At 38.6% G+C, this 57134-nt stretch carries 62 protein-coding genes and 9 pseudogenes (1 of these 71 running past the window's edge); 38 read left to right on the forward strand and 33 right to left on the reverse strand.

Annotated elements, in window-relative coordinates:
* Positions 1-214: 214 nt before the first annotated feature.
* Together DYY67_RS11845 and DYY67_RS02485 are read right to left on the reverse strand one after the other, a co-directional pair.
* Positions 215-370: an SHOCT domain-containing protein gene (locus DYY67_RS11845; RefSeq protein WP_166390914.1), complete on the reverse strand. Its 156-nt coding sequence runs from the start codon at positions 368-370 to the stop codon at positions 215-217.
* Between the two features lie 360 nt (positions 371-730).
* The gene (locus tag DYY67_RS02485; RefSeq protein ID WP_166390491.1) at positions 731-928 is read right to left on the reverse strand and encodes a hypothetical protein; all 198 of its coding nucleotides are present in this window, start codon (positions 926-928) and stop codon (positions 731-733) included.
* A 346-nt stretch (positions 929-1274) separates the two neighbouring features.
* Here DYY67_RS02485 and DYY67_RS02490 point away from each other — a divergent pair, with 346 nt between their 5' ends.
* The 10 genes and pseudogenes from DYY67_RS02490 to ilvD all read left to right on the forward strand — a co-directional run bounded on the left by DYY67_RS02490 (position 1275) and on the right by ilvD (position 7712).
* Positions 1275-1670 (forward strand): FAD-dependent oxidoreductase, encoded by a 396-nt coding sequence (locus DYY67_RS02490; protein ID WP_166390493.1) that lies wholly within the window; start codon positions 1275-1277, stop codon positions 1668-1670.
* A gap of 170 nt (positions 1671-1840) precedes the next feature.
* Complete coding sequence (locus tag DYY67_RS11850) at positions 1841-2248, forward strand: FAD-dependent oxidoreductase (protein ID WP_445082571.1); 408 nt, start codon at positions 1841-1843, stop codon at positions 2246-2248.
* Positions 2249-2376: 128 nt separating this feature from the next.
* Positions 2377-2712 (forward strand): hypothetical protein, encoded by a 336-nt coding sequence (locus tag DYY67_RS02500; protein ID WP_166390495.1) that lies wholly within the window; start codon positions 2377-2379, stop codon positions 2710-2712.
* Between the two features lie 320 nt (positions 2713-3032).
* Positions 3033-3275, forward strand: coding sequence for a hypothetical protein (locus DYY67_RS02505; protein WP_166390497.1), 243 nt, complete (start codon positions 3033-3035; stop codon positions 3273-3275).
* Entirely contained in the window at positions 3262-3825 is a 564-nt protein-coding gene (locus tag DYY67_RS02510; protein ID WP_166390499.1) for a hypothetical protein, read from the forward strand. The genes DYY67_RS02505 and DYY67_RS02510 overlap by 14 nt, the downstream gene beginning before the upstream one ends.
* Positions 3818-4090: a hypothetical protein gene (locus DYY67_RS02515; protein ID WP_166390501.1), complete on the forward strand. Its 273-nt coding sequence runs from the start codon at positions 3818-3820 to the stop codon at positions 4088-4090. The genes DYY67_RS02510 and DYY67_RS02515 overlap by 8 nt, the downstream gene beginning before the upstream one ends.
* A gap of 349 nt (positions 4091-4439) precedes the next feature.
* On the forward strand, positions 4440-4985 hold the full coding sequence (locus DYY67_RS02520; RefSeq protein WP_166390503.1) for a PAS domain-containing protein: 546 nt from the start codon (positions 4440-4442) through the stop codon (positions 4983-4985).
* Entirely contained in the window at positions 4954-5094 is a 141-nt protein-coding gene (locus DYY67_RS11855; protein ID WP_166390505.1) for a PAS domain-containing protein, read from the forward strand. The genes DYY67_RS02520 and DYY67_RS11855 overlap by 32 nt, the downstream gene beginning before the upstream one ends.
* Complete coding sequence (locus DYY67_RS02530; RefSeq protein ID WP_166390507.1) at positions 5079-5939, forward strand: two-component system sensor histidine kinase NtrB; 861 nt, start codon at positions 5079-5081, stop codon at positions 5937-5939. The genes DYY67_RS11855 and DYY67_RS02530 overlap by 16 nt, the downstream gene beginning before the upstream one ends.
* Positions 5940-6033: 94 nt before the next feature.
* Positions 6034-7712, forward strand: a pseudogene (gene ilvD, locus DYY67_RS02535) (dihydroxy-acid dehydratase).
* 16 nt (positions 7713-7728) lie between these two features.
* Here the strand turns inward: ilvD and DYY67_RS02540 are convergent.
* Positions 7729-7947, reverse strand: a complete 219-nt coding sequence (locus tag DYY67_RS02540) for a hypothetical protein (RefSeq protein ID WP_166390509.1) — start codon at positions 7945-7947, stop codon at positions 7729-7731.
* A 168-nt stretch (positions 7948-8115) separates the two neighbouring features.
* On the opposite strand from DYY67_RS02540, the gene DYY67_RS11435 reads away from it, so the two are divergent.
* From DYY67_RS11435 to DYY67_RS02575, 9 genes and pseudogenes are all read left to right on the forward strand, one after another.
* On the forward strand, positions 8116-8394 hold the full coding sequence (locus DYY67_RS11435) for a hypothetical protein (RefSeq protein WP_320415924.1): 279 nt from the start codon (positions 8116-8118) through the stop codon (positions 8392-8394).
* A complete protein-coding gene (locus DYY67_RS11440) occupies positions 8378-8932 on the forward strand; it encodes a chorismate-binding protein (protein ID WP_320415925.1) in 555 nt (184 codons plus the stop codon). The genes DYY67_RS11435 and DYY67_RS11440 overlap by 17 nt, the downstream gene beginning before the upstream one ends.
* Complete coding sequence (locus tag DYY67_RS11445) at positions 8925-9413, forward strand: anthranilate synthase component I family protein (protein WP_320415926.1); 489 nt, start codon at positions 8925-8927, stop codon at positions 9411-9413. The genes DYY67_RS11440 and DYY67_RS11445 overlap by 8 nt, the downstream gene beginning before the upstream one ends.
* Positions 9410-9999: pseudogene (locus DYY67_RS02550) on the forward strand (anthranilate synthase component II). Before DYY67_RS11445 ends, DYY67_RS02550 begins: the two are co-directional and overlap by 4 nt.
* Entirely contained in the window at positions 9996-10919 is a 924-nt protein-coding gene (gene trpD / locus DYY67_RS02555) for an anthranilate phosphoribosyltransferase (RefSeq protein WP_320415927.1), read from the forward strand. The pseudogene DYY67_RS02550 and the gene trpD overlap by 4 nt, the downstream one beginning before the upstream one ends.
* Before the next feature lie 129 nt (positions 10920-11048).
* Positions 11049-11816, forward strand: a complete 768-nt coding sequence (locus DYY67_RS02560) for an indole-3-glycerol phosphate synthase TrpC (protein WP_166390511.1) — start codon at positions 11049-11051, stop codon at positions 11814-11816.
* Positions 11813-13015, forward strand: coding sequence for a tryptophan synthase subunit beta (gene trpB / locus DYY67_RS02565; RefSeq protein WP_166390513.1), 1203 nt, complete (start codon positions 11813-11815; stop codon positions 13013-13015). The genes DYY67_RS02560 and trpB overlap by 4 nt, the downstream gene beginning before the upstream one ends.
* Entirely contained in the window at positions 12996-13802 is an 807-nt protein-coding gene (trpA, locus tag DYY67_RS02570; RefSeq protein ID WP_166390515.1) for a tryptophan synthase subunit alpha, read from the forward strand. The genes trpB and trpA overlap by 20 nt, the downstream gene beginning before the upstream one ends.
* Before the next feature lie 31 nt (positions 13803-13833).
* Positions 13834-15441 (forward strand): CTP synthase, encoded by a 1608-nt coding sequence (locus tag DYY67_RS02575; RefSeq protein ID WP_166390517.1) that lies wholly within the window; start codon positions 13834-13836, stop codon positions 15439-15441.
* On the opposite strand, the pseudogene DYY67_RS02580 reads toward DYY67_RS02575, so the two are convergent.
* Positions 15442-16435, reverse strand: a pseudogene (locus tag DYY67_RS02580) (NAD(+)/NADH kinase).
* A 31-nt stretch (positions 16436-16466) separates the two neighbouring features.
* Positions 16467-17342: a PfkB family carbohydrate kinase gene (locus tag DYY67_RS02585; protein WP_166390519.1), complete on the reverse strand. Its 876-nt coding sequence runs from the start codon at positions 17340-17342 to the stop codon at positions 16467-16469.
* 199 nt (positions 17343-17541) lie between these two features.
* On the opposite strand from DYY67_RS02585, the gene DYY67_RS02590 reads away from it, so the two are divergent.
* On the forward strand, positions 17542-17829 hold the full coding sequence (locus tag DYY67_RS02590; protein ID WP_166390522.1) for a 30S ribosomal protein S26e: 288 nt from the start codon (positions 17542-17544) through the stop codon (positions 17827-17829).
* Here DYY67_RS02590 and DYY67_RS02595 read toward each other — a convergent pair.
* Positions 17826-18404 (reverse strand): CDP-alcohol phosphatidyltransferase family protein, encoded by a 579-nt coding sequence (locus tag DYY67_RS02595; RefSeq protein WP_166390524.1) that lies wholly within the window; start codon positions 18402-18404, stop codon positions 17826-17828. The two genes, DYY67_RS02590 and DYY67_RS02595, sit on opposite strands and share 4 nt — an antisense overlap.
* Before the next feature lie 91 nt (positions 18405-18495).
* Between DYY67_RS02595 and DYY67_RS02600 the strand changes: the two genes are divergently transcribed.
* Complete coding sequence (locus DYY67_RS02600; protein ID WP_166390526.1) at positions 18496-18708, forward strand: hypothetical protein; 213 nt, start codon at positions 18496-18498, stop codon at positions 18706-18708.
* Between the two features lie 144 nt (positions 18709-18852).
* The gene (locus DYY67_RS10070; RefSeq protein WP_178084790.1) at positions 18853-19449 is read left to right on the forward strand and encodes a cupredoxin domain-containing protein; all 597 of its coding nucleotides are present in this window, start codon (positions 18853-18855) and stop codon (positions 19447-19449) included.
* Between the two features lie 29 nt (positions 19450-19478).
* Here DYY67_RS10070 and DYY67_RS02610 read toward each other — a convergent pair whose 3' ends face one another.
* On the reverse strand, positions 19479-20555 hold the full coding sequence (locus DYY67_RS02610; RefSeq protein WP_166390528.1) for a homospermidine biosynthesis protein: 1077 nt from the start codon (positions 20553-20555) through the stop codon (positions 19479-19481).
* A 379-nt stretch (positions 20556-20934) separates the two neighbouring features.
* Here DYY67_RS02610 and DYY67_RS02615 point away from each other — a divergent pair, with 379 nt between their 5' ends.
* A complete protein-coding gene (locus tag DYY67_RS02615) occupies positions 20935-22698 on the forward strand; it encodes a M3 family oligoendopeptidase (protein WP_320415928.1) in 1764 nt (587 codons plus the stop codon).
* Positions 22699-23042: 344 nt separating this feature from the next.
* Positions 23043-24233 (forward strand): hypothetical protein, encoded by a 1191-nt coding sequence (locus tag DYY67_RS02620; RefSeq protein ID WP_166390530.1) that lies wholly within the window; start codon positions 23043-23045, stop codon positions 24231-24233.
* 4 nt (positions 24234-24237) lie between these two features.
* On the opposite strand, the gene DYY67_RS02625 is transcribed toward DYY67_RS02620, so the two are convergent.
* The 3 genes from DYY67_RS02625 to DYY67_RS02635 all read right to left on the reverse strand — a co-directional run bounded on the left by DYY67_RS02625 (position 24238) and on the right by DYY67_RS02635 (position 25895).
* Complete coding sequence (locus tag DYY67_RS02625; RefSeq protein ID WP_166390532.1) at positions 24238-24789, reverse strand: pyruvoyl-dependent arginine decarboxylase; 552 nt, start codon at positions 24787-24789, stop codon at positions 24238-24240.
* Between the two features lie 52 nt (positions 24790-24841).
* Complete coding sequence (locus DYY67_RS02630) at positions 24842-25237, reverse strand: redoxin domain-containing protein (protein ID WP_320415950.1); 396 nt, start codon at positions 25235-25237, stop codon at positions 24842-24844.
* Positions 25238-25352: 115 nt separating this feature from the next.
* Complete coding sequence (locus DYY67_RS02635) at positions 25353-25895, reverse strand: inorganic diphosphatase (RefSeq protein ID WP_166390534.1); 543 nt, start codon at positions 25893-25895, stop codon at positions 25353-25355.
* 301 nt (positions 25896-26196) lie between these two features.
* Between DYY67_RS02635 and DYY67_RS02640 the strand changes: the two genes are divergently transcribed.
* Together DYY67_RS02640 and lsrF are read left to right on the forward strand one after the other, a co-directional pair.
* Positions 26197-27087, forward strand: a complete 891-nt coding sequence (locus DYY67_RS02640) for a zinc-dependent dehydrogenase (protein WP_255492686.1) — start codon at positions 26197-26199, stop codon at positions 27085-27087.
* 104 nt (positions 27088-27191) lie between these two features.
* Positions 27192-28027, forward strand: a pseudogene (lsrF, locus tag DYY67_RS02645) (3-hydroxy-5-phosphonooxypentane-2,4-dione thiolase).
* Positions 28028-28132: 105 nt separating this feature from the next.
* Here lsrF and DYY67_RS02650 read toward each other — a convergent pair.
* Positions 28133-28414 (reverse strand): hypothetical protein, encoded by a 282-nt coding sequence (locus DYY67_RS02650; RefSeq protein ID WP_255492687.1) that lies wholly within the window; start codon positions 28412-28414, stop codon positions 28133-28135.
* A gap of 262 nt (positions 28415-28676) precedes the next feature.
* Between DYY67_RS02650 and ilvB the strand changes: the two are divergent.
* From ilvB to DYY67_RS02670, 4 genes and pseudogenes are all read left to right on the forward strand, one after another.
* Positions 28677-30367: pseudogene (ilvB, locus tag DYY67_RS02655) on the forward strand (biosynthetic-type acetolactate synthase large subunit).
* Positions 30368-30375: 8 nt separating this feature from the next.
* Entirely contained in the window at positions 30376-30867 is a 492-nt protein-coding gene (gene ilvN, locus DYY67_RS02660; RefSeq protein WP_166390543.1) for an acetolactate synthase small subunit, read from the forward strand.
* Entirely contained in the window at positions 30857-32374 is a 1518-nt protein-coding gene (locus DYY67_RS02665) for a 2-isopropylmalate synthase (protein ID WP_166390545.1), read from the forward strand. The genes ilvN and DYY67_RS02665 overlap by 11 nt, the downstream gene beginning before the upstream one ends.
* A pseudogene (locus DYY67_RS02670) lies at positions 32375-33390 on the forward strand (isocitrate/isopropylmalate dehydrogenase family protein).
* Here DYY67_RS02670 and DYY67_RS02675 read toward each other — a convergent pair.
* The 5 genes and pseudogenes from DYY67_RS02675 to DYY67_RS02695 form a co-directional block, all read right to left on the reverse strand.
* Positions 33383-33643 carry a hypothetical protein gene (locus DYY67_RS02675; protein WP_166390547.1) on the reverse strand — a complete coding sequence of 87 codons (261 nt, stop codon included), beginning with the start codon at positions 33641-33643 and terminating at the stop codon, positions 33383-33385. The pseudogene DYY67_RS02670 and the gene DYY67_RS02675 overlap by 8 nt on opposite strands.
* Before the next feature lie 113 nt (positions 33644-33756).
* A pseudogene (gene aspS / locus DYY67_RS11860) lies at positions 33757-35050 on the reverse strand (aspartate--tRNA(Asn) ligase).
* Positions 35051-35059: 9 nt separating this feature from the next.
* Positions 35060-35611, reverse strand: a complete 552-nt coding sequence (locus tag DYY67_RS02685) for a transcription elongation factor NusA (RefSeq protein ID WP_255492690.1) — start codon at positions 35609-35611, stop codon at positions 35060-35062.
* Between the two features lie 556 nt (positions 35612-36167).
* A pseudogene (locus tag DYY67_RS02690) lies at positions 36168-37125 on the reverse strand (anion permease).
* 7 nt (positions 37126-37132) lie between these two features.
* Positions 37133-37753, reverse strand: a complete 621-nt coding sequence (locus tag DYY67_RS02695; RefSeq protein WP_255492691.1) for a DUF47 domain-containing protein — start codon at positions 37751-37753, stop codon at positions 37133-37135.
* 142 nt (positions 37754-37895) lie between these two features.
* Between DYY67_RS02695 and DYY67_RS02700 the strand changes: the two genes are divergently transcribed.
* Positions 37896-38831 carry an ABC transporter ATP-binding protein gene (locus DYY67_RS02700; protein ID WP_166390551.1) on the forward strand — a complete coding sequence of 312 codons (936 nt, stop codon included), beginning with the start codon at positions 37896-37898 and terminating at the stop codon, positions 38829-38831.
* A gap of 30 nt (positions 38832-38861) precedes the next feature.
* On the opposite strand, the gene DYY67_RS02705 is transcribed toward DYY67_RS02700, so the two are convergent.
* A complete protein-coding gene (locus DYY67_RS02705; protein ID WP_166390553.1) occupies positions 38862-39635 on the reverse strand; it encodes a hypothetical protein in 774 nt (257 codons plus the stop codon).
* 333 nt (positions 39636-39968) lie between these two features.
* Here DYY67_RS02705 and DYY67_RS02710 point away from each other — a divergent pair, with 333 nt between their 5' ends.
* On the forward strand, positions 39969-40928 hold the full coding sequence (locus DYY67_RS02710; RefSeq protein ID WP_166390555.1) for an oligopeptide/dipeptide ABC transporter ATP-binding protein: 960 nt from the start codon (positions 39969-39971) through the stop codon (positions 40926-40928).
* On the opposite strand, the gene DYY67_RS02715 is transcribed toward DYY67_RS02710, so the two are convergent.
* From DYY67_RS02715 to DYY67_RS02720, 4 genes are all read right to left on the reverse strand, one after another.
* Positions 40925-43417 (reverse strand): chromosome segregation SMC family protein, encoded by a 2493-nt coding sequence (locus DYY67_RS02715; protein ID WP_320415951.1) that lies wholly within the window; start codon positions 43415-43417, stop codon positions 40925-40927. The genes DYY67_RS02710 and DYY67_RS02715 overlap by 4 nt on opposite strands.
* Before the next feature lie 36 nt (positions 43418-43453).
* Positions 43454-43609, reverse strand: a complete 156-nt coding sequence (locus tag DYY67_RS10525; protein ID WP_255492692.1) for a hypothetical protein — start codon at positions 43607-43609, stop codon at positions 43454-43456.
* A gap of 139 nt (positions 43610-43748) precedes the next feature.
* Positions 43749-44453 carry an AAA family ATPase gene (locus tag DYY67_RS10530; RefSeq protein ID WP_255492693.1) on the reverse strand — a complete coding sequence of 235 codons (705 nt, stop codon included), beginning with the start codon at positions 44451-44453 and terminating at the stop codon, positions 43749-43751.
* Between the two features lie 81 nt (positions 44454-44534).
* Complete coding sequence (locus DYY67_RS02720; protein ID WP_166390557.1) at positions 44535-45602, reverse strand: inositol-3-phosphate synthase; 1068 nt, start codon at positions 45600-45602, stop codon at positions 44535-44537.
* Between the two features lie 93 nt (positions 45603-45695).
* Here DYY67_RS02720 and DYY67_RS02725 point away from each other — a divergent pair, with 93 nt between their 5' ends.
* The gene (locus DYY67_RS02725) at positions 45696-46634 is read left to right on the forward strand and encodes a deoxyhypusine synthase (protein ID WP_166390559.1); all 939 of its coding nucleotides are present in this window, start codon (positions 45696-45698) and stop codon (positions 46632-46634) included.
* Here the strand turns inward: DYY67_RS02725 and DYY67_RS02730 are convergent.
* A complete protein-coding gene (locus tag DYY67_RS02730) occupies positions 46627-47175 on the reverse strand; it encodes a GNAT family N-acetyltransferase (protein ID WP_166390561.1) in 549 nt (182 codons plus the stop codon). The two genes, DYY67_RS02725 and DYY67_RS02730, sit on opposite strands and share 8 nt — an antisense overlap.
* Before the next feature lie 149 nt (positions 47176-47324).
* Positions 47325-48506 (reverse strand): class I tRNA ligase family protein, encoded by a 1182-nt coding sequence (locus DYY67_RS02735; protein WP_166390563.1) that lies wholly within the window; start codon positions 48504-48506, stop codon positions 47325-47327.
* 71 nt (positions 48507-48577) lie between these two features.
* On the opposite strand from DYY67_RS02735, the gene DYY67_RS02740 reads away from it, so the two are divergent.
* The 3 genes from DYY67_RS02740 to DYY67_RS02750 are packed head-to-tail and all read left to right on the forward strand — an operon-like array spanning position 48578 to position 50170.
* Positions 48578-49291 (forward strand): proteasome assembly chaperone family protein, encoded by a 714-nt coding sequence (locus DYY67_RS02740; RefSeq protein WP_166390565.1) that lies wholly within the window; start codon positions 48578-48580, stop codon positions 49289-49291.
* On the forward strand, positions 49288-49536 hold the full coding sequence (locus DYY67_RS02745) for a hypothetical protein (protein ID WP_166390567.1): 249 nt from the start codon (positions 49288-49290) through the stop codon (positions 49534-49536). The genes DYY67_RS02740 and DYY67_RS02745 overlap by 4 nt, the downstream gene beginning before the upstream one ends.
* Positions 49537-49552: 16 nt before the next feature.
* Positions 49553-50170, forward strand: coding sequence for a LysE family transporter (locus tag DYY67_RS02750; protein ID WP_166390569.1), 618 nt, complete (start codon positions 49553-49555; stop codon positions 50168-50170).
* On the opposite strand, the gene DYY67_RS02755 is transcribed toward DYY67_RS02750, so the two are convergent.
* Genes DYY67_RS02755 through DYY67_RS02765 form a run of 3 tightly spaced genes read right to left on the reverse strand, consistent with a single transcriptional unit; the run spans position 50167 to position 50956 of the window.
* Positions 50167-50406, reverse strand: coding sequence for a hypothetical protein (locus tag DYY67_RS02755; RefSeq protein ID WP_166390571.1), 240 nt, complete (start codon positions 50404-50406; stop codon positions 50167-50169). The two genes, DYY67_RS02750 and DYY67_RS02755, sit on opposite strands and share 4 nt — an antisense overlap.
* Entirely contained in the window at positions 50399-50686 is a 288-nt protein-coding gene (locus DYY67_RS02760; RefSeq protein ID WP_320415931.1) for a DNA-binding protein, read from the reverse strand. Before DYY67_RS02760 ends, DYY67_RS02755 begins: the two co-directional genes overlap by 8 nt.
* A gap of 24 nt (positions 50687-50710) precedes the next feature.
* Positions 50711-50956 (reverse strand): hypothetical protein, encoded by a 246-nt coding sequence (locus DYY67_RS02765; protein ID WP_166390573.1) that lies wholly within the window; start codon positions 50954-50956, stop codon positions 50711-50713.
* Between the two features lie 164 nt (positions 50957-51120).
* Between DYY67_RS02765 and dinB the strand changes: the two are divergent.
* Positions 51121-52217: pseudogene (gene dinB / locus DYY67_RS02770) on the forward strand (DNA polymerase IV).
* On the opposite strand, the gene DYY67_RS02775 reads toward dinB, so the two are convergent.
* From DYY67_RS02775 to DYY67_RS02785, 4 genes are read right to left on the reverse strand one after another with little or no spacing between them, the layout of a single operon-like run.
* Positions 52214-52699: a hypothetical protein gene (locus DYY67_RS02775; protein WP_166390575.1), complete on the reverse strand. Its 486-nt coding sequence runs from the start codon at positions 52697-52699 to the stop codon at positions 52214-52216. The pseudogene dinB and the gene DYY67_RS02775 sit on opposite strands and share 4 nt — an antisense overlap.
* Positions 52677-53630, reverse strand: coding sequence for a thaumarchaeosortase (gene artG, locus DYY67_RS02780; RefSeq protein ID WP_255492694.1), 954 nt, complete (start codon positions 53628-53630; stop codon positions 52677-52679). The genes DYY67_RS02775 and artG overlap by 23 nt, the downstream gene beginning before the upstream one ends.
* 36 nt (positions 53631-53666) lie before the next feature.
* A complete protein-coding gene (locus tag DYY67_RS11450) occupies positions 53667-53864 on the reverse strand; it encodes a hypothetical protein (protein WP_320415933.1) in 198 nt (65 codons plus the stop codon).
* Positions 53779-54735 (reverse strand): hypothetical protein, encoded by a 957-nt coding sequence (locus DYY67_RS02785; RefSeq protein ID WP_320415934.1) that lies wholly within the window; start codon positions 54733-54735, stop codon positions 53779-53781. Before DYY67_RS02785 ends, DYY67_RS11450 begins: the two co-directional genes overlap by 86 nt.
* Before the next feature lie 181 nt (positions 54736-54916).
* Here DYY67_RS02785 and DYY67_RS02790 point away from each other — a divergent pair, with 181 nt between their 5' ends.
* Positions 54917-55273, forward strand: a complete 357-nt coding sequence (locus DYY67_RS02790) for a hypothetical protein (protein WP_320415935.1) — start codon at positions 54917-54919, stop codon at positions 55271-55273.
* A 36-nt stretch (positions 55274-55309) separates the two neighbouring features.
* On the opposite strand, the gene DYY67_RS02795 is transcribed toward DYY67_RS02790, so the two are convergent.
* The 3 genes from DYY67_RS02795 to DYY67_RS11455 form a co-directional block, all read right to left on the reverse strand.
* Positions 55310-55885, reverse strand: a complete 576-nt coding sequence (locus DYY67_RS02795) for an endonuclease dU (RefSeq protein WP_166390926.1) — start codon at positions 55883-55885, stop codon at positions 55310-55312.
* A gap of 386 nt (positions 55886-56271) precedes the next feature.
* Positions 56272-56907 (reverse strand): EF-Tu/IF-2/RF-3 family GTPase, encoded by a 636-nt coding sequence (locus tag DYY67_RS02800; protein ID WP_320415936.1) that lies wholly within the window; start codon positions 56905-56907, stop codon positions 56272-56274.
* Positions 56894-57134 carry the 3' portion of a hypothetical protein gene (locus DYY67_RS11455; protein ID WP_320415937.1) on the reverse strand. The gene runs 59 nt beyond the window's last position, so the window shows 241 of its 300 coding nt (coding positions 60-300); its start codon lies off the right edge, out of view — the gene reads right to left on this strand; its stop codon occupies positions 56894-56896. The genes DYY67_RS02800 and DYY67_RS11455 overlap by 14 nt, the downstream gene beginning before the upstream one ends.

Here is a 57134-nt window from a genome sequence, read left to right on the forward strand (position 1 = left end):
ATTAACTGACAAGTGTTTTACATTTCCTGACAAGCGTACATTTTGTACAGATGACAAATACAGTCTCAAGTTCTTTGTAAACCACCATCAACTCCAAGACATTAGTAATTATGTCATAAAACAAAACTGATCGAGTCCTCATATCATACGGCAATGAGAACTCTACTCAGATATCTAACCAGTTAGCACAATTAGATTCTTTCACGCTCGTACCTTAAGGTTCACTTAGAGCATCTTTTAGTACCTTAAATTCCTCAATTGTAATCTCGCCTTTAGCCAATCTGTTTTTTAGAATACCTAGTGCATAATTTCCTCGAGTTTCATCCCCCTGTGTATAGCGATGTAGATTCAGAACTTGACAGTTCCAGATTTAGAAGCGTCTTACTTTTTTACGATACAAGATAAATCCTACTATACCTGCTCCAGCAAATAGCCATAACAGGATAAAGAATATTTTTAAAATCATAACTGGGTTGAGATGGTTCTGAATCCGAGAATGCAGGATTGATTTTGGTCAAGGCCATAGTGTCGTTAACAGATATGCTTTCACGCAATGCCAATTCATGTTGATTAAAAGTCTGCGATATTGGGTTACTTTCATTAGGATTCTGGGAGAATTGTGTGTTGTTTTGAGTTACAGGAGTTTGATGGACTATTGGCGAGCCATTAGGAGAGAAATCAAAAAGTATAGGTCTTTTTACCAGATTCGTCACCAACAAATGCTGTTGCATCATATGTTCCTGCAAGTGAGAACTGGGTCGTGATCGTCTGTGTTGATAGTTATCTGAAAACTTCCATCAGGTTTAGAGACAGTACCAGTAATCAAGACGAGTTTACCATTAGGATCATGTATTACAAGATTTACTGCTTTTTGTGAGTCTGTTGCATCTACAGTACCTGTAAAATACACATTCATATCTATCAGCATATAATGTCCTATCAGTTTGTAATGATATTACTTCAGCATATGCTGGAATAACAGTCAATGAGAATAGACCTAACGTATCAATAACAACACTATATGCCGCATCATCATCCTTCCAATAACAAAAATTATTAAAAATAGGTAGAATTGTGAAGAAGTGTTAATTAAATTAGAAATAATTGACCAATTTAGTACAAGTCAAAAAGTACCCTCTTGTAAACAAATTCTAGGTAGTTTGTTCACCTCAGTAAAGCTATAGATTTAGTGACTTTTGCAATATAGTTTGAAAATAGAAATGTGGTTAATTCAATTACAGTCTTTATACCTAGGCACCAAGTGATATAAGAAAATGATACGTAAATTTAGTTCAAGATCACCACGTAAAACAAAGATCCTAATACTTGGAGGAGGTTTTGCAGGCAGCAATGTGTTGCGAGAGATTCAGAACAAATTTGGCAATAACGCAGAAATAACTTTGATCAGTCAAGATAATTTTTTCCTCTTCACACCAATGCTGCCCGAAATTTCTTCTGGCATGCTCCATCCAAGCGACATCTCAACTCCAATCAGAACTTTTTGTAAGACAGCAACCTTTTGCCACGCAAGAATTCTTTCAATTGATCTAGAAAATAAAGCAGTATCAGTAATCAGAATATTTGACCAGAAAGAAACTATGCTTGAGTATGATTATCTAATTCTTGCAATGGGAAGCAAAGATAACTTTTTTGGAAATGTGAAACATTGAAGAATTCGCGTTTACAATCAAGACATTAGAAGACGCCATCGCAATTAGAAATCACATAATCAGTGTACTAGAATGTGCAGATCAGGAGAGAGACAAAATACTTCAGGAGCAATTACTGCGATTTGTTGTGGTAGGGAGGAGGATTTGCTGGAATAGAAATTGCGACAGAGATCAATCATTTCCTACATGATGCAGTAAGAAACTTTTACAAAAATATCGATTCAAAGAATATACGCGTAATAATAGTCTCAGCAAGAAATGGAATTCTGCCAGAGGTTGGAGAAGAACTTGGCGAGTTTGCGTTACAGTATGTACGAAAGTCAGGAATTGAGGTAATAACAAACACAAAAGCAGTTGATGCAGGAGAAGATCATGTCTTACTCAGCGATAACACAATTATACCATGTGCAACTTTGGTGTGGGCAGGAGGAGTCATAGTAGATCCCCTAATATCTTCACTCAAGTGTGAACATGGAGGCTCTGGCAGGGTAGTAGTTGACCAGCTATCTCAGACTCAAAGAATATCCCAACATATTTGCGCTTGGAGATTGTGCACATTTGATAGATCCTCGCAATGACACTGTATATCCAACTACAGCGCAAATCGCAATAAGACAAGCAAAAATGGTATCAGAAAACCTAGCAGCGGAAATAAAAGGTCACGAAGATGCAATGAAAATGTTCGATTATAAAAACAAAGGGAGTCATGGCCACAATTGGGAAATGTACCGGAGTAGCATTAATCAATGGAAGAAAAGTATACGGATTTCGTGCTTGGCTCTTGTGGAGATTATTTTATTGGTCGCACCTACCCACAAATGAGAAGAAGGTAAAAGTTGCCTTTGACTGGTTACTGCATTCCATATTTCGAGCAGATATCATGACGGTAGGATTCATCAAGAAAAAAACGCTAACAAGACTTGAACCCCCATGTATTCCATATTGGAAAGAAGCCAGGAGGAATCTTCTGAAAACTTATCTTATCTATAAGGTAAAAGGCAAGTATTTTAAAAAGGATTTGAGTACAAGTACAGAAATATGATGAGCATAGGATTTTGGTCCAGTAAACATCTTAACATGTTTTACAACATGACTGCTGAAACTGGATAAACTTTCAAAATGTCTGGTTATGAATGATTTTCTTATTTAAAATGGCAAAGTACAAAACGTGCCACCGATTTTAAGAAATCAGATTGAAAAATAAGTCGACATCAAAATTGTGGATTTTCATTCCTTTCATGTCATTCATTATTTGCATTTTATTCATTTCACTATATCATTCCATATGCAAATGCACAATCCAACCAAAATGTAATTATTTCATCTGGTACAACCAGCTCACCAATTCAGTTTGACAAAAAGGTGTTTTCTTGGACAGATCGTGTTAACATTACAGTATATGCACCAGATTTCAATTCTGATCCAAACCTGATTGACACCATAGGCGACACACAGGATGACAAGGTGAATGTCTGTACTACGGGACATTGTATACCATACAAACTAGTTGAAACAGGGGTCAATACAGGCATTTTTTCTGGATACATTGATCTTACCGGCGACCCAAGTCAAAAAGGATCAGGAGGAATAGATGGGAAATGGTGAGAACCCATCAGGTATCATGTCTACATGCAACTCCATCTGCGGTCCCACCGATGGCATGATTCCAAGCACAGGAAACGACGGAATATCAGTCTCGTTTGAATATTCTCGAGACCAGACAGTAACAGGCTCTGCACTTATTCGATGGCACATGGGAGAAATCCAGTGGTTACAATCAAACTATCCATCAAATGGCCAAGGAATACTACAAATTATTGACCCCGACATGAGTTTGAATCCAGGCACAATAAGCAAGTTTGATACAAGTGTCTGGTCAGATTCTGATTCTGGAGGCACCAAGATCACCATGACCGAAACAAGTGCTGGATCAGGCATTTTTCAAGGAACAGTAAACTTTGTCACGCAATACCCTTCTTCTGGAAACAGACTACATGTATCTGATGGAGATACTGTTACAGGAGAATATATCGACAGGACGTTGCCTTCTCCATATTCTTCAACTGCATCAATCACAATTACTTTCAACCACTACAGTTGGCACAATTCTACCTCCACTAGAAAGAGTTCCTGTCAGCAATGCAAGAATGATTGATTCTACTGGAAAGACTCTTGACAAGGTAATGACCGGTCAACAGGTACAAATCGTATCAGATGTCACAAACAAAGTAAACAAAGATCAGTCATTTGCATATCTTGTGCAAATTCAAGACAGCAATGGAATCACGCTTTCCCTATCATGGATAACTGGTTCATTACTACCTGATCAAAACATGAGCTTGAGTCCAATCATGGATACCAAAAACATCTGGAACTTATACTGCTCAGATATTTGTGTGGCAAGGAGTAACAAATCCTGATGCATTATCTCCTACCATTGATACTACAGATTCCTGCATCATAGCACAGATTATAATTATTCTACATGTATACGTGTCAAATATTTTTAGGGTTTTAGAAACATAATAAAATATTCGCTAACACACGTAAAATGAGGACAAGCTTGTTTAGATCGAAAACAACATAATTGATTATAACATATATCAGAGACAAATGCATGGAATATAACTTCAAATTTTTACATGTTCATGGGAAAAAAACGGTTTACCAGGTCATGAAATAATGATAGATATGGAATCACATACACAATACAGTGCTGAGAAAACTAAGGAATATGAAAATTTTATTGAAAAAAATCTTGATGCACTAATGGAACGTTACAGTAGTGTCGAACAGAAATATCGAAGTTTGTATGACAATTCTCCTGATCTTTTACGCACAATAAATTTGGACGGAGTCATAATAGACTGCAATCAAACCTACGCAAAAAAATTGGGATATGCAAGAGGAGAAATTATCGGTGCATCCATATTTGAACATGTGACAGAAAATAGTTTAGATGCATTAAAAGAATCATTTAGGATTTGGAAGACAAATGGAAACGTTCTGGACAGAGAGATTTGGCTTAAAAGAAAAGACGATACTATTTTTCCTACATTACTTAGTGCCACTAACCTTTATGACACAGATGGGAAACTGATTGGAAGTAATACAACTATCAAAGATATTTCTGAAATTCACAATGCCCAAAAGCGACTGGTGGAGCATGAGAAGATTTTGCAAGAGCAATATGAACAGATTCGCACCTCAAATGAAATTCTATTGGAGACAGAATTAAGATATAGGAGTCTTTACGAACATTCTCCCGACCTTTTGCGTACAATTGACACTAGATGGACGAATTTTAGATTGTAATAAGACTTATGCTAAAAAACTGGGTTATTCAAAAGAAGAAATCCTTGGAAAATCAATATTTTTCCATACTGCTGATCAGAAGTATCGCATGAAATGCAGGATGCTCTAAAAAAATGGAGAGAGACAGGCATAATAATAAACCGAGAGATTTGGCTTAAAAGAAAAGACGATACTATTTTTCCTACATTACTTAGTGCCACTAACCTTTATGACAAAAATGGTGACCTCATCGAACGCATAGCAGCCCTAAGAGACATGACAGAAATGTACATTGCAAGAGAAGAAATAGAACAACAAAAAGTAAAGCGGATCAGCGACATGGGAGTACTTTCAGCTCGTATTGCGCATGACCTTAAGAATCCATTATCAGTTATTAAAAATAGCATAGAATTGATGAAGATGAGAACCAACAATCAAGATGATAAAACAAGAGTAGATCTTGAGAGAATAGAAAGAGCCACTGTTAGAATATCTCATCAAATAGAAGAGGTACTAGAATATGTTTGGCCTAAACCTTTGGATCTTCATGATAGTTCGTTGCTTGATATTTTGAATGTAGCCATATCAAAAATTAATTTACAACAGGTTGCAATAGATCTTCCAAAAACAGATACAAACGCAATCTGTGATGCATCCAAATTAGAGATAGTTTTTTCAAATTTGATAATGAATGCAGTTCAGGCTATGAATGGAATAGGGAATATAGACATAAGAATAAAAAATGAAGAAAAAACAACAACTATTGAAATAGAAGATACTGGTCCTGGAATCCCACAAGACCTATTGCCAAAAATATTTGAACCATTATTTACAACAAGACAGATAGGAACTGGTTTGGGACTGGTAAGTTGTAAGAGTATCATTGAAAAACATGGCGGCACAATAACATCGCAGACTCAAATAAACAAAGGTACAACATTCATCATTGAATTACCAAAAATTTGCAACAACTAAAGATTTCGGCTAGTTCAAGAAATTCAGTAAAAATCAACTTACTAATTCTTGAGAAGGCTAAAATTATACTATCGTATGAGAGTATTGTTATCTAATGGAAATATCAAGCCGAAATGTAGTTGAAGGTCCTTCAAGAGCTCCTCACAGAGCCATGTACAAGGCCACTGGATTAACAGATAGTGATCTTGAAAAACCATTTGTAGGCGTATCGCATACAGGCAATGAAGCCACTCCGTGCAACATTCACCTTGGCAGATTAGCTCTACATGCAAAGGCAGGAGTTCAAGAATCCGGTGGAACTCCCCGAGAGTTTTCTACAATCGCAGTGAGTGATGGAATAGCCATGGGTCACGAAGGTATGAAATCATCTCGCTGGTCAGTAGAGAAGTCATAGCTGATTCTATCGAATTAATGGTCAGAGCACATCAATATGACGGCCTTGTGGGAATAGCAGGCTGCGATAAGAGCTTGCCAGGTTCAATGATGGCAATGGCACGATTAAACATCCCATCAGTTTTCGTTTATGGCGGAACCATAATGCCAGGGATGTATGAAGGAAAACAGGTTACTATTCAAGATGTGTACGAAGCAGTGGGAGCATATGATGCAGGTCAGTTAACTCTTGAGGCACTCAAGAATTTGGAAAATGTCGCTTGTCCAAATGCTGGTTCTTGCGGAGGCATGTATACAGCAAATACCATGGCATCAATCAGCGAAGCCATAGGACTTGCATTACCAGGAAGTGCATCTCCTCCTGCAGAAGATCCCAGAAGGGAAAAATTTGTTTATCAGAGCGGTAAAGCAGTGATGAATTTACTCGAAAACGGGATAAGACCAAAAGATATTCTCACCTACGAGGCATTTGAAAACGCAATAACTATTGCAAATGCCATAGGCGGCTCTACAAATGCAGTGTTGCATCTTCTGGCGTTATCTAGAGAAATTGGCGTAAACCTGACTCTTGAAGATTTTGAAAAAGTAAGAAAACGAACACCGCATATTGCAGACATGAGACCAGGAGGATTTTACGTTATGTTAGATCTTGACAAAATAGGTGGCATACCACTAGTAATGAAGAATTTGCAGAAAAAAAACCTTTTAAATGAAAACACGTTAACTGTGACAGGAAAGACCTTAAAACAGAATTTGGATTCAATGCAACTCTCGTTTGGCGAGAATCAAAAAGTTCTCAAGTCCATAGAAACACCAATTCACGATGTGGGGACTCTAACAATATTAAGAGGAACTCTTGCTCCAGAAGGCGCAGTTGTAAAAGTAGCTGGAATGCATACAACAGAATTCAAAGGCAAAGCTAGAGTATTTGATAGAGAAGAAGACGCATTTGACGCAATATCAAAACGCGAGATTAAAGAAAACGATGTAGTAGTAATTAGATATGAAGGTCCAAAGGGTGGTCCGGGCATGCGAGAGATGCTCGGGGTCACAGCAGCTCTAGTTGGACAAAAGTTAGGCGAAAAGGTAGCTCTTGTCACAGATGGAAGATTCTCAGGTGCCACACGCGGTTTAATGATAGGACATGTTTCGCCAGAAGCGGCAGTAGGTGGAACGATCGCACTAGTAAACGACGGCGACGAAATTAGAATAAATATAGAAAAAAATAGTATCGACCTAATGGTGCCTGAAACTGATCTTGTTGAAAGAAGAAAACGGTGGAGCCCAAGAAAGCCAAATTACGAAAAAGGCGCATTAGCAAAATTTGCCTCGCTTGTCACTTCTGCATCTGAAGGAGCAATAACAAAGCCCAAGTGGTAGCCTTAGAATCTGATTTTCAGTCATCTTTTGGAAGATGGTATTGGCAGAAGAATCTCATTTTTTGTCCCACCTGTTTTGCAGTTACAGAGGTGCCTTCCTCCAAGCCCTTATCACAAATGGTGCATGTTGCTTCTTTTACAGTTGATTTTACTGACGCTCTTCTTTTAGAGAAATACAAGTCTTGGAAGAGCAAGGTTTTACGCCCATCTACGTGCGGAACTAGTATCTGAGACATGCATTATAGATCGTCTCGATCGCATATAAAGGTACCGTACCATACCGTAATTATTCGTTAAAATGACTTAATTTTAAATATAGTCAAAAACTGGAGGGTCTGTATGGGTGGCCACATTTGGGCATTCAAACCTTAAGATAGTACCCCTAGATTATTCTGGCTCCCAATTTGATCTGTATAATAAAATTTCAAGAAAATTTCGATTATTCTTTCCTCTTTGAATCATTAACTGGACCAGAAGAACTTGCAGAAACTTCAATCATGGGATTTGACCCTCCAATTGTAGCAAAGTGTTTTGCAGATAGAGTGATACTACATTACAAAAACGGCACGTCAACTGTGATTGAAACAAAAGATCCGTTATCTGAAATCAAAAAACTCCTCTATCAAGTTTCTGATCAGAAATACCGATACGTTGGAGGCGCAGTGGGTGCTATTCAATTATGATGCAATACGATTGTGGGAAAAAATTCCAAATTCGCATGACGAAAATAGCTCGCCCATAATGGAATTTGGAATATACAATGATGGAATTCTCTATGATAACAAACAAAAAAAGTCATTTTATTTCTATTATGATACAAATAGAATAAACAGCCTAGATTACGACAATACTGACTTTGATACATTTTCTTTATCTGAGATCAAAGAAAATATGGATAAAGAGTATTTTGAGAAAATGGTAAAGAAAGCAAAACAGTACATACATGATGGTGACATTTTTCAAGTTGTACTTTCAAAAAAATTCAATTTCAATGCAAGTGGGGATCTTCTAAGAGTCTACAAATCACTCAGACAAATCAATCCTTCACCATATCTTTACCACATAAAGCTGGGCAATAGAACAATGATAGGTTCAAGTCCAGAGATGTTGTTACGTGTAACTGGAAACACCGTTGAAACATTTCCCATAGCTGGAACAAGACCTATTACAAATGATGAAAAGAAAAACGAATTCATGAAAGAGGAATTATTACATGGATGAAAAAGAATTGGCTGAACACACCATGTTAGTAGACCTAGGGCGTAATGATATTGGACGAGTTTGTAGGTATGGTTCTGTGTATGTCAAAGAGTTGATGGCAGTGAAGAGATTCAGCCACGTACAGCACATCGTGACTCATGTAGTAGGCACGCTTGACAAAAAATACGATGTGTTTGACGCTATCAAGGCAGTATTTCCAGCAGGAACCGTATCTGGCGCTCCCAAAATTCGCGCCATGGAAATAATAGATGAATTAGAACCAGATGCAAGAGGACCTTACGCTGGAGCAGTAGGATACTTTTCTTTTAATGGATGCTGTGATTTTGCAATTGCAATAAGAACAATTTTCATAGATGGAGAACAAGGATTTGTGCAGACAGGAGCAGGGATTGTTTCAGATTCAGTGGCGGAAAACGAATGGATGGAAACTCAACACAAAGCAAATGCCATGATATCAGCATTGAAGGAGGCGACTAAATGAAATTTTTAATTATTGATAATTATGATTCGTTTGTGTACAACATAGCCCAACTATTAGGTGAGTTAGGGGTCAATTCAGATGTAATTAGGAAATGACAGGATAACATTAGATGAAATTAAAAAAGGAAATTATGATGCCATAATTATCTCGCCTGGACCAGGAACACCTGAAGATGAAAAATATTTTGGCATTTGTACCAAGAGTGATAAAAGAACTAGGCCCCACAAAACCAATTCTTGGAGTTTGTCTAGGTCATCAAGGGATAATACACGCATTTGGAGGCAAGGTAGTAAATGCTGGAAATGTCAGACATGGAAAAACTAGCTCGGTCAAACATTATGAATCACCATTATTTGAAGGAGTTCAGAATCCATTTAGAGCTACAAGATACCATTCCCTAGTTGGAGACAAGACAGTAATCCCAGACGAACTTAAAGTGACGGCAATTGCACAAGATGACACTGAGATAATGGCCATAAGTCACAAGAAATACCTCATAGAAGGAGTTCAATTCCATCCTGAATCCATCATGACAGGCGAAGGCAAGAAGATCCTAAGTAATTTCATAAAGTTGATTAAAAAATGATTTTAGAAACAACAATAAAACTTTCAGATAGTAAAGATCTCAGCTATGACGAAATGCGGGACACCATGAATGAGATACTGATGGGTAAGACATCGATTCAAGATACAACAAATTTTCTCAAGAACCTTACTATAAAAGGCGAATCCAATGATGAGCTTTTAGCAATGCTTGACACGATGCAAAAGCACGCAATACACATAGAACCAAAATGCAATGGAAGAATAATTGATGTATGTGGTACAGGCGGTGACAAATTGAGCACGTTTAATGTCTCAACGACTGCGTCATTTGTTATTGCTGCAGGCGGTGGAAAGGTAGCAAAGCATGGAAACCGATCAACTTCAGGCATAAGCGGCAGTGCTGACATATTCGAATACTTCGGATATGATTTGAACATGGAACCAAACAAGATCAAAAACATAATTGAGAGATTCAACATTGGATTTATGTTTGCACAGAAATTTCATCCAGCTATGAAAAATGTTGCAGAAGCAAGAAAGATTCTAGGAACAAGAACTGCTTTTAATTTACTTGGGCCCTTGAGCAATCCTGCACAGGTCAAAAATCAGCTAGTCGGCGTATTCGCACCTGTCTACCTGCAACGAATCATAACGCTACTACAGTCACGCGGTGCAGAGAATGTAATGACAGTGATTTCGGATGACGGATTAGATGAATTATCTATCACTTCAAAAAATTACATTCATCATTTAAAAAATAACGAAGTTCATAATTTTGTGCTAGAACCTTCAGAAATGGGGTTGACAAAAGCTAGTCTCAGCGACATTCAGATACATACCAAAGATGAAGCAATCAGATCATTTGTTTCAGTTTTAAACGGCACTGGAAAAAAATCAATGATAGAAGTCACAGCATTGAATGCTGCAGCTGGATTTGATGGTATGCGGCATTTCAGATAAATTCGATGAGGCATTAGAAATTGCATTAGATACAATACATAGTGGAAAAGCATTTGATCTCTTTAGAAATTTTATCAAATATTGTGGCGATATTAGCAAATTGGAGGAGTTTGAGAACAATTGAAAGACATGCTAGAGAAACTTGTAGAAAACTCACAGAAGGCAATCAACGATGAAGTTTACAACATAGAGCACAGACTAGTAAAATCTGATAAGAATATCATAGATGAGATTAGAAAAAATGCACATGCATCACTCATAACCGAAGTAAAATTTTCATCACCATCACTTGGGAACATACGACCAGTTTCAGATCCTGTAATAATTGCAAAAACAATGATAGCGGGTGGTGCCATGGGACTTTCTGTTTTAACCCAACCTTATCTCTTTCACGGATCCCCACAATATTTTGCTAAAATCCGTCAACATGTTAGTGCTCCCCTGTTGATGAAAGACATAGTAGTAGACAAAGTGCAGATTGATGCGGCAGAGAGATTAGGTGCCGATATTGTTCTTTTAATCCAGTCAGTTTTTGACAAAAAGTTTGCAAGAGAAATAGACGAGTTTGTGGATTATGCACACAAAAAGAATCTTCTTGTACTAATAGAATCCCATACAAAAAATGAATTTCTAGATTCTGCTAGAACACATGCAGATTTGCTTGGAATAAACAATAGAAATCTAGACACATTGGAAATAGATCTAAAGACAACAGAGTCAATTCTCAAAGACCATCGAAGTGACGACAGAATAATCATATCTGAGAGCGGCATAGAAACCCCTCATGACATCAGATTTCTTAGTAAGCATGGCGCCAATGCCTTTCTTGTTGGTAGTAGTATCATGAAGAGTAAAGATATCAAGGGATTAGTTTCAAGTTTGGTGTTAGCAATATGAAATTAGAGTACCCAAAAAACGGTAAATTTGGAGAATTTGGCGGTCGATTCATACCTGAAACCCTGGTTCCAGCAGTAGAAGAACTGGAACAGGCATATCTGAAATTCAAAGACGATAAAGACTTCAAACAAGAACTAGACTACTATTTACGAGAATATGCCGGAAGACCTACCCCACTTTACCTTGCTAAAAACCTCTCAGAATTTGTCGGGGGTGCTAAAATATACCTAAAAAGAGAAGATCTCCTACACGGAGGAGCCCACAAGATCAACAACACCCTAGGACAGGGACTGTTAGCAAAAAGAATGAAGAAGAAGAGAATCATTGCAGAGACAGGAGCAGGTCAACATGGCGTAGCAACTGCCATGGCATGTGCAACTCTTGGATTACAATCTGAAGTATACATGGGATACAAAGATACGCAGCGACAAAAATTGAATGTTTTTAGAATGAAACTTTTGGGTTCTGCTGTACATCCAGTAAAAGAAGGAACCCAGACACTCAAAGATGCAATCAATGAAGCAATACGAGATTGGATTACAAATGTAAAGACTACATACTATCTTTTAGGATCAGCTGTTGGACCTCATCCGTATCCAGTCATGGTTAGAGATTTTCAAGCAGTCATAGGAAATGAAATATTATCACAAATGAAGGATCTTGAAAAGAAGTCTCCCGACTCGGTAGTTGCTTGCGTAGGAGGAGGATCAAATGCAATTGGAACATTTTATCCACTTATTGACGAAGACACCAATATGTTTGGTGTAGAAGCTGGGGGAGACGGCATTACAACAGACCATCACTCTGCAACACTTGCTGCAGGATCAAAAGGAGTTCTTCATGGCATGCTGACATATCTTCTTCAAGATAGATATGGACAGATACAAGACACGCATAGCATAGCTGCGGGATTAGATTACCCTGGAGTAGGACCTGAACATTCGTATCTAAAGGATTCAAAAAGAGTAACATACGATGCGGTAAGCGACGATGATGCCATACATGCGTTCTTGATGCTTTCAAAACATGAGGGAATCATACCAGCATTAGAATCATCACATGCAGTAGCATATGCAATGAAATTAGCAAAAAAGATGTCAAAGAGTGAGACTATTGTAGTTACCTTGTCAGGACGTGGTGACAAGGATGTTGAAGTTGTGGAAAAATATTTGAGTGAAAATGTCAAGAATTCAAGATAAATTCTCAGAGCTCAAATCCAAGAATCAAAAGGCGTTCATAGCCTATGCCATGGCAGGCTATCCTGATGACAAGGAAACAATATCGACAGTGAAAAGTTTGGTGAAAGGAGGAGCCGACATTATTGAACTTGGCCTACCTTTCTCAGACCCGTTAGCAGATGGCCCAGTCATACAGAATGCAAGCTTTCGCGCATTACAGAAAGGAATGAATTTTGATAGATTTGTAAATCTGGTAAAAAAGATTCGAAAAGAAATTAGCGTACCGCTTGTCTTGATGACATATACCAATCTGGTATACAGTCATGGATATGACAAGTTTATTTCAACTGTAAAAAAAGCTGGAATTGACGGATTGATATTACCAGACATGTCCATTGAAGAATCAGACCATTATCTTGACGTTGTTCGAAAAAACAACATGGATGCCATTTTCCTCATATCCCCCAATACCTCAGAAGAGAGAATAAAGAGAATTTCCAACATATCATCAGGTTTTGTATATTTGGTTTCAGTATACGGTACAACAGGAGCACAACAACAATTTCAGCAATATACACTAGATGCCATAAAAAATGCAAAGAAGACACTAGGTGGTAAAATACCCCTAGGAGTAGGTTTTGGGGTAAACAATGCAGAACAGGCAAAACTAATTTTACAAACAGGTGCAGATGCCATAATTGTAGCAAGTGCATTTTTGCGTTTAATTGAAAAAACTCCTAAGACAAAGATCCAGGCAAAAATAACCACGTTTGCAAAAAGTCTGAAAAAAACAACGATCTCAGAATAAGAAATAAAAATACCATCAATCCATCATAGATATGCAGTCAGAAACCAAGTACATTTTCGTAACAGGAGGAGTCATGTCAGGGCTTGGTAAAGGGGTTGTTTCTTCATCCATAGCAAAATTGCTTCAACTTTCAAACCAGAGGGTTTCTTGTGTTAAGATCGATCCTTATCTGAATTACGATGCCGGTACCATGAATCCAATTGCTCACGGTGAGGTGTTTGTTACAGACGACGGAGGAGAATGTGACATGGATATTGGCAATTACGAACGATTCCTAAATCAAAGCATACCAAGAACACACAACATCACTACAGCCCAGATCTATTCAAGTGTGATAGAATCAGAAAGACGAGGCGAATATTTGGGCGCATGTGTTCAGATAATACCCCATGTAACAGATGCCATAAAAGACAGGATCAGAAGCATTGCAAAGAGCGAGAGCCTAGATGTTCTTGTTGTAGAATGTGGCGGAACCGTAGGAGATATTGAAAGTTTACCATTCCTAGAAGCACTAAGACAAATGAGACTAGAAGAAGGATCTGATAATGTAGTTTTTGTTCATGTAACATTAGCACCATCTCTTGATGTAGTAGGCGAGCAAAAAACAAAACCTACTCAGCATAGTGTTCAGGAACTAAGAAGGATTGGTATTCAGCCCGACTTGATGGCAGTAAGATGTAGTAGGCTGCTTGAAACTTCAGCAAAAAGAAAAATTTCGTTGTTTTCTAATGTTTCTGAAAAGGACGTATTCTCATGTCATGATGCAGAATCAATATTAATGGTCCCACAAATGCTGTATGACCAAGGAATCATTGATGTAATTTTTAAAAAATTTGGCAAGGTCGGTCTTGTAAACACTTCAACCAACTGGGACAAGTGGAATACCATAGTGAATTCATTTGTCAATGTAAAAGACCAGGTAAGAATAGCGATGGTTGGCAAATATGTCAAGTTGGCAGATAGTTATGTCAGCGTGAATCATGCATTAAAACATGCAGGATCTAAGATTGGTAAAAATGTAGTAATAGATTGGATAGACTCGGAAGAATTGAACGGTGAGGTAGATAGACTTTCACAATACCATGGAATTATTGTTCCAGGCGGATTTGGCGAGCGCGGTGCAGAAGGCATAATCAAAACAGCAAATTTTGCACGAGAGAAAAACATTCCATACCTTGGCATATGTTTTGGATTTCAGTTAGCAGCTGTTGCGTTTGGTAGATACGTGTGCGGTCTGTCAAGTGCAAATTCAACTGAGATTAATCCAAATACACAAGATCCTGTAATAGATCTCCTTCCAGAACAAAAATTCATTGAAAACAAAGGCGGGTCTCTAAGATTAGGAGCAAATGAAATCAAAGTAGAAAATGATACACTTGGGTTCAAAATTTACAAATCAAATACCATCTTTAAAAGACACAGACACAGATACGAATTTAATCAAAAATATCTAGAGTTATTCAATACAAAAGGGCTACAATTCTCAGGATACAGCGATAGCAAAAAGCGTATGGAGATTCTTGAGATACCAAATCACAAGTTCTACCTAGGAGTACAATTCCACCCTGAATTTAGCAGCAGGCCAGGATATCCAGAAGGATCTTTTGAGGCATTCATACAAGCGGCCTCTAGCGCATAGTCATTTTGGGATTTCGTAGATTCTTTGTCTAGTATCTCGAAGTGAGACTCTTCTTTTTACATAGCCTTTATCAAGTAAATGTCTAAGTGCTAGTCGTACAGTCCTATCTGGAAGTAAAGTTTTCGCCACCAGTTCTTTTTGTGTCAGAGACCCTTCATATTCCAGCGTTTTAAGCAACAACTTTGAGCTTGGCGGCATGTTCAAGAGTTCATCTGCAAGTTGTACTTTTTTTGCCAGTGCAGAAACCGTAGTAGAATCCTTTTTCATACGAATAACGTTAGCTGATTGTGAAAAATTCGTACATTCTACAATCTTATCAACTTTGAATCGATCTTTTCCATCCAACACCACCTCGCATCTCAGACTAGACGATATATCATCAACTTCAATGAAGCTGTCTTCTGGCACTATCAATGGACGTCGTGTGATATCAAGAGAGTTTACTGAGACCACACAGAACACTTTGGAGCCTTGGTATACTGCAGGTCCACCTGCAGACATGGAATATGCAGATGAGCCAATAGGAGTGGATACAATCAGACCCATCGCTGTTATCATGCCAAAATTCCTCTCCATTTACACGTAAAACATGTTCCATCAAAGTTGCACTTTTTGAAGAAAAAATTGCTACGTCGTTTAGTGCAGGATATACATTTTTGTCATCAATTTTAACTCCTACTCTAGTAAGATGCTCTATTGTAAAATCTCCTTTTTTTAATCTATTGAGATAAATCGGAAATTCTTTAAGATCAGTCTGAGCCAGATATCCACTTGATTCAAACTCATTGATTCCTAGAACGGGTATAGTACTATTGATAAAACGGTGAAAGTATGATCTTACTCCGCGATCTCCTCCAGTTACAATCACATAGTCAATCTCTTTTCCAAATGTTTTGTTAGTAAGAATATTTGATTCAATTCCATGACTTTCAAGTGATTGCTTGACAGATTTTACAGTCTGGTCTTGATCTTGACTGTAAATGGCCACTTTCATATCAGAGACTGAACCCTTGCACAATAAAAGCCTAAACTTGGGAGAACTTTACCAGATTATACAGATATGCTGCAGTTTGTTGTATGCTGCCAGAATTCGGTATTTTTGCCATACCAGTAGCTTTTGTCTCCAATGCTGCCTGAGCTGCACCAACTGCAAAACAAATAGCCCACAGGGAATCCTTTTCTTTCAAATAAGAACAGGCAAATGCGGCACAGAATATGTCTCCTACACCCGTGGTATCTCTAATCTCCATATTTGGAATATGTAGATTATACAGTCTATCTTTAACTAGCATTGTTATGTCTTGTTTGTTTGTATAAAGAACATGTTTTACTCCTTTCTTTTGTAATGCAAGCATTGCCTCTTTTTCTTTCAAACCTGTAAGATAGAAAGCTTCATCAGGGTCTGTTTTAATTGCCGTTATCTTTGAAAGGTCAAGTAATGTTTTTTCAAGATATATTTTACCATTGGAATCAACACGACGCAGGAATCCTTGTGGGTCAAGCAGAAAAAAATCAGAATTCTCTCGTACTTGATCAAGTGTTTCTTCTGACACTTCATCAAAGACAGGACTTACAATGAACCCATCTACATCAGAATTGCTAAACTCTATTTGATCACATTTTGCCTTGAGATGTAATTCTCGTTCTGTACCAAGAACACTTAGTGAAAAACGAGTAGTTGGATTATTTGAAAGTGCACTCTGTGGAAGAAATAGGCCCTTTACCTCAAGATCCTGTTTAAATTTAAAATCAGGCCCAATTCGCGTTTGCAGTTCTACACCAAATTTCATATTTTTGGCAGTAATTCCACAATAGGCGGCAGGCCCTCCAGGAGTTTCCACCACTTGTCCATTTCTAGATATCTCATCTACAGTACAATGCGACAATATTGCAAGTTTCATTGATTGTTCCCTGGCATCTTTCCATTTAGTTCTTTTTGAGTTTGTCCTTTAAGACAGAAATGATAAACAGTGGATGCCTTTCTATGATGAATTCATGTTAGAATAAGCATTCCAAACCTTACGACAAATAATCAAAATGCTTGTTATAGAATTGTAACGTCAAATGCGTTTATTTAGAGGCATATTACAGGTACCATATATGCCATTAAAGCGTGCAAGTAGAGGCAGAAAGAAGGGTGGAAAAGGATCCTCTGATCGTGTCCAGTGTTCTAACTGCGGAGCTACCGTACCACGTGACAAGGCAAAGAAAGTAACATCCAGATTGAATCTAGTAGAACACAGTTTAGCAAAAGAGCTTAGAGCACAAGGAGCATACATTGCCTCACCTACAGTATTGAAGTACTATTGCATATCATGTGCAATTCACTTTGGCATACTAAAGATTAGGTCAGCTGATTCTAGACGTCAAACCGGCAGACTGCGCTAGTCGCTTATCTTTCTAGACGTAGCAATCATTCTTTGTACAAATGTGATTCCTGCAATAATAATCACAATAATTACAGCATAATTTAGAAAGACAGCGCCTGCCATTCCAACGATTGCTATCACAAGCAATCGTTCTGCTCGCTCACCTATTCCTATTCCTTGTAGCTGAACACCTAGTGATTCTGCTCTTGCTCTAGTATAACTTACAAGTAATGACAGAGTTATTGCTAAAAGAACAAGATAGCCTTCAGAATAATTTCCAACTAGTATGCCAAGAAATATGGCAACTTCAGCAATCTTATCAAAAACAGAATCTAAAAAGGCACCTTTTTTAGATGTCTTCCCAGTGATCCGCGCTACTTGACCGTCCACAATATCAAAAAATCCAGAAATTAAAAGAAGAACGCCACCTATTACAAACGAATATTGAAAATGGATTCCATATACTATCGCGGATGCAAATGCAAATGCAAGACCCACTGCCGTCCAAAAATTTGCAGAAAGACCGGTAGAAGCAAACGCCTTTCCTATGTTCTGCAAAGTGGGTTTTAGACCCTCTCGGAAATTGTTAAGCATCTTGACTCTCAATCGTTCTTTGAGATTAAAGCGTTTACGCCTTCACAAATAGACCAAAAATACTCAAATAATATAGGGTAGAATAACTTGCATGGGCATCATAGCCAAAGGTGCAAAATGTAATGTTATCGGTTGTGATAAAGATGGTCTGCGTTCTTTGACCACGTCCAAGGTTGAAGGTACTGGCTTGAGTATTTCCGGAGTCGGAAAGAAAACAGCATTGTGTAAAGAACATTACAAAGAATGGAAAAAAGCAACAAAAGATGAACGAGATGTTGAAAGGGCTAGATACGATAGATTTTAGCCACCTTCTTTTATTCTCAGGATTTAACAAAGTTATTTGAACGAATTTAGTTGCAATCAGATGCCATTTAGGAATATAGCACATGTTCAAAAAATATGACAAAAAACGAGGCCTTTATAATGCCCTGATTTGTCAAACAAACCGATGAAGTCAAAACCAATGGGCGCACTATTGGGTATTTTGGCACTAGTTGCCGTTATTGCAATAGCTCCACAAGCTTTTGCGGCTACTGCCCAAGTAACAATCAGCAAGGGGGCAAGTGTAACAGGCAATGCAACAGCTTGCGGAACAACAAACTGCTTTAATCCAAATGTGATAAATATCAACGTAGGCGATAAAGTCACTTGGACAAACACCGATTCGGTTCCACATACTTCAACATATAATGATGGGAACCTATCAGACAGCGCAGTCGGCTCTGTCTGGGACAGCAGTATGATCAAGGCAGGAAGTTCATATACATCTCCTCCTTTCACAACCGCTGGAACATTCAATTACTTTTGCGAAGTTCATCCATGGATGGCTGGTCAAGTAATTGTTGGAGCAGCTGCAACTAGTCCACCACCTACCAATGCACCGTCAGGAAACATGACTGGCATGAACAACATGACTGGAAACAGTACAATGTCTGGAAATCAGACCGTACCCGAATTTGGTCCTGTAGCGTCACTAGTTCTTGTAATTGCAATTATTAGCGTAATTGCATTCACAGCAAAGACTAGAGGCTTACCAAAGCTCTAGATCTTCCATTTTTCTATTTTTAATTAGTATTACTTTTTTACGTTTTTCTTATTGTCAAAATATGAACTGGCAAGATCTTTGTAATACTTGTCCAATTGTTTGTACAGACGTTTTGGTTTTCTAGGCTTTTCGTTGCTTAATGCATAAAGACAAAGTACTGGAAATGCAATAGTTGCATCGGTATACACCATTATCACATCTTCATGGGCATCTTTTACTTTGCCCCAGCTTTTGCCTTCTTGCAATGTAGCCCCAGATAGACCACCGGTATCTGGCCTTGCGTCTGTTATCTGAATTATGTAATTTTGTCCACCATGACCCAATCCAAGTATTTGATCTAACAGAGGTCCAGTCTGCTGAGCAGTATTTTTTGGCACTCCACCACCCAACTCCACTATGCCTGATTTTTTTGAGTTGTAAACTATCGCAGCTTGTTCCAATATTTCCCGTACAAAGTCCAAGTTATACGATTTGTTTGCAAGACGCAGAGGAGCAAGATCCAACGCGAGAGACGAATCCTTCAGGGTTGAGATGTAAACAGGTACATCATAATCATACGCAGTCACTACAAAGCTTTTTTCAGGGTGTTTTGAATGTGTTTTTGAGTATTTTCCCATAGCATTACAAAACTCAGCTGTTGTGAATGACTCGTCAATGAGATTATCTGTGAACATTTTTTGAACTATTTTATCCTCTGCTTTTAGCGTCTCTTCCCCTTTGATGTATACATCCCGAATTCTGACAATGTCTTTTTCATATAGCACCATATCATCCACTTCAAAATGGCCTTGCTTTACAGGTAAATTCCATGCAAAATGGTCTTCATGGTAGACATTTGCCCCAGTTGAGATTATCCAATCTACAAATCCTCTCTCTATCAATGTTTTAAAAAGCCCTCCAAATCCAACTGGTGTCATGGCACCGGCAATAGTAAGACAGATGGTAGCATCATCTTCAATCATCTTACAATAGAGTTTAGCAGCATCACCTAGCTGCCTAGCGTTATAGCCAGTACTTGCAAAGATGTCTACCAAGTCATCAATGCCCATGTTAGGTTTTATTTTTAAATGTGGAATGTCTTTTCCATGAAAATTATGATGATCCACGAACGGGTAATCTAATTTTGGGCTAAATAAATACTTGCCAACGTCATTTGAGCAACATATTTTGTGACACTATACAAGGAAATTTCATGCAACAGCTAATTTTACTTCTATTGCATGATGACGCGAGACTTCATTATGCATTGCAACATGTGAATGTTCTTTGAAAACCAAGTTGCATTGGTAACATTTCCATGCGGTCATGCTGCTCATGGGTTCATATCACAATTTTTCTATATAAGACCCGCGTATAATTTGTACTAGTAAATCATCCAATCGAAAAACATTGAAAGTGTGATTTCGATTAATCTTGATTGATAATGGCTTCGTTTTCAGCTCTTTCCATATAGTATTTTAATAACAAACAAGAGACTGAAAATGAATGCAGATTCTCAAGCCAGGCAAGTGGAACCTAAGTGAACTTGTGGCCGATCCTTACTCGCCAGCATTTAAGAGTAAACTGCAAGAAATCGAGTCCAAGGTCAAAGAATTTGAAAAAAATAAGAAAAATTTAGTTCCTAGCATTTCAGAAAAAAAATTTATGGAAATGCTACATTCCTTAGAAGAGATATCAGAAAAATTCGGCATTGTTTCGGGTTACGCATCGTTGGAATATTCTTCAGACACACAATCTGACAAGATAACCTCACTTCTTACTAAAATGAGGCAATTGGGTTCAGAGATTGATAACCGTACCTTGTTTTTTGATCAATGGTGGAAGAAACAAATTGATGAAAAAAATGCGCGGAGGTTAATGCAGCACACAGGTGAATTGCATGAATTTCTCAGGCACAAAAGGACATTGGCTCGATATTCATTATCAGAACCTGAGGAGAAAATAATAAACACGTTAGACGTTACGGGCCACTCGGCTCTTGTAAAACTATATGACAAAATCACCAATGCGTTTCAGTTTACCGTAAAAATAGATGGAAAGACAAAAATCTATACCAGAGAAGAACTCACCCAACTTGTAAGGAGTCCGAAAGCAAAAACACGAGAGATTGCATACAAATCACTTCTGTCACAATTTGACAAGAATAAGGGCGTATTAGGTGAGATATATCAAAACATTGTTCTGAATTGGAAAAATGAATGCATACAAATTCGAGGATATGCATCACCCATATCTGTTAGAAATATTGGAAATGATGTAGACGACAAAACTGTCAAAGCCCTTATTTCAGTGTGTAGAGGCAATGCAGATGTATTTCGAAAATTCTTCTCATTGAAAGGACGCATTCTAAAAGTTAAGAAGCTTCGAAGATACGATTTGTATGCACCCATTCAAAAAAAAGAGGAAAAAAAATACACGTATGACAAGGCAGTAAAGATAGTACTTCAAACTCTCGATAGTTTTAGTCCTACTTTGGGAGAATTTGCAAAAAGAGTGGTTACAGAAGATCACGTAGACTCGCAGATAAGAGTTGGAAAAAGAAGTGGAGCTTTTTGTAGTACAATAGCGCCAAAGATAACTCCTTTTGTTTTATTAAATTTCAAAGGAAGAACCAACGACGTATTCACCATGGCACATGAGTTAGGACATGCGATACACAGCATTGCCGCATCAGACAAATCAATTTTCATACAAGAGGCGCCTTTGCCATTGGCAGAAACCGCGTCTACATTTTCTGAGATGTTATTATTTGATAGAATTCTAAATCAAGTTTCAGATGAAGAACAACAAGCAAACCTCGTAGAGCACATTGATGATCTTTATGCCACTGTTGGAAGACAGGCATACTTTACAGTTTTTGAGATAGACGCACATCAAAAAATAGGAGAAAGTGCAACCGTACAAGAAATATCTGAAGAATACATGAAAACATTAAAGGAACAATTTGGGACATCGCTTTCTATTTCTCCAGACTTTGCAACAGAATGGACTTGTATCCCTCACTTCTTTCATTCTCCATTCTATTGTTATTCATATTCATTTGGAAACCTGCTATCGCTTTCTTTATTCCAGAGATACAGAAAAGAAGGAAAATCGTTTGCGTCTACCTATGTGAAGATCCTTACTGCAGGAGGGCACAAAAACCCGAAGAATTGCTCAAAGAGTATGATATCGACATATCATCTGAGAAATTCTGGCAAGAAGGATTTGACTATATCAAAAACCAGACCAGAAGGCTTGAAAGTTTAATAGATTAAAATCGCCTGGCAACCAAGCGCCCCCAGTTGCCAGGCATGTTCCCCTACGGTTTGAACCGATGTCAGTAACTCAAATGATGCATTATAATTTAAACTATTTGGAATAGATCTGAAACTATTTTATTTTATAACACCAACTAATTTGCAAGTGAAATACCCTCGATGTTGCCATAAGAAAGCTGAATATCTAATTACTTATGATTGCGGTCCAGATCCTCAAGAGACAATACTTGTATGCAAGGATCATTTCAAAGAGGAACCGTTTCAGCGGTTTGCAGTAAAGATAGAAAAGTTGCGTGGGTAGACTTAATAATTCGAGCTCAAAAGTGGCATTAAATGAGATCGGTCATTACAGCATTACTGATTTTTGCAGTTTTAATGGGTTCAATTACAAGTGTACATGCACAACAACCTCAACTTGCAACATATCGTGAGACTGCACAAGTGCTTGTTGATGAAAAAATACAAAATCAGACTACAGCGTTTATCACACTAAGTAGTACGAGTCCTCTTGAAATGCGCGTTCCTACTACGTTAGATCAAAAGATTGCAAATGCCGCAAATGTTACATCTGTTGCAATAACTAATGCAAATTCATGTGTACTTGGAGTCACCGACCAAATGTGTGTTGTAATAACCATCTATTCACCATCATTGATAGAAAGCTACAACATAACAAAAATACAAACAGATTCCAAAGCAATCGGGGATACATTGATAGATGATATCAACAAGGCATTTTTGTTGGATGCTTCATTCAATTCCGCATATGTAAATCCAAAAGGAGACTTGAATAAAGCTCTTGGTACCTCAGGCTCATTATCTGGAAATAGAACAATTTCAGTGGTATACACTGCACCGCAACAAAAATCTTCATACATGTTTGATCAATTAACATCAGTACTTGTGCCAACACAAATACGAGATGCAGGAGGATTTTATGATGTTGCAAAGAAAATGGCAGACTCTACCAACTCTACTGTTACTTTTGCAATAACTCCTACAACCAACGGCCAGTCAATCTACCAACTGCAGGTATCAAAACAATCACCAATCAAGGGCAGCGTGACATCCATTAGACCATTGGATCTTTTTGGCGTTAGTATGCTAAATAGATCATCTTATTTTAATGGAGGCTTCTTCCCACTCAATTCCCTCTTTGAACTTTCAGTCATATCAAATAATTCTACTACCATAACAAGCCACGGAGGAGAGATAGCCCCAACTACACTTAGAAATGGCCAGCAGGTTCCGACAAATCTCAGCCAACCAGGTTGGATTTTTGATCCTAGTTCAGGACAGCAAATTACTGGGATTTACCTTTTTGGAACAACAACGTCTGTAACAGCCGATGACTTGGCACTTACACTAGGATCAGGAAATACAGGGCAGACTACCCAACCATTAACAAATTCAAGCGGTACAACAATTACCAATTCAAGTGGTCCTGACTATTCAATATACGCATTAATAGGAATTGTAATTGCAGGCGGCGCAGCAGTCTATCTTTTCATGAAAAGAAGATAACAATCTAAAGTATCAGAACAGCAGCTGAAAACACTGTTGTCCATCTGCCCTGCGGGTCACCGACGGCACTTTGAGTTATGTTTCTTGTTTTGTATATTTGTCCAGATATTTTCCATTGTTGCTTTTTTTCATCCCAACTCTTGTTTACGTCAAATTCTATCCCTAATGAAGATGCAAGCATCTGAGCCGCGATATCTTCTGCATATTCTCCGGCTTCTTTTTCGGTTTCACCAAATGAGTGATATTCTGAGAGATATCCGTACTTTGTATTGTCTTTGGGCGCTGCAATTCCTACCGATGAGGCCAAAAGCCTATGTGGTTCATTAGTGTCGTTTCTTGCATAGATTACAAACTGGACACTTCCCGGCCTTATCAATTTAAGACCTTCTGCTTTTGAGATCAGTTTTGCACCAGGCGGAAAGATGCTTGAGATTAGAACAATATTAGTGCCTGCGATTCCAGCATCACGTAAAGCATACTCAAAACTTGTCAGTCTATCAGGATGTACGCCCTTACCTCTGGTAAGGAATAGTTTTTTTGCAACAAGGTCTAACACGATTCCATTCTAATTTTAGATCTTATAAAAATTTATTGAAAACAAGGAAAAATCAATTCAGTGACTGTAGTGCCTGTATGATTTCTTGCCCATGTGACTCGGCATTGACGTCTCGAAATATCTTGGCAACTTTTCCATCTTTATTTATAACAAAGGTGGATCTTTTTGCAAGTCCCGCCAAATTCAGCCCGGCATAGGCCTTGCACGTAGACTTGGCAGTATCACTTAGATGCAGATATGGAACCTTGTACTCGCTGACAAACTTCTTTTGGTCCTCAACAGTGTCTACAGATATTGCAAAAAGCTCGGCATTTTGCTCTGCAATCTTAGGATAGGCATGTATTGTGGCTTCTGCCATCTGGAAGGTTTTCTTTGACGGGCAGGCAAAGAGATGATTTTTTGGATAAAAACAAAGTACGACATTTTTTCTACCTAAAAAGAACTTAATTTTACCACATTACCGTCATTTGCGACAAGTTCAAAATCAAGTGCAGAATCTCCTTCTTTCATGCATATAGTTTCGCATTATAGGTTTAAGACTATTTTGGATAAAATATGAGAAATCAGATCAGATATGACTTTTTGAAGGTCTTTTGATAGAGTTTTACTGCTCCGATCACGACTTTTTTTGCGCTTTCAACGTTCTTCCAGCCCACAATCTCAACTTTCTTTCCCTCCAGTTGTTTGTAGACTTGGAAGAAATGAGCTATTTCCTTTAGGTGATGTTTTTCTAGATCAGAAATATCCTTCAGACCAGCATATCTTGGATCATCTTTTGCCACGCAGAGAATCTTGTTATCCATTTGGTTCGAATCTTTCATTCGCAACAAGCCAATCGGTCTTGCCTCTATTAAGACTCCTGGAAATGTCGGATTTGTAACTAGAACTAGTGCATCTAGTGGATCACCGTCTTCGGCATAAGTCTGTGGGATGATACCATAATCTCCAGGATAGTACAACGGTGAAAAAAGAACACGGTCCAGTTTGATGATGCCGTTTTTTTTATCATATTCATACTTGTTTTGAGAACCTTTTGGTATCTCCACTATCACATTCAGAATTGATGGAACTTTCGGACCTGTTTCAATATCATGCCACAAATCCATAATGAATACTTTCAGAAAAAAAGCCTAATTTAATTGCCAGCTAGTAAAAATATACTTCTAATCATCAATCTTTTTTTGACTTTTTAATTCATGACTGTTATTTTTAGTCATTAGATCTTAAATTTGAGATAAAATATATCGCCAACTAAAAAACGTTCAAATAATTACTGATGGTCAAATCAGAGAATACAAATAAGAAAGAATTCAAAGTGATTTAGGATTACAATATGAAAGCAGCTTACGTAAAAGGACCATCAAATGTTGAGATCAGAGACGTCGAAGAGGCCACAAATAGGAAATAATGACGTCATTAGTGACAATGAAAGCTTGTGGGGTATGCGGATCAGACCTAGAAAAAATCTATGGACAATACAGTCAACCTTCAATGAGACTTGGCCATGAGCCGTCTGGAATAGTGTCTGAGGTTGGATCAAACGTAAAAGAATTCAAAAAAGGAGACAGAGTTTTTGTACACCATCACGTACCATGCCACTCATGTCACTTTTGCTCACATGGAAACGAAACAATGTGTCAAAAGTATTCTGAGACAAATCTTAGTCCATGTGGTCTTGCAGAAGAATTTCTTGTGCCCGACTGGAACGTGGCCCATGGCGGAATGATAAAGTTACCAGATCACATAAGCTTCGACGAAGCATCCATGATAGAACCTCTTGCGTGTTGCGTTAGAGCGTGGAATAAAATCAAATTCAAGCAAGGAGACTCGGTTGCAATCTTAGGTGCAGGACCTACTGGTATGATGCATGTAATGTTAAGTAAGATTTTTGGGATGGGAGATATTTTTTGTTTTGATATAAACAACTTTAGATTAAGTTTTGCCAAACAATTTGGAATAACAGAATCTATTCTTTCAACTGATCCTAGTGCACACCAAAAAATTCTTGCCAAAACTGGAAACAGGGGAGTAGACGTAGTAATAGTATCTACAGGAAGCCTAAATGCCATTGCGCAATCAATAGAGATTGTCAGAAAAGGTGGAACCGTTGTACTTTTTGGGGTACCAACAAAAGATGCAAAGATGTCACTAGATATCAGCAAAGTATACTCAAAGGAAATTACAATAACACCAAGTTATGCAGCATCTGAAATAGATACAAATGCGGCATTCAAGCTAATAGAAGAAAAAAAAATAGAGATAAACAAATTGATTACACATAGATTCGATCTTATCTGAATCTGCAAAGGCGCTTGAATATGCTCACCAAGGAAATGATTCAATGAAGATAATTGTAACAAATTCAGAAAGGCTTAACTAAGGCAAATTTTTTGGAAGAAGATATGGATTGGGGATTAAAAAATCGCCTTGCACGGATAATAAAACCTCATGATAAACGAGGAGTAATGCTTGCAGTAGACCATGGATATTTCCTAGGTCCAACAGAAAGACTCGAAGAGCCAAGAAAGACTATTGCTCCATTGTTGCCTCATGCTGACTCGTTAATGCTAACACGAGGTGTTCTAAGAACATCTGTAGATGCCACATACCCAGTACCAGTGGTACTCAGAGTTTCAGGCGGCTCTAGTATAATCGGCAAAGACTTGTCAAATGAAAAGATAACAACATCAGGTTAAAGATGCAATCAAGTTGAATGTATCAGCACTTGCAATGTCAATATTTGTTGGGGCACCGCATGAACATGAATCGCTTGTAAGCCTAGGTAATCTAGTAAATGAGGGCGAAGAATATGGGATACCGGTTCTTGCAGTTACTGCAGTAGGCAAGGAGTTAGAAAAAAGAGATGCCAGATATTTGGGTCTTGCATGTAGAATAGCTGCAGAGTTTGGCGCACATTTAGTTAAGACATATTATTGTGAAGATTTTGAAAAGGTTGTAAGGGCTTGTCCTGTTCCAGTCATAATTGCAGGAGGACCAAAACTTGCAACAGAATTGGATGCGTTAAAACTTACTTTTGATGCAATACAATCAGGTGCCTGCAGGAGTTGACATGGGCAGAAACATTTGGCAATCAGACTATCCTGTTGCAATGATCAAAGCTGTAAAAGCAATAGTACATCAAAATGCAACAGTAAAAGAAGCCCATGAAATGTTCAATGCTCTAAAGGGCACCAAAAAGCCAGTTAAACCTGTCATTAGATCTAATCAGAAATCTTAGACAAGTGTACGTGTACAATTTTCCATTTTTGTGACTTGATTAGAACAAATGTTCCTCTACTATCCATGGAAAGATGTTGCCCCCTAAAGCTATAGTTATCAACTATCATTCCGTTTGACGTATAGTAAAAGTTACCACCGCGCAGTTATCAAATATGTCTACGCGCATATTTTTAATTTCATGCTCATAGTCAGATATGCTAACAAATCTTAGTTGTTGCAATGCAATAGTGGTGGCATAGTCTTTCAAGTCAAACGGCGGGACATCACCATAACTTGAAAATCTCGGATCATCAAGCTGGATTGCACTTAATGGAGCCAAGTTCTTTGTTTTACCAGAGTCAAAGAAAGTTGTAATTACATCCAATATCTCGTCTTTGTCTCCCAAAATCGATATTGTTTGACATAATTCTAGTTTAAGTCTTGTGAAGCCCAAGTCAAATCTGTCTCTAGCGTTGAAATATTCACAGGGCAGTAATGCATTTTTTAATAATTTTGTTCAATTTTACTAGTAATATTTATAAATTATTTCATATGAAAAATCATAGGACTAAAATGAAGTTAGGAGGCTCGGCAAGCATTTCTGGTATTCTGCTGCTAGTCGGCCTTATGCTGTAGACTACAGCAAGTTAGTCGGAGTTAGAAAAATTATGGAAAAAATGTCAGGTGCTAGATCTTTAATGGTTGCCCTCGAGAAAGAGGGTGCAAACATAGTCTTCGGACTACCCGGAGGAGCAAATCTTCCGATATATGATGAGCTCTACAAGAGCAACATACGACACATCCTTGTTCGACACGAACAATCTGCATCACATATGGCAGATGGTTTTGGAAGAGTCAGTAGAAGGCCAGGAGTATGTTTTGCAACTTCAGGTCCCGGGGCAACAAATATTGTAACAGGGATTGCAACTGCCCAAGCAGATTCTTCCCCAATGATTGCAATTACTGGACAAGTTCCAACAAAAATGATTGGACGGGATGCTTTTCAGGAAAGCGACATAATTGGAATTTCAAATCCAATAGTAAAATATGCATTTCAACCCATGACGGCGGCAGAAGTTCCCGAAGTAGTTAAAAAAGCATTTTACATTTCATCCACTGGCAGACCAGGTCCAGTACTAATCGACATTCCAAAAGATGTTCAACAAAACGAAGCAGAGATTACATTTCCGTCTGAAGTAAAGATAAGAGGATACCATCCATGGGTAGACCCTGACATTAGAGAAATTGAACGCGCCATAGACATGCTACTTGCTTCTGAAAAACCAGTAATCTTGGCAGGAGGCGGAGTGATAATTTCAGGAGCTTTTGCAGAACTTCAATCAATAGCAGAATTACTAATGATTCCAGTAGTAACAACATTCAAAGGAAAAGGCGCATTCCCAGAAAACCATCCGCTTTCACTAGGACCCATAGGAATGCATGGCCATGCAGAAGCCAACAAGATCATGGTAGAAGCTGATTGCGTACTTGCATGCGGTTCTAGATTTTCAGATAGATCTGTTGGAACATTTGAAGAATTTGAAAAAAATCTCAAGATAATACACATGGATGTAGACCCGGCAGAGATAGGAAAGAACCAGACAACTCACATTGCAGTAGTTCGGAGACATAAAGGCCTCCCTTAGGATAATGGTAAAAATGCTAATCCAAAAAGCCATCAAACGTGCAGGAGACAACCCATGGCTAAAACGCGTTAATGAGACAAGAGAGTACTTTAGACAGAATCTAAAACTTCATTCACACCCATTAGGGGCTGCAAAGGTTTTAAGAAAATTAAGAGAGGTTCTCCCTCCGCAGTCAATTGTAACAACGGAAGTAGGCCAACACCAGATGTGGGCATCATTATTTTTTGATGTAATACAGCCTGGGACATTTCTTTAGCTCCACAGGTCTTGGCACCATGGGGTGGGGATTTCCAGCTGCAATTGGTGCAAAAGCTGCAAGACCAGACGTTCCAGTAGTTGACATTGCAGGAGAAGGAAGTTTTAACATGACTGAAAATTCACTTGCTGTCTCAGTTCTAGACGACTTGCCTGTGATAGTATTTTTGTTAAACAACTTTTCACTTGGAATGGTTGCTCAATGGCAGAGAACATTTTATGACAGGCGCATGATTGGAATAGACCTTAAAAATTGCCCAGACTATGTCAAGCTAGCTGAATCTTACGGAGCTCAAGGCATCAGAGCCCAGAGCATAGACGAGATTGGAAAGGCAGTCCAGACAGCTCTTAAGAGCAACATAGCTACAGTCATAGACATTCCAATTGATCCCCAAGAGGACGTATTGCCATTTGTGGCTCCTGGAACATCTCTCAAAGATATGATTTTACCATCATAGTGATATCCATGTGGTCCATAATTTCCGTACTTGTAGAAAATAAACCAGGAGTACTATTCAAAGTCACCAATCTCTTCAGATCAAGAAATTATAACATAGATAGCATATCTGTTGGCATAACAGAGAATCCAGAGTTTTCCAGAATGACCATCACAACATCAGCTGACGAAAAGCAACTCAATCAAATAATCAAGCAACTTGACAAGATGATAGATACCGTAGAGGTAAAACTATTAGACGAGAAAAAGAGCATATACCGCGAACTAGTATTGATGAAGATAAAAATAACAAAACCGACAGATATCATGGAAATAACTGATCTTGCAAATGCTTTCAAATGCAATGTTCATGATGTGAGGAAATCATCAATTATCGTTGAGATTACAGCAACACCTGATAGAATCAACGCATTTGAAGATCTTGTGAAAGCATATGGCATACTTGAGATAGCAAGAACCGGAATGTGTGCACTTGAGAGAGGAGTAGGCAATGAAAGTTAGGATTTTTGATACCACCTTAAGAGATGGAGAGCAGACACCGGGTATTGCATTAACCCCAGAGCAAAAACTTGCAATTGCTCAAAAGTTAGACGAATTGGGCGTGGATGCAATAGAAGCTGGATTTCCCATAATATCAGACGGTGAAAAAAAGGCGGTAAAAGACATTGCTCACGCAAATCTCAAAGCAGAGATTTGTGGCTTGGCAAGAACTGAGAAAAAAGACATCGATGCAGCAGTAGCTGCAGGGTTAAAGTACATACACACATTCATTGCAACATCTGATATTCATTTAAAATACAAACTCAACCTCACACGAGAACAAGCAGTTGCAAAGGCGATCGAGGCAGTAGAATACGCAAAATCACTTGGATTGCAGGTAGAGTTTTCTGCCGAAGATGCAACAAGAACAGATAGAGAGTTTCTCAAAAAAGTTTTCAAATCAGTCACAGAAGCTGGCGCAGACAGGATAGACATACCTGACACTGTAGGTTATTCCACTCCCCAGTATATTGCAGAAATCACAAAAGATGCTATCGATGCCACTCACTTGCCTGTTAGCGTTCACTGTCATAATGATTTCGGGTTAGCTGTAGCAAATGCAATCTCTGCAGTTCAAGCAGGAGCACAATGCGCACATGTTACAATAAACGGCATAGGGGAGAGAGCAGGCAATGCATCACTTGAAGAATTTGTCATGGCGCTACAATGCTTACAATTTGACAAAAAATTCGAGACAAACATCAATACCAAACTTCTTTACGAAACATCGCGATACGTTTCAAAAATTGTTGGAGTTCAGGTCCAACCAAACAAGGCAATTGTTGGAGAAAATGCGTTCGGACATGAATCTGGAATTCACACACATGGTGTATTGAACAATCCATTAACGTATGAGCCGATTAGCCCAGAACTTGTAGGCAGAACACGTTGGTTCCAAGTAGGAAAACACGCAGGAGCACATGGAATTGCCGCAATGCTAGAAGAATATGGGATTCAACCGTCAAGGGACCAGACCCGCGAGATTCTAGAAAGAGTCAAGAAATTAGGAGATTTGGGAAAACATGTCACTGATGTAGAACTACTCTCAATCTCAGGCGAAGTGATGCACCAAGAGGGTCTGAAAAGACTAGTCCACATAACAGGATTTTCAGTATCAACAGGAATTGGCAATATGCCATACGCATTTGTCAAATTAAACATAGAAGGAAAGGACTTCATAGGAACTGACTATGGTGTGGGTCCAGTAGACGCATCAATTAACGCAATACAAAAGATTACTGGCGAGACTTCCAAAGTCAGAATAAAAGAATACAAATTGGATTCTATTTCCGGCGGATCAGAGGCATTGTGCGAAGTAACAATAAAGGTTGAAGACGCATACGGCAACCAGGCTTCTGCAAAATCCATCGGCGAAGATATCGTAATCACCAGCGTTCAAGCCATGATCGACGGCCTAAACAGGATAATGCTCAAAAAAATCCTCAAACAAAAAAACTTGGGACATTAGATGTATAAAATATCACTCATAACTGGAGACGGCATAGGTCCAGAACTATCAGAATCTGTTACAGACATACTACATACAATAAATGACAAGATTGGAGTAAAATTAGAAATCAATATTGTTGAAGCCGGCGATGCCGCACTGAAAAAAACAGGCAAGGCACTTCCTGATTCAACTTTTGATACAATAAAAAAATCTGATGCGTGTCTTAAAGCCCCGGTAGGAGAAAGTGCTGCAGATGTGATTGTATTTCTACGAAGAGCGCTGGATCTTTATGCCAACATAAGACCAGCAAAATCATATCCCAATATGCCGTCTCTTAAAGAAAACATAGACCTTGTCATAGTGAGAGAGAATACCGAAGACCTCTACACGGGAATGGAGTTTGATGTCGGCAGTTCTGCGGTCGCACTAAGAACCATATCAGAATATGCATCAAAACGTATTGCAAAATATGCCTGCATTACAGCAGGTCAAAGAAACAAGCAGAGAAAAGTAACCTGCGTTCACAAATCAAATGTAATGAGAAAAACAGACGGTCTTTTTGCAAGATCATGTGCTCAGACAGCAAAGGATTTTCCAGATATCAAATTTGAGCAGATGTATGTTGACGCATGTGCCATGAATCTAATCAGACAACCAGAGTCTTTTGATGTCATAGTGACAACAAACTTGTTTGGAGATATCTTGTCTGATGAGGCAGCCCAAGTTGTAGGTGGACTGGAATGGCACCAGCGGCCAATATCGGAGACAATTTTGCCTTGTTTGAACCGGTCCATGGTGCAGCTTTTGACATTGCAGGAAAACAGGCTGCCAATCCATCTTCTTTCATCTTATCTACAAAGATGATGTTTGAGTGGTTGGGAATGAAAAACAATGACTCTGCATCTTTTGCAGTGGCAAAGAAGATAGAAGATGCAGTCTATGGAGTAGTAAACGAAGGCAACAAGACAAAAGACATTGGCGGAAACAAGACCACCAAAGAATTTACCCATCAGGTAATCTCAAAACTTATTTGAGATCTGACACTGGCGGTTCTCTTGACCAAAAGAACATTGCAAAGCCAATCGGTATCATGATAGTTACTGCCACCCCAAAACACACCCAATAGAAGGTAGGGTCAATTCCTTTGATCAAGGGCACTGGAAATACGGTATATGCCCACACAAAGGCGATAAATCCAAGTATTATTTTGTTGCGTTTGAAAACTCGCCATCCAAGTTTTCGTTTTGAGATATAACATTTCTTGCAGCGGGTTCTGTCATCTGTCATACAAGCATTACAGCAGTGCTTGTCACAAAAGTAACAAGTGTGGTCACCAAAACCCGAGCCGCAAAAGTCGCACTGTTGCACAAGTAATTGCCGCAAGATCCAGATTTATCTTTTTATGGAAATAGCCTTTCAGGATCTCTTGGATATAAAACGACTTCCCTTACATTATCAATTCTAGTCAGAACAGACATTAGCCTGTCAAGGCCCAACCCCCATCCAGAATGAGGTGGCATTCCCCAATCAAATGCTTTGAGGTGGTCCTCAAATTGTGACGGGTTTAGTCCTTGTTCGACCAGTCTTTCCCTAAGCTTGTTTGGATCATGCAGACGTCTTCCACCAGATGATAATTCTAGATACCCATATTGCAAATCAAATGATTTGGACGATGACGGGTCATCTTCCTTTTCATGGTATATAGAATGGTTTTAACTTCATAGGCCAATCTATCAAAAAGTAAAATCCAGGATGCAGTTCACCAAGTTTTCGCAAATGGGAATCCAGTAGATCATCACCGAGTTTGAGGGGAATTCCTTCACGACCAAGTTCTTCCACAGCTTGCTTGTAGGTGATCCTCTCAAATGGTGTTGCAGGCCTTTTCACATCAATTCCAAGAGTCTTTTGTTCTTCAATACAGTTCTTTTCAACATGCTCAAAAACATTGGCTACAACTGTTTCTAGAACTTCAATGACGTCAAGATAATCCATAAAATCAGCTTCAACTATCCACACTTGTAAATTCAGTAAGATGTCTTACAGTATGAGATTTTTCTGCTCTGTAAAATGATGCTATCTCAAAAACTCTTTCAAGACCAATTGTCAATTGTTCTTTGTAAAGTTGTGGGCTCTGTGCAAGATATGCTTGCTTGTCAAAATATTTTAGAGAAAACAAGTTTGCGCCGCCTTCACTTGCGCTTCCAATTATTTTGGGTGTGTTTACCTCAATGAAACCAAGTTCTACAAGGGTTTTTCGTATTGATTGTAACGCATGGTGACGTATTTTAAAAATAGATGCAGTTTTTTGATTTCTCAGGTCTAGGGCTCGAGCATTTAGTCTGTTATCGATGTTGCTTTCCAGTCGCCCTATTGGATCAATTGGTAATGGGGTGCACAGCACGCGACAATATTTCTATTTTTTCAGATTTTACCTCAAATGGAAAATCACGTGACTTGGTCTCCTGCACTGCACCCGTGATTCTTACTACACTTTGTCTATTGAGATCTTTTACCTGCTTGATGCCTTCTTCTCCGACCACAACTACTTGCGCAACCCCTGTGAACGTCTCTTAATGTGAGAAAGGTAAGTTTACCCAATTCACGAAGATCTTCCACCCATCCACCAACTGTTACCTTCTGGCCTTTTAGAGAGGCATTCAGGCTGCCTATGTAATGAGTCCTTTTCAAGTCCAATTTAGCTTCTCACTTTCTTTCAAATTCAACAACTAGTTCTATCTTTCGCAGATGTTGCGATATTACTATGATTTTATCAATATCAATTGGGAATCTTGATGTTTTCCTTCCTGAAACTATGACTTTGGTCTTTCTAACACCGCCCGGCGCCCACAATTGGTTAATTGTTAGAATCTTGATTGGAAAGAACATGTCTTCAATGAATTTTTTATCATCACATCCTTGCTCGACTAGCCAGATCTTTCCAGCAAATTCTCCTTGGAGTATCCTGTAAAGCTCTCGGCTTTGCCTAATAGTCATGATATCAGTACTGCTAAGATACAGTACGTAATTTCCATTTGACTCCAAACAAGAATTGAGTGTGAATTTTTCAATTTGTGGGATTTTTTGAGACAGCTGGACTAGTTTTATCGAGGCATCTACATCGGACTTTGTCAGTTGCCCAGAATCCAACTTGGATTCGCATTGTGGGCAAAGAATGCCATTCATGGCATCAAAGCTACAAATAGGCGTCCTCAAGGAAATCGGTTTTTTGCTTACTGGAACTGGAAGATAAACCATACGAATAGGGTTTTGTTGCGATCTAGGATCATATTTTGAATCCAAAGATCATGATGACGGCCTCAATTTTCCATAATTTTAAAAAAATGCGCAATGTCTTGTTCCGCAATCAGGTCTTCGCCTAAATGTAATTTGACCTCATCTATGATCAAGCTATAATTTTCTCCATATACATCTTGGAGGATATCTCTCAGGTATGTCGGATATTCATAACAATCTATAAAATTTCTATTGCAGATAGCATTTAGTCTAGCTTGAATCAAATGAAAATCAGCACTATTTCTCCTCATTATGACTACTTCAATGCATGACATTAAGGCAACCCTATGTTGCTCATCAAAACCCCCCACACAATCCAATAGCAGTCGTAGTTTTAACTATTTCCAAAAATTACTCAAATTGGTCATGTTTTCCCGTATTTTTGGAAATACTGTCATCCATTCATTGACTCATTACCACAATTCCTACAATTTCATCAGCTATTTGTCTAAACTTACACTAGATTGTTCTTGTTTTCTTTCATATTTTTAGTGCAATCCATTTATCAACAATGTAATTAGAACGAAACTGACGCGCTGGCAGGAATTGTGATTATCCATGCCCATACAATTCTTTTTCCTACTCCCCATCTAACAGCAGATAATCGTCGAACTGCCCCAACTCCCATTATCCCTCCAGAGATTGCATGAGTAGTACTTGCAGGAATTCCAGCCCAAGCTAGAGTTGCAAGAAGTGTTGCAGCCCCCGTTTCTGCTGAAAATCCCTGGTATGGTCTAAGATTAGTTATTCCTCATGGCCATTGTTTTGATTATTCTCCATCCGCCAAAAAATGTTCCAAGACTCATTGCGGTTGCAGCCATTATAATCACATAAGATGGAATCTCAAATTTTGTAATAACTCCCTGTGTAAGTAAAATAAGTGCTATTATACCCATTGTTTTTTGTCCATCATTGGCACCATGGGTTAACGAAAAGTATGTTGATGAAACAAGTTGTAATTTTCCAAAAACAGAGTTTACTGTACTTGGTTTTCTTTTTGCAAAAATTTTCATTATTAACAATGCCACTAGAAAAGATAACACCAATCCTGCTATTGGTGATATTACTATGCCTGTCACTACAGTCTGAAGACCACCCAGAATTACTGCTTTGTATCCTGCTCCGGCTATGCCTGCACCTAGAATACCACCGATTAATGCATGGCTACTAGATGTCGGCAATCCTAAAACCCAAGTTATGACATCCCACACTATTGCTCCTGCCAAAGCACCTATGATGATGTTAAGTGTGACAAAATCTGGATGAATGATTCCTTTTCCTATTGTAGTTGCCACTGCTACACCAAAGAGAAATGGGCCGGCAAAGTTTGCAAAGGCTGCGATACCAACTGCAGGAAGAGGTTTTAGAATACGAGTTCCAATAACGGTTGCAATAGAATTTGCTGCATCATGAAATCCATTTAGAAAATCAAAAGCTAGTGCCACTACTATAGCACATATGGCAAGCACTATCATACAAAATCTACGTGTATTTTAGGACGACGTCTTCTATAGAGTCAGCAACATCAAGGCATCGGTCAGAGGCTGTTTCCAACGCTTCGTAGATGTCTTTTAGTTTTATAATATTAATAATATCAGTTGTTTCCAATAGATCTCCAACCGCCTTTCTGTATATATCATCGGCATGATGCTCTATTTCGCTTATGGTACGACAATGCTCTATGATGGATTTGTTTACTTTTAGTTTGTTAAGACTTGTAATCATTAGATTGATCTCTTTTGTAGAATATTGGATGTCTTTTGCCAACTCTAACATGTACGGAGGTGGAGATTTTATCTTGAAATTTACAATCCTTCCAGAGATGCCCTCGATGTAATCTATGATATCATCTGTTTTTGAGGCAATGCGTGAGATGTCTTCCCTATCAAGTGGGGTGATGAACGTTTTGTTTAGTTCTTCAAAAACAGAATGCGTTAATTGATCAGCTTCTCGCTCTATCTTTTTTATTTGAGCATGGTTCTCATCTAGTTTATCAAAATTACCAAATATGTCTACCAGTAGTTTTGCTGCTTCTTCTGCCTTGCAGGCAAGGCCATTTAAAAGTGATAAAATTTCTTTTTCATTGGACTTTATCCAAGACATCCATTGCGTCATATAGCTACTCTAAAACTTCATAGTTAAATGTCTGATGCATATAGCCCACATGAACTATATAGTTACAAGATTTTGCTGCGATCAAGTGATTTCAAAAGGCAGATTTACTTGTCAAACCATATTCTAGACAATGACCACACTTTCAATTGAAGAACTTGAAGTTCAGTACCAATTACGTGATAAAACGATTCGTGCGGTGGACAAAGTCTCCCTTTTCCTGAAAAACAATGAATCGTTGGGCATAGTGGGGGAAAGCGCCTGTGGAAAAAGCACTCTTGGGCTTGCAATTATCAGGTCTGTTCCAGGCGGAAAGATTGTCAACGGAGATATCACATTAGATGGAAAATCCACGCTAAAAATGACAGAGGCCGAATTTGCAAAGACAGTACGTTGGAAGAAGATATCAATGGTATTTCAAGGAGCAATGAACTCACTTGACCCAGTTTTTTCAATCAGACAGCAATTCGAAGAGATTTTGCAAGCCCATGATTATAGAGGGGACCGCCAAAAAACGATTAACGATATCATAGATTCGGTTGGTTTGCCTCCTACAGTGTTGGATAAATTCCCTCACGAACTCAGCGGCGGCATGAAGCAAAGAGTGGTAATCGCAATGGCGCTGGTTTTACGTCCGAGTCTGGTAATTGCAGATGAGCCTACCACGGCACTTGATGTACTAGTACAAGCCCAGATCCTAAGTTTGCTCAAAAAACTAAAAAAAGAAGGCATGTCGCTCATACTAATTTCCCATGACCTTGGCATAATATCTGAAATTGCAGATAATGTCGGAATAATGTATGCCGGAAAGATAGTGGAATTTGGCACATTACAAGAGGTGTATTCAAATCCCAAACATCCGTACACCCAGGCGTTATTCAAGTCCATGCCAAAAATTAAAGGCGAACCAGAACTAATATCTCTCAAAGGCACGCCTCCTAACTTGGCTAACATGCAAACAGGATGCAGGTTCTACGATAGATGTACACACGCAATGGAAAAATGTAGAAAAGAGCCGCCCAAAATTAAAACAGAATCAGGCCATGTATTATGCTGGCTCTATGAATAGGATAAATAAAATTAAAAAATTTCTTAAAACTTAGTGAGAATAGGTTGTTTGGTTAAGACCGTCGCCTTGATAGTATGCATTGTAAAAGTTCAGTGCATTCTGTAATGCCATCTGACTTCCATTAGCAATTTCTACATCTCGGTCGTTGTTGTTTTGTTCATTTGTAGTTGAACTAGTAAGACCAGCATAACCTGTAGATTCATCTTGTGCAAGAGTCTTTGCATGAATCTCCTGGAATATCTGAATTGCTTTGCCTAGTGCATATGCTTGAGCTGCATCTAGTTGACGACCTTGCGTATTCTCGTTTGTAGTACCACCTGATTGTAGATTCACATAAGCAGTGTCAACCCTAGTAAGAGCGTTTACAAGAGCAGTTGCTTGTGCATCCATAGAGTCCCAAGTCTTGTCAATTTGAGCTTGTCTGTTGCCTGTGTTTTGTTCATTTGTTGTTCCATGATTCTGCAGATCAGTGTAAGCTGCATCTATCTGATATAATTGCGATACAATAGATTGAGATGCATTCAACGATTGATCTCTTGCATTAGCAATCAGAGTATTTCTATCCCTTCCTTGCTCATCAGTCGTTACACTGTTCAAGCCAGTGTAGTTGGTAGATTGCAGATTTTGAAGCTGTTCTACATGAATCTTGTCAAATTGTGCCAAGGCATTGTCCAAAGATGCTTGTGATCCTGCTGCCAAGTTTCGTCCTACGGTATTCTCATCTGTCGTAGTAAAAGATAGTCCGGACCAGTTTCTTTGTGCTCCGTTCGTGTTATCAAACTGATACTTGTCAGAATAGACCAATGCGCTCTTTGTTGAGCAGCAAGTTGCCTCTGAGCAATGTCAGACCATTGATCGTCTGCAAATACCGTTTTACTTAGGTAAACAGAACTTCCACTTAGAACTAAACCAGTGATCATTACCACGGCTAGGAGTTTGGCGTTCACGTTTGAGTATCATAATTATAGCCTTTAAAACTTTGCGATAGTAAGAAATTGACCAAGTGATCGCCTAATGCCTAGAATATTCACAAATCTCGGTAGTCAGGATTGGATTAACAGAGGCTCCAGTTACGCTTTAACACTACAGGATACCTTATACAGTTTTCTTGACATACTTGACAGATAGGTAATTGCGATGGAAGAAATCCTTTCTGTAAAAAACCTGAAAAAATACTTTGTAAAGGGCGGTTTTGCACGCCAAAAAGAAACTGTAAGAGCAGTTGATGATATTTCATTTTCAATAAAGAGCGGCCAGACATTTGTCCTTGCTGGCGAATCAGGATCTGGTAAGACGACAGTTGCTCGTCTGATATTGAGGTCAATAGAGCCAGAATCAGGAGATATCATTTTTGACGGTATAAAAATAACTAATGATGCATCAAGTCTCAAAAAGATAAGGACTGAATGCCAGATGATACACCAAGACCCTTATGCATCAGTAGACCCTAGAATGAAAATTTTTGACATAGTAAGGGAGCCGCTGGACATACATGCCATCGGCAAACCAAGCGAGAGAAAAGATTTAGTTTTTGCTGCACTCAGAGATGTGAAATTAGATCCTGAAGAGATTGCTTCAAAATATCCACATATGTTGTCAGGGGGTCAGAGACAACGCGTTGCCATTGCAAGATCCATTGCAACCAAGCCCAAATTGATCATAGCTGATGAACCAGTCTCAATGCTTGATGTATCAGTCAGGGTTGGAATTTTAGAATTGATAAAAGAGTTGCAAAACAAACATGGCATCTCATTTTTGTATATCACACATGATCTTTCCACTGCAAGATACGTGGGTCATGTTATTTCCATACTATATCTTGGCAAGATTGTTGAGACAGGTCTTATCAATGATGTATTGTTGCACCCAAGACATCCATATACGCAAGCCCTCATGGATTCCATTTCTGAACCAAACCCAGCCAACTTGCAAAAAGAGAAAAAAATTCGCATCAATGAACCCATCGAGACTGATGTGTATCAAGGATGCAGGTTCAGGGCAAGATGCCCGTATGCCATTGAAAAATGCAAACAAGAACCAGAGCTTGAACCATCCGGCGATAAAAGATCTGTTGCGTGTTTTGTAAAGATAGACTAGTTTGCTACTTCTTGGGATATGTTTGAAATCCTGTGCGACACAACATGCGATACACCGTTTCTTGGAAATACACCGTAGATCAATTTTGCCTTTTGTACTACTGAATCCTTTAGTGATACCATTATGATTTGGCTTCCTCCAGATCTATCTTCAAGTATCTTGGCTAGTCTTTCGGTATTTAGTGCGTCCAAGTGAGCATCAACTTCGTCAAGAAGATAAAATGGCGATGGCTTTAGTTTTTGAAGAGCAAGTAGGAACGTAATTGCGGCAAGAGTTTTTTCTCCACCACTAATTGACGTGGATTCTCTTTTTGGTTTGTTTGGAAATTGCACCAGATATGAAATTCCTGATGTAAAGATATCATCCTCATTTTGAATCTCAAGCCAAGCATTTCCGCCAGTCATCTTGCTGAAAATTTCGCGAATATCTTTGTCTACCTTGTCATAAGACTCCAAAAATGTCTGTCTCTTGTCCTTGTCTATTTCCTCAATGAATTTTACAATTGAATTTCTTTCAGATTCTAGTTCATTTTTTCGAGTAGACATGGAACGATATCCATCTGAAATCTCAACATATGTCTCAGGAGCCCTTGTGTTAAGAGAGCCTGACATTTTTCTCTTCTCAGATTCTAGTTCTACAAGAATCTCATCAACATCAAATGATTCAAGCAAAGTCTCATAACCATATGAGAGAAGGGTTTTGCGTATTCTTTCTTCATTTTCGCCAAGATCCTTGATATCACGCAAAATGGAATCAGATTGTCTTTCCATCCCGTTGATTTCTTTTGTGAGTGTCCTCTCAGATTCATAAAAAGTCTTCAATTTAGCATCGTATTCTTTGAGTGTAGATACCGAAGTGCCAGAAGTAGCTATCAGTTGTTGTTCCTTTTCTCTCAACGATACCAATAAGACGTCAGCGCTTTCCTTTTCTTTTGATAGCGTTCTTGACTGTACCTCAAGATCATGTTTTTCGTGGTTCAGAGAAGACTGTTCTTCAGATAAGCGTCGCATGTTTGCCTTGTGTGAGTTTTCCTCATTGACAAGTTCAGTAATTCTTGTACCTAGTTCACGAAATTCAGTAGATATAGTACTCTGCGAAGTCAACAAGGTTGACTTTTTCTCATTTAGTGAAGAAATTGCGGTAGCGATTCTTGCCTGTTCTTCTTCTGCATAGTTTTCCCGAGTTAGCAATATTCTCTCTTCCAAAGATGCAATATAGGATTCAGTCTTTGAGAGTTCGACTAGAATGTGCTCTTCTCTGCGCCTAAGCTGCAGTATTCTTGACGATAGTTGGTCAATTGATACAGATATTGTCTTTAACTTTGATCTCACGTCTGTAAGGCTCATGTCCACATTAGCAAGCCCTGTTTCTGAAGAATGATACCTACCATCCAGATTTCTTGTTATCCTCTCAATTTTCTTTAATTGTCCGCTCTTGTTTTGGATGAATTTCTTTAACAGTTCAAGAGATTGCACCAGTCCATCTACCGAAGTACTAAGAAGAATTATCTTTGTAAGATTGGAAACCTTGGAATTCATGTCTACAATTACTGCGCTTGCATCTGCCTCAAAGAAATGCCCATCAAGTGTAACTGCTTTGTATCCTTTCTTCGATAATGCATACGCTGCCTCTTTTGAAGATGCAAGACCTATGCTTCCAAAGATAAAGTTCTTGAGCGATTCTAGTTTTTCATCACATTTTATAAAATCTGAAATGACTCCAAGTATTCCGTCCTCTTGTGGAATAACAGCTTTTGAGTTAGATACTGCATCTAATGGAATTATTCTGATTTTTGGAAGTTTTTTCTGCTGAGCAAATTCGGCAATTCCAAGAAGAGTTGCAAAGTCGTTTACAACAAGCGCCTTTAGCCAGTCAGAGCCCACTGATAAGATCGCTCTCTCATATTGTTTGTCCCACGAAAGTAATTCATAGACAAGTCCTTGAATTCCCAATCGCTTTGAATCTTCTTTGAGCTTTGCAATAGAATAATCTTCATGCATTACTTCTTTTACAACTTTAATTTTTGCTTCATACTGGGCAGCTGCCTTGCTTGCCTTTTCAAAAATCAAGGTGGTCTCTTCAACATCTTTTTCTATTTTGGTACGCTTATCACGCAAGTCTGCAAGCCTAGACTTTAGATCGTTAATTGCAAGCTCATGACCCGCTCTTACTTGCCTGAGCTTTTGTTCAAGATCAAATAGTTTTTCTTTTTCGTCGGATAATGCTTTTGTCTTAAATGAGTTTTGTTCAACCTTGTTTTGAATGTCTAGGTGTTCTTGTTCTAGTTTTGAACTGGAAAGCTTTGCATCATTTAATGTGCTAGTAAGATTTCTTACCTTTTCATCAGTTTTGATCTTGTTACTTGTGACTAGAGATTGCTGCCTCATGATTTGACTAATTTCAGAGTCAACCGATGCAAGTTCGGCATTGACGTTCTTTCTTGATTCATTGATAACGTTGATTGATTTTTTAGTTCTGTAATTTGAGATTCTAAAATGGCGCGTTTTTCATGTATTCCAGTCATGTCAGTTTGAATTTCCGGGAAGCCTGGATTCTATTTGTCCCATTCTCCTTGCATCAGTAACCAATTTACTATTTGCTGATTCTGACTGGTGCATTGCAGCAGAGAGTTCAGAATCAATTGATGCCTTTGCGATATTGTATGCGTTGACCTCTTCCATGAATTTTTGTTTCTCTTCTTCTAATTTCTTGATTTCATCTCTTAACTGCCCACGCTGTTCATCAAGTTTTTTGTATTCAGACTGGATGGCATTAAGACTCCTCTCTTTTGATACCTTTTGTGTATCAATGTCTCGAAGCTTATTTGAGGCCTGAATTGCATAAAGTCTCTTCAGTTCCCTGATCTAAGAAATCATATCGTAGTTGGTTGTTTCGTTCCTCCTCTAGTTCATCAATGCGTTTTTTTATCTCATCCATCCTGGCTAGCGCAATCTCAAGTCTTCTATCGGCCTCGTCTAGTTGTTTTAATGCCTCTGTCTTTTTCTCGTCAAAATAGGCAAGCCCTATGATATCCTCAATTATTCTTCTTCTCTCTTCTGAGTTAAACTCTGAAATCCTAGTAATTGTACCCTGTTGTACAATATTCAGCTTGTGAATGCCACAGTTTGCAATCTCTAAAAGATCTAAAATGTGGTTTCGCAGTACCTTTTTTTGGTTCAGATAATAGATATTCTCACCTGATTCGTCCATCTCTCTTGTGATTGTGACTGTATTCGAATCAACTGGGATCTTTCGATCAGAATTATCAAAGTGACAGCTCACTCGCGCTATCTTTGCGCCATGGTGTGCATTGTCCACATCATGCAACAGCGAACGCAACTTATCCACCCTCATGATTTTTGGCGCGTTCTCACCCAAAGCAAATGAGATTGCATCCAAAATGTTGCTCTTGCCAGATCCGTTAGCACCTGAGATGGCTACAAGGCCTGGCTCAAAGTTGACTAGAGTATTCTTGTATCCAAAGGATTTGAATCCGAAGATCTCTAGCTTGCGTATGTGAACCAATGAAGTCGGTGCTTTAACATCTGAAATAACAGATTATTGACAAGTTTCATTGACTAGGCTAACAATAATTACAATGTGTGACTATTTGTCGCGTTTACCTTCGACAAATTCTGTAAAGGCATTCATTGCCTCAGTGTATGGCATCTGTATCGGGGGATGCTTGAAGCAGTAAGATGAGATGCTAGTCATTGGTCCAGATAGCTTTCTGTCTAGTGCTATCTTCAATCCACGTATAGCATCGATCATAATTCCTGCGCTGTTATACGCATCAATTACCTTGAGCTTTAGATCGAGTTTGATTGGGATCTTGCCAAAGTATTTGCCTTCTATGTTTATGTAGCAGATCTTTTCATTATCAATAAAGTCGACATAGTCACTTGGACCTATTCTCATTGGTATATCATAATCTGCCATTGCTTTTACTGCACTTGTCTTGCTTATCCTCTTGTCCTCAAGACGCTCTTCATCGAGCATATTGTAAAAATCCATATCTCCACCAATGTTCAGCTGATACGTACCGTCAATCAATACACCCCTATCTACGAAAAGCTTCACAAGTGTCTTGTGTACTACAGTAGCTCCGAGTTGGCTCATCACATCGTCTCCAGCAAGTGGGATCTTTTTTTCTGCATACATTTGCTGCCACTTGGGTTCTGATGCAATAAACACTGGAATGGCGTTAAGAAATCCTATGCCTGCCTCAAGTGCCTGACTTGCATAATTTCTCACAGCTTCCGTGCTTCCAACAGGAAGATAATTTACAAGCATTTCTGCCCCAGTGTCTTGCAATACTTTTTTGACATTGACCTCTGGTTCTGGCGAAGGGGTAACTATTCGACTGAGGTGTCGTCCCAGACCATCTTTTGTGGGCCCTCGTTGTACTATGATACCCGTGCGCGGCACTTCGGCAACAGTGATTGTGTTGTTAGGTCTTGCGTATATTGCCTCTGAGATATCTTTTCCAACCTTTGTATCTGCAACATCAAATGCTGCTACCACTTCGATATCCCCTGGCTCGTATCCGCCCAGGTTGTAAGCAGTAAGTCCTATGACATCATTTGGATTATCTGTATAATATTTTGCGCCTTGAATGAGTGCAGAAGCACAATTGCCTACACCGGCTATAGCAATCTTGATCTTCTTTCCCAACTTAATCGATAGCTACCAAATTATACCTACATATTAATTACTTGTGATTCTCAAGGGCAGAGGATTTTATATCCCAGATTGGACTTTAGACGTGTGATAAATTCCGGCAGACCTGTAAAGGATATCTCAATTAAAAAAGATGATTCTGTAGATTCTATTTTTGAGCAAATGTCAAAGTCAGGTGGTTTTGAGTCAAGAAATCTAGCAGACGGATTGAATATTCTGACTTCAATGATAGAAGACAAAGACTGCTTGAAGTTTTTGTCCTTTGTTGGTGCAGTTGTATCCACGGGCCTTAGAGGAGTAATTACTGACATGGTAAAGAACAAAATGTGCGATGTTATCATAACTACTTGCGGTGCACTTGACCATGACATTGCAAGACATTTTTCAAATTATCTAGAAGGATCGTTTACTCTAGACGATAGCGAGTTGGCAGACAAGGAAATTCATCGACTCGGAAATGTTCTGGTACCATTGAAAAGTTATGGTCCTCTAATTGAAGAAAAAGTTCAAGCATTTTTAGAAAAAGAATATGCCAGTGGAAAAAAAGAAATGTCAACACATGATGTATGCAAGGCAATAGGTGACAATCTTGGAGAAGATTCTTTTCTGTATTGGGCAAACAAAAACAACATACCTGTCATAGTTCCCGGGATAATGGACGGTGCGGTGGGCAGCCAGATTTGGATGTTTACACAAAAACACAATGACTTTAGACTAAATGTAGCATCAGATGGCGATTTGTTGTCAGGTTTAATTTTCAAGGCAAAAAAATCTGGCGCTCTAATGATAGGCGGAGGAATATCAAAGCACCATACATTATGGTGGAATCAGTATCGAGAGGGATTGGACTATGCAGTATACATCACGACTGCACAAGAGTTTGACGGCAGTCTGAGCGGAGCACTGGTAAGAGAAGCAATTTCATGGGGCAAGGTAACCCAGAATGCAAAACAGACAACAATACATGCAGAGGCAACAACAATTCTGCCTTTTCTATATTTAGCACTGCTTTCTAGGATCAAATAGTATAGATATTTTTTTGATAAATTTCTTTGAAGCCCAGTTTTGAATAGAAATCAAGTAGAGCATCTTTCTGATACGTTTCAAGCATGAGTAATTCCAGATTACGTCTCTTTACTTCACTGAGGGCAAAATCAATTAACAAAGCTGCAAGGCCTTTCTTTCTCATGCCAGGTATGGTTCCAAGACAATAAAGTCCCAATATGGAATTTTTTTCATACAGTGCAACACAGGAGCTAATAGAGTCATCAACAAAGTAACCCACAGAGGAGGCTGATTTTTTTACAATACGGTCTACTAGCCTGAGCCAATCAGGGCAGTCATATGCATCGCAGAACGTTTTTGACCATATCATGGATTCATCGCTAGATATCGTACGAACTTTTGGGGTTCTTGACGAATCAGGCACTTTTGCAAGAACGTGTTGAACATCATAGAGTCTAAAGTTTTTTTTGAGTAGAATTTCTTCAAGTTCAGGATAATTCAACGTATAAACATACGGAGTTGTATTACGTTTAGCAAAAAGCGCCAGAGCATCATCTAGCATTTTGTTATTGACGCAAGTTATGTTTGTGAGTTTGTCAAAAAATATATCATTTGAAAGATCTGGATTAAAAAAGAGTGTACCACATTTGAGAGTTTCTGAGCTTGCCCATAAACCAGTGAAAGAGTTCCCTATTTCTTCTAGCCGTGATATTAGAGTACTATTCCCAGCACTTGACATATTCGTTGAAAATCATCATATCCTATATTACTTCCTGCAATTACCTTGGAGCAAATATTTTCAAATATTTCAAGCGCTTTAGGCGAATTTAGATCATCGTCCAATGCAGCAAAAAATGCCTCAACTAGTACGGAGAGTTCAGAATCAGTTTTTTTAGATGTTTTTGTTCCTGTAATGTTAATTTTTTGTAAGAGCTGTCTTCTTTCAATAATTTGTTTTTCATCAAAATTGACATCTTCACGGTAATGAGTTGAGAAAATGTAGAGACGGAGTAGATTCTGTCCATATTTTTGTGCCAGATCTTTTGACCATACTACATTGCCAAGAGACTTTGACATCTTTTCGCCATTTGAGAGAACAAGACCCACGTGCATCCACATCTTGACTGGATTTTCAGATGTTGAAAACATCTTGTATTGAGCAAGATGTGCCTCATGATGAGGATACAATAGTTCTCTTGCCCCACCGTGTATATCATAATTTGCGCCAAAATTTTCTAATGCTACAGTTGTGTCTTGCATATGCCACCATGGGATTCCACTCCCAAACTTACTTTTCCATGAGAATCCAAAATCATCAGAGCAATTCCACAGCATAATGTCTTCTTGGCTTTTCTTGTTAGGTCCTATATCCAGCCTGTGAAGTTGGAGCTGGTTTCGTGACTGTTTTGACAGCATTCCATATTTTCTATCTTTTGATATATCAAGATAGACATTGCCATTTGCATAATATGCAATTTTTTGTTCCAGCAATTGAGATATGTGGCTTTCCATGTATTCGACATAATCTGAAACATATGCAAATCGGTTTACGCTTTTGATATTCAATATGTTTAGATCTTCGGCAAACTTCTGTGCATAGAATCTAGCAACTACATGGTAATCTTTTGATTCATCTTTTGCTTTGTTGAACACATTTTGATTAATATCAGTCATGTTTACTAGAACATCAGTATCATATCCTCGTTCCCGCAAATGTCTACACAAAAGGTCGTATGTGAGAAATATTCTAGCATGGCCCACGTGGGTATAATCATACAATGTCGGACCACAGATGAATACCTTTACCATATTTTTCTCAAACGGTTCAAACTTATCTTTATTTGAGGAAAAGGAATTGAAAATCTTGATCATGACGTGTTCGTTATCGTTCACTGAGCCATCGATGGAATTTGACACATAAAATGATATCCATGATTTAAAAGGATGTAGTACGATGACAATTCATGGGTAATGAAATAAGTGTCAGAGAATTAAAATCAATCAATATAGAAGGAGGTTTTGTAGTCGATGGCTTTCCTTATGCTGGACTTGCAAATGCCATAGCCACAGAATCTTTGATAAATACAACATCTAAATTTGAATTGGCCGGAGTTCTTGATTCAGATCTTTTTCCTCCCATCAGCATTGTAAGAGATGAGGCACCTAACTTTCCTGCAAGAATAATTGTAAACGAGGATCTCAAAGTAGCAGTATTTTCATCATATCTGACTCCTCATGAATCACTTCACAGAGAAGTGGCAAGAACCATGCTAAATTGGGCAAACGAACACAAATGTTCTCTCATAGTAAGCAGCTCTGCAGTAAAAACAGATGAAAAACCGTTTGTCATAGGAGTTGCCAGTACTGAAAATGCAAAGAAGAGATTATCGGATTCAGAAATTCCAATACTAAAAAACGGTACAGTCCCCGGCATTCCCGGAATTTTGTTGAACGAAGGTGCCATTACAAAAACTAACGTAATAGTCCTCTTGTACAAAGGTCAAGAAACAGGACCAGACTTTAGAGCAGGTGCAGAAATTTGCATGGCAATGGCAAAGCTTGTTCCAGGCGTAGCATGTGATTTCCGAACTCTAATGAGTGAAGCAGAAAACATCGAACAGAGTTTGAAACAAACAGAGCAAGACGCAGGTCCACTACGAGATGCAATTTACGGATGAGCTATCAAGAGCGAGAGATCGCAAAAAATAGTCTGCCAAAATATCTTAGAGTCCTAGATTCTGACGAGGGAATAAGGATTGAAGACAAGATAGGATTTGTTTTCATCAACAAAACGTCTAGGAGATATTGTGTTAACATATCAAAAAACGGCACTGATGAATTCTTTTACATGTATAATGCAGAAGAGGTACTGGATTTTTTAGCAAGCAAGATAGAGCCCACATCAAAAATTTTTGCTTACTAGATACTGAAATGTCTACATGACTACACTACTAGAATTTGCATTAACAGTCATTACAATCTCAGTTTCAGGTGTCATGTCGCCAGGACCCCTTTTTGCAGCAAATGTCGCATACGGAACAAGAGGAGGATGGAAAACAGGAATCAAAATGGCTGTTGGACATACAATGGTTGAGCTTCCGCTTGTCATATTACTTGGAATTGGCGCAGTTTCCTTTACTGTATTTCCTCAGTTCAGAGAATACATTTCCATACTTGGTGCCATAAGCCTCTTTGTCTTTGCAGGATTACAGATTAGGACCACTTTGAGAAAAACAAATTCTGACAATTTACCAAAACATGGTCCATTTTTTATAGGAATTCTATTGAGTGCGCTCAATCCATTTTTCTTGATTTGGTGGATTACGATAGGTTTCAAATTAATTTCTGATGCCATACTGCTATACTCATTTGTTGGAATTGGCATAATGTTCGGATTTCACATATGGATGGACTATGCGTGGTTAGGAGCAGTCGGATTTTTGTCTAGCCGCGGAAAAAAGATTCTCTCAACGAAGAACTACAAGATTTTCATGATTGCGCTAAGCGGAGTTTTGGTTTATTTTGGGATAAACTTTCTAGCCCAAGCTGCTCGTTAACCACAATCAAGTATTTCCAGATTGCCTTTACATGAATCATCAAATTGTGATATCTTGTCATTTAATTGAGCACATAATTCTGGATCTTTTGTTTGATCATATTTTTTTAGATTACCCTCAATGTCTATTTGTTTTAGCGGACATTTATCTACAAATCCAACGTTATACAATACAACTATTGCAATAACACCAGACAATACGATAGCCAAGGAATACTTGAGGGCCTTGCTAACCATCTTCAGGTTTAGAAACATCAACCTCAATTGTTGATACGTTTCTTTCTTTTCCGTCCTTTGATTCCATTTTTTCTGAAAAAATTCTCACACCACTGACCTTGTAACCAACTGCGTTCATTCTCTTAACTATCATTTGTGAGACATCTACTGCCGCAGTCATGCTCTTGCCCCTTGCCTTTATTGTCACAGTAGGTTCATTTGCAAGTAATGTCAAAGTAGCATTCACATAGGTAAGAATTGGTTTTTTGCCGATGAAGACAATATTTGGCGGTCTTGGCACAGACCAACTCTTTTTGTGTTTTATTTAATGGTTAAGATTCTTTTTTTCTACGTATTTCTCAATGATATTATCGATATCTTCCAATTTTGCCTGTTTTACTTCATCAACAATTTCTTTTTCTTCTATTTCATAACAATTTAGAAGGTCGTTTTTGTCCTTGAAAAAAAGCATCACTTTCTCTTGGTAAATGCAATAATACGGTTTATCAACATCCATTTTCTCCGGCTGTAGTTTGATTCCTTCTTCGTTTATTGAGACAGGATAGCTCATGATATTTATCAATAAGATCGGTATTTAGATGTAATTTGAAAAAGAAGACGCTCACACTTGCCAGTCATACCAGAATATAATGAAAAAATGAATTAATTCATTTAATGAACAGTATAAAATCGCTTTACAATAATGTAATAAGTAAAATCACACTAGAAAAACTTGTGAGTCACAGAGTCGTCTTCCACATTGATTTTGATTATTTTTACGCACAATGCGAAGAATTGAGAACCCCAGAGTTGAAGACAAAGCCGGTTGCCGTATGCGTATTCTCTGACAGAGGGGGCGACAGCGGGGCCATAGCAACTGCCAATTACATAGCAAGAAGATACGGGGTAAAATCCGGAATGCCCATAAAATTTGCAAAAAGAAAGCTTGAGAATGTACCCGAGGCAACATTTCTTCCTACAGATTTTGACTATTATTCAGAGATTTCAGAGAATGTGATGAATTTGATTAGAAAATATGCAGATGTTTTTGAATACGTAGGACGAGATGAGGCATATCTTGACGTTACAAAAAGAACAGAAGGCAACTTTGCAAATGCCGCACATCTTGCCCAGCAATTAAAGAATGCGGTTCGCGGCAATACAAAACTTTCATCAACTGTCGGAGTTTCAGCAAACAAGCTTGTGTCAAAGATAGCTTCTGATTTTAAAAAACCTGGACGGCCTTACAGTAGTAGAGCCAGATAAAATCGAGTCTTTTCTTGATCCACTACCAATCAAGGTCATACCAGGAATTGGGAAAAAATCTGAAGAAAAATTCCATGAAATGAGCCTCCAGACAATATCAGATCTGAGAAGATTAGACGTGTTCTCGCTTAACAGCCTGTTTGGACGAAAGACTGGAACCTACATTTACAATGCAGCAAGGGGAATTGATGATGAACCGGTATCTCCAAGAGCAGAAGCCCATACAATATAGCAGAATCATAACATTAAAGCAAGACACAAAAGATTTTGAGTTTTTATCAAGAGACTTGGAACAACTCTGTTCTGACGTGCATGAAGCAATTGTAAGAGACAATCTTGTTTTCAAGTCAGTAGGAATACAATTTGTCCAAGAGGATCTGTCAAACAGAACAAAGTCCAGAATGCTGAAAAACCCAACGTCCAGTTTGGAAGAATTGAAAAAAACTGCACTTCAATTGCTCAAAGAATCCCTAGAGGATCAAAGACTGCTCATCAGAAGACTGGGCGTAAAAGTTTCTGATTTTTCAGAAGTTGCAGGACAAGTGAACATTACAAGATTTTTTTAATGTTCAAGCCCTACATGTGTTGCAAGTCTTTTATGCTCATCAGGAGTAATCCACTCCACTTGCAGATAATCTATTATCTCATGATGTTTCATGCCTAGTCGTTTTGCCTCTTCAACGGCTACAATATAGGCCTCAATTTCAGTTGGCCTGTCCACATATGAATATGATTTATCATACAAGTCTAGACCCTGTCTCTGTTGTTTTACATGTACAAGTTCATGTACAATGTCAAGATAGAGAATTATCTTGTCAGAGTTTTTCAGGTGGTTTAATCCAATAACAATTGTGGCATCTTCATTTTTTACGTGCATATAGTGACTGCTTGTGTCCACAATTACCTTTGTCTTTGAAAAGACATCATCAAGTTCTGTGTTTGAGCCAAAGATCTTGCGTAAAATTTCAACTTCCTTTAACCCATCAAAAATATCTTCTATTTCGTATGTTCCCTGATTTACTTCTCTATTGATTTTTATCGTATTCATGTTCTGCAATTTTTATTTCATTTTTTTTTAATCGCTTTGTTTCCACATATGTGACAATGAGTAAAAAGACAAAGAGCCACGGCAGAAACATTATCTCGCCTGCAATACCATGAAACGATTGAAATTCATTTACGTTAGTAGATACTTTGAGTACAAATAGCGAAAGAGACAGGATTCTGATTACATTTACTCCGACCGTTCCAACTACTCCAAGTGCAAAATAAACGGCCTTTCTGTTTCTTGGAATATTCATCTTTAGCAAAAATGCCATCATGACAAGAGAATAGATTATCATACTATGAACTCCTGCGGATGGCCAGAACACCTGAAGTGCAAAGGGGCCATGATCACCACTTAGGAACATGATGTTTCCGTGTGCACTGGCAATTCCCAGATTAAAGGTTGTTATCAAAAATACATCTAACTTTACAAGATAAGGTACAACATACTGTAATGGACCAAGTGAGTCATACGGAAAGAATGCATCAAGTGATAGAATTATCGCAGTACCAGCGGCATAGATTGGGCCTGCTGGCGATATTCTTATCCACCTCTTGCCAAAAAGTATGGTCAGTGTAGCTACAAAGAAAATTGCAAATACGATAAAGTCCCACATCCAGTCCCACGAATCTAACAATAAGACATGAAACTGTGGCGCAATTGTAGCAAGGTAATTTTTGAGGCCAAATTCAATGGCTACCAAATATACAATGGCCGCTCCTGCTAACGGAATTGCAGCAAAAAGCCTTTTCTTTGGGATCTCAAGTTTTATGCCTATTAATTCTGCTGCAATAAATGCCAATGCAAAGAGAAGTCCTCCCCTGCCTTGGTTCCAACCAAGACTGAACGTATCTGGGAATACTGCCAACGCAAACATTATCGGCGATGCTATGATCGCTATGGCAATAATCATACTTTTGTTTTGCAACAATTAGACTCAAAACGTGTTCAATAAAAACTCTAGCAGTTAGAAATAATCTTTTATCGATTTTTGATTTCTTGCTTTATGCAATTTACTTCTTGCCAGCCATTCTTTCTTGTCTACGCTCATACCTTTGCATGCAAGATCTAGGCCTTGCTCAAAAGTGTATACCATGACTGGTTTTTGTTTTAGCGCCATTCTGACTCCTTCTCTTACTTGCCAGACACCCACCAGGAACTGCATATTCAGGCCTTATCTCTCGAAGTACCATGACTCCTGCCTGGACATTGGCTGCCAAAAGATATTCTGCAACTGCAAGACGTGATGCAAAATGGGCCCCCGCAGTCTCTGGATAATGGGAAAGTCCCTTCATGTCTTCAAAATCAGACCCAAATCCTATGTTTCCTTCCTGATCGTACCATGCCTCTTGCATCTCAAACATCCACCTACTTGGAAACAGAATTACTGCATACAAATTACCGAGATGCTCATAGGTGAAAAGACGGCAGCTGTCAATCTCAGAAAAACTTGTTATTTGTTCAACCATGGATTTTGAAATCATGTCATCGGTTGCAGTTATGCTCCATCTTGTAGGTACAAGTTTTCTATTTTTTCCAAACATTCCAATACTGAAACATTTTTGAATTTTGCTTACCTCAATACCACGATTGTAGAGTTCAAGCACTGCATCTTGTGCCAAAATGTCCTTGTCATAAAACAATTTCTGAATGTTCTTGTCTGAAGACGAATTTGAAAACTTGGCAGTCTTTATTTCACCAACTGGACCAAAAGGCGCATTTTCTCCATCTACAAATAAAGTTGGACGGGTATTTTTTACAAATTCCACTTCAGAATCAGTTGACTGGGACGACATGGCAAGCTCTTGTAAACTTTCAATGTATCTTCCCTGAGGCTCTTTTATCTGAACTGCTTGGATTCCTCTTACCAGCGATAGCCTATAGTTTACGATATCCTCCAGACTCTTTCCAAGCCAAGACTCTGGCAAGTCCATAACTAGCGTGTTGCCATGAACTGGGGGCACCATTGGCCCTACCAAGACCTTTGGATACCCGTAAGAGCCGACAAAAACTGAAGGCGGACTGGATCCTTCCACATAGTTTGAAGAAAAGAGATTGGCATATTTTGAAAGATATTCGTTCCAGTTAGACTCTATGGCTTTTCTTATGTCTGGAGGCAGTTCTGGGCAACTATTTTCTCAGAGTACTTTGTGATTAATATATCTGACATGATCACTTTTGAATTATATTCAACCGTCCTACAATTAGGATCAAAAATTGGCAGATGCAGAATCTTTTGGAATTGAAAAAGGCTACGGTAAGCAGGCTGTAGACTGGATGAACGAAGAGGCAAAGAAGTTAGATTTGAAATTCGAGGCAAGGCTGTACGATTATGAGATATCAACCAAAAATTTTGGCAATTTTGAGATGTTTTCATGGATTGGCGGTTCCAAGATTGCACGTGACTTGGTCATCAAAGCAAGCAAACGATTTAGAATAAAGGTCATAGAAGGCGGATACACTCCAATACGGTTGGTCATCAAGGTGTCATCACGCAATGAATACGGAATTGTTCGAAAGGGAGATCGCGTGTATAGGACAGATCGAGTTTACATCTTCGCGATTAACAAATAGCAAATGGGTTGTAAGCAAGGAAGAACGAAAGTAGGGTCAGGATTTCAAATCAAGTTCTGCCTTGGCAAGAATTTGTGCGACTCTTAATGGTTCAGGTATTGCGCCTTGCAACGTAAATGCGTCAAGTAGTTTTTTTGCTTCTTTCATGTCACATCCTTCCACCCGGAGGTAAATGTCATGTTTTGTGTGCAACGATACCTTGGTCCTTGTACCGAGATTTTTGTACTGTTTTATTTTTGATTCGCAGGAATTTGGAAAATGGTGTCTGATTGCATCTTCTATTCCATCCGACTCTTCATAGGTGACACCGATAATTGGCATATTGGTATTTTTCCAGAGTTTTTTCATGTCAACTATATTATACATGGAAATAATCAGTCCTGAGACCAAAATGAAGCTAATATCATCACGGTCTAGCTTTTCATACATTGATATGATAACATCAGTTGCATCGTCTCCCTCAACTGTGGCACTACCAAAAACAAATCCATCAATTACAAAATCCCTACGCATGACAACTCCTGCCAATTTTGATTTTAAATCAGTCTCACGAAAGCTCTCTGCAATGGCTAATCCACGTAAGCCTTTTTTCTCAAGCCGGAGGTGATTCATTTCTGTCTCTTTTTGCAAATTTCTTATAGACCAACCCTGTTACGATAACAGAGATAGCTGTAATAGATGACCACGAGATAAAGGCGACCATATCAAAATTAGCCATGTATGACAACCGTGTCATTTACAGATATTTTAGTTCATGTCATGTTCTATTTTTCAATGCAAGACATCAATCCAGTTAAATATTTAACCAAAACAAACTCTGTCCGTTTTGCGGCCAGTTTTGTTCGTAAATCTGTCCGGAATTTTGTGTCATGGAGTATACTTGGGTTTCATTCACATTTTACATACGTGTATCCAACTCATAAGATTGTTGAAAAAAGAATTTGAGAGGAAACGGTAAAAACAGTTGATCTAAACAGGTATGTCTACACTACATACCATTACGTGATAATCTGTCCGCTTCCCACTATACGTATTGTCTGCGATTCAGGTTTTAGAATTACGCAGATATCATTTTTCACAAATGATGCAGGTTTGTTGAGCGAAAGTTTCATTGGTTTAAGAGAGACTATTTTGGCAGCCCTTGTCTGCAAGCCTATATTGACAAGAAATGTCTGATTTTCTGTCAGATTATCCTTGAAGAATTTATTTTGCAAGTAATCCAGTGCGATATCTTGTGATATAGTAACTTCATCCCCTATACACAATTGGTCTCCTCTTTGAACATCATCTGATACAATTCCCTTAACAGCAAGCCCGACTCGTGCTGGGGATACTGCCTCTTCTACCGGATCATCGTGCATCTGGATTGACTTTATCACGACCTCGTCTCCTTTTGGCAGCAGCTTGAGCTTGTCATATGCCTTGATTTTGCCTTGAGCAACTTTGCCAAGTATGACTGTTCCTACACCTTTTACATCAAAACAATGATCAATTGGAATTCGTGCATTTCCTTCATGAGATACTGGTTCGAGGGAATCCATTTCTTTTTTAAGATCTGACAGTTCCACCAGTTTGTATTGCTCCACAACAGTTCCCTTTATCATCAAGAGGAGTTTTTCTCTATCTACCTTCATAAGAGTGAGTTAACAAGCCCTTATTCTTTTTGAGCACATCAAGGGCTACAATCTGCTCACCTGTAAACTTGTCAAGCTTGGATACATGAAAAATGACATACTCCCCCATGTTTATTGCCTGAAGAAGTGGAGGAATCTTTTCTGGAAACCCCGTAGGTATGGTCCATGTCTTTACAAATCCTGCGTCTTTTTTATCATATATGGTAATATCAGTGGCAGTCCCTTTT

The organism is Candidatus Nitrosotalea sp. TS (assembly GCF_011319465.1).
Taxonomy (GTDB): Archaea; Thermoproteota; Nitrososphaeria; order Nitrososphaerales; family Nitrosopumilaceae; genus Nitrosotalea.

What these genes read in the sequence shown, in the direction of transcription:
- DYY67_RS02485 (WP_166390491.1), bottom strand. Translation starts at nt 928, where the DNA reads ATGCTGATAGATATGAATGTGTATTTTACAGGTACTGTAGATGCAACA.
- DYY67_RS02490 (WP_166390493.1), top strand. Translation starts at nt 1,275, where the DNA reads ATGATACGTAAATTTAGTTCAAGATCACCACGTAAAACAAAGATCCTA.
- DYY67_RS02500 (WP_166390495.1), top strand. Translation starts at nt 2,377, where the DNA reads ATGGCCACAATTGGGAAATGTACCGGAGTAGCATTAATCAATGGAAGA.
- DYY67_RS02510 (WP_166390499.1), top strand. Translation starts at nt 3,262, where the DNA reads ATGGGAAATGGTGAGAACCCATCAGGTATCATGTCTACATGCAACTCC.
- DYY67_RS02515 (WP_166390501.1), top strand. Translation starts at nt 3,818, where the DNA reads ATGATTGATTCTACTGGAAAGACTCTTGACAAGGTAATGACCGGTCAA.
- DYY67_RS02520 (WP_166390503.1), top strand. Translation starts at nt 4,440, where the DNA reads ATGGAACGTTACAGTAGTGTCGAACAGAAATATCGAAGTTTGTATGAC.
- DYY67_RS02530 (WP_166390507.1), top strand. Translation starts at nt 5,079, where the DNA reads ATGCAGGATGCTCTAAAAAAATGGAGAGAGACAGGCATAATAATAAAC.
- DYY67_RS02540 (WP_166390509.1), bottom strand. Translation starts at nt 7,947, where the DNA reads ATGTCTCAGATACTAGTTCCGCACGTAGATGGGCGTAAAACCTTGCTC.
- DYY67_RS11445 (WP_320415926.1), top strand. Translation starts at nt 8,925, where the DNA reads ATGGATGAAAAAGAATTGGCTGAACACACCATGTTAGTAGACCTAGGG.
- trpD (WP_320415927.1), top strand. Translation starts at nt 9,996, where the DNA reads ATGATTTTAGAAACAACAATAAAACTTTCAGATAGTAAAGATCTCAGC.
- DYY67_RS02560 (WP_166390511.1), top strand. Translation starts at nt 11,049, where the DNA reads ATGCTAGAGAAACTTGTAGAAAACTCACAGAAGGCAATCAACGATGAA.
- trpB (WP_166390513.1), top strand. Translation starts at nt 11,813, where the DNA reads ATGAAATTAGAGTACCCAAAAAACGGTAAATTTGGAGAATTTGGCGGT.
- trpA (WP_166390515.1), top strand. Translation starts at nt 12,996, where the DNA reads ATGTCAAGAATTCAAGATAAATTCTCAGAGCTCAAATCCAAGAATCAA.
- DYY67_RS02575 (WP_166390517.1), top strand. Translation starts at nt 13,834, where the DNA reads ATGCAGTCAGAAACCAAGTACATTTTCGTAACAGGAGGAGTCATGTCA.
- DYY67_RS02585 (WP_166390519.1), bottom strand. Translation starts at nt 17,342, where the DNA reads ATGAAACTTGCAATATTGTCGCATTGTACTGTAGATGAGATATCTAGA.
- DYY67_RS02590 (WP_166390522.1), top strand. Translation starts at nt 17,542, where the DNA reads ATGCCATTAAAGCGTGCAAGTAGAGGCAGAAAGAAGGGTGGAAAAGGA.
- DYY67_RS02595 (WP_166390524.1), bottom strand. Translation starts at nt 18,404, where the DNA reads ATGCTTAACAATTTCCGAGAGGGTCTAAAACCCACTTTGCAGAACATA.
- DYY67_RS02600 (WP_166390526.1), top strand. Translation starts at nt 18,496, where the DNA reads ATGGGCATCATAGCCAAAGGTGCAAAATGTAATGTTATCGGTTGTGAT.
- DYY67_RS10070 (WP_178084790.1), top strand. Translation starts at nt 18,853, where the DNA reads ATGAAGTCAAAACCAATGGGCGCACTATTGGGTATTTTGGCACTAGTT.
- DYY67_RS02615 (WP_320415928.1), top strand. Translation starts at nt 20,935, where the DNA reads ATGCAGATTCTCAAGCCAGGCAAGTGGAACCTAAGTGAACTTGTGGCC.
- DYY67_RS02620 (WP_166390530.1), top strand. Translation starts at nt 23,043, where the DNA reads ATGAGATCGGTCATTACAGCATTACTGATTTTTGCAGTTTTAATGGGT.
- DYY67_RS02635 (WP_166390534.1), bottom strand. Translation starts at nt 25,895, where the DNA reads ATGGATTTGTGGCATGATATTGAAACAGGTCCGAAAGTTCCATCAATT.
- DYY67_RS02640 (WP_255492686.1), top strand. Translation starts at nt 26,197, where the DNA reads ATGACGTCATTAGTGACAATGAAAGCTTGTGGGGTATGCGGATCAGAC.
- ilvN (WP_166390543.1), top strand. Translation starts at nt 30,376, where the DNA reads ATGTGGTCCATAATTTCCGTACTTGTAGAAAATAAACCAGGAGTACTA.
- DYY67_RS02665 (WP_166390545.1), top strand. Translation starts at nt 30,857, where the DNA reads ATGAAAGTTAGGATTTTTGATACCACCTTAAGAGATGGAGAGCAGACA.
- DYY67_RS02675 (WP_166390547.1), bottom strand. Translation starts at nt 33,643, where the DNA reads ATGACAGATGACAGAACCCGCTGCAAGAAATGTTATATCTCAAAACGA.
- DYY67_RS02685 (WP_255492690.1), bottom strand. Translation starts at nt 35,611, where the DNA reads ATGGTTTATCTTCCAGTTCCAGTAAGCAAAAAACCGATTTCCTTGAGG.
- DYY67_RS02695 (WP_255492691.1), bottom strand. Translation starts at nt 37,753, where the DNA reads ATGTCTTGGATAAAGTCCAATGAAAAAGAAATTTTATCACTTTTAAAT.
- DYY67_RS02700 (WP_166390551.1), top strand. Translation starts at nt 37,896, where the DNA reads ATGACCACACTTTCAATTGAAGAACTTGAAGTTCAGTACCAATTACGT.
- DYY67_RS02710 (WP_166390555.1), top strand. Translation starts at nt 39,969, where the DNA reads ATGGAAGAAATCCTTTCTGTAAAAAACCTGAAAAAATACTTTGTAAAG.
- DYY67_RS10525 (WP_255492692.1), bottom strand. Translation starts at nt 43,609, where the DNA reads ATGGAAGAGGTCAACGCATACAATATCGCAAAGGCATCAATTGATTCT.
- DYY67_RS02730 (WP_166390561.1), bottom strand. Translation starts at nt 47,175, where the DNA reads ATGCTAGATGATGCTCTGGCGCTTTTTGCTAAACGTAATACAACTCCG.
- DYY67_RS02740 (WP_166390565.1), top strand. Translation starts at nt 48,578, where the DNA reads ATGGGTAATGAAATAAGTGTCAGAGAATTAAAATCAATCAATATAGAA.
- DYY67_RS02745 (WP_166390567.1), top strand. Translation starts at nt 49,288, where the DNA reads ATGAGCTATCAAGAGCGAGAGATCGCAAAAAATAGTCTGCCAAAATAT.
- DYY67_RS02750 (WP_166390569.1), top strand. Translation starts at nt 49,553, where the DNA reads ATGACTACACTACTAGAATTTGCATTAACAGTCATTACAATCTCAGTT.
- DYY67_RS02755 (WP_166390571.1), bottom strand. Translation starts at nt 50,406, where the DNA reads ATGGTTAGCAAGGCCCTCAAGTATTCCTTGGCTATCGTATTGTCTGGT.
- DYY67_RS02765 (WP_166390573.1), bottom strand. Translation starts at nt 50,956, where the DNA reads ATGAGCTATCCTGTCTCAATAAACGAAGAAGGAATCAAACTACAGCCG.
- DYY67_RS02775 (WP_166390575.1), bottom strand. Translation starts at nt 52,699, where the DNA reads ATGAATACGATAAAAATCAATAGAGAAGTAAATCAGGGAACATACGAA.
- DYY67_RS11450 (WP_320415933.1), bottom strand. Translation starts at nt 53,864, where the DNA reads ATGCAGTTCCTGGTGGGTGTCTGGCAAGTAAGAGAAGGAGTCAGAATG.
- DYY67_RS02795 (WP_166390926.1), bottom strand. Translation starts at nt 55,885, where the DNA reads ATGAATCACCTCCGGCTTGAGAAAAAAGGCTTACGTGGATTAGCCATT.
- DYY67_RS02800 (WP_320415936.1), bottom strand. Translation starts at nt 56,907, where the DNA reads ATGAAGGTAGATAGAGAAAAACTCCTCTTGATGATAAAGGGAACTGTT.